Genomic DNA, 57671 nt, shown 5'->3' with positions numbered 1-57671 from the left:
GCTCGACAGCGGGCCGACGTCCGTCTCCTCCTGCATCGGATCGCCGACCACCAGCGCCTTCATGCCCTCGACGAACCGTTCGGCGAAGGCGTCGTAGACGTCCGTGTGCACGATGAACCGTTTGGCGGCGATGCAGGACTGCCCGGTGTTCTGCACCCGTGCGGTCACCGCGATCCGCGCGGCGCGGTCGAGGTCGGCCGACGGCATCACGACGTACGGGTCGCTGCCGCCCAGCTCCAGCACCGTCTTCTTGATCATCTCCCCGGCGGTGGAGGCGACCGCCCGTCCCGCCGGCTCGCTGCCGGTCAGCGTGGCCGCCCTGACCCGCTCGTCGCGCAGCACCTCGTCGACCTGGCCGGAGCCGATGAGCAGGGTCTGGAAGCAGCCCTCGGGGTAGCCCGCGCGATGGAACAGGTCCTCGATGTAGAGCGCGGTCTGGGGGACGTTCGAGGCGTGCTTGAGCAGGCCGACGTTGCCCGCCATCAGCGCCGGGGCCGCGAAGCGGACGACCTGCCACAGCGGGAAGTTCCACGGCATCACCGCGAGCACCGGCCCCAGCGGCCGGTAGCGCACCCGCACCCGCGAGGCGCCCGAGTCCTTCACGTCGGACTCGGCCGGCTCCTCGTCGGCGAGCAGCTCCTCGGCGTGGTCGGCGTACCAGCGCATCGCCTTGGCACACTTGGCGACCTCCGCGCGCGCCTGCTTGATGGGCTTGCCCATCTCGGTGGTCATCATCCGGGCGACGTCCTGCTGGTCCTCTTCCAGGAGATTCGCGGCCTGGAGCAGCAGGCGGCCGCGGTCGACGAAGCTGGTCGCCCGGTAGGTGCGGAACGTGGCCTCGGCGAGCTGGAGCCTGCGCTCGATCTCCTCCGTCCCCATGGCCTCGTACGTCTTCAGCGTCTCGCCGTTGGCCGGGTTCACCGTTGCGATGGGCATCCCTGAACCTCCTGGGAGCGAACTTATGCTTCGACCTTCCCGCGCGGCGCTGGGTACCGCAACGCGTGTACGGCCGCACAGGCTCTCAGGCCGAGTGCTCCGCCAGCCGGTCGAGAAACGCGGCCTGGGCCCTGACGACGACCTCCCGCGCCCGCTCGACGGTCAGCCACTCCACCCGGTCCAGCTCCGGGAACTCCTGGGTCCGGCCCGAGTGCGGCGGCCACTCCATCCGGAAGGTGCCCGGGACCACCGTCGCCGGATCGAGGTCGGCCTCGATCGCCCACGCCGTGACGATCTTGCCGCCCGTCTGCCGGACCTCGCCGAGCGCTACGGCCTCCCCGTCGGGCGGTGCCAGCCCCAGCTCCTCCTGGAACTCACGGCGGGCCGCGTCCCAGGCCGGCTCGTCGGGTTCGTACTCGCCCTTCGGGACCGTCCACGCTCCGGCCTCGCGCCGGGCGAAGAACGGGCCGCCCATATGGCCGAGCAGTACTTCCAGGCCGTCGTCGGTGCGCCGGAAGAGCAACAGGCCCGCGCTGCGCTTCTCACGAGGCGCGCTCACGGTGTCCTCCTGGCGGTCATGGCTTCACCTCCGGGTGGGCGGCCAGCAGTGTCTCGACCGTGTCGGCCTCCTCGGGCCGCTTGTCCTCGCGGTAGCGGACCACGCGGGCGAAGCGGAGGGTGACGCCGGCCGGGTAGCGGGTGGAGCGCTGGAGGCCGTCGTAGGCGATCTCCACGACGAGCTCGGGGCGTACGGTCACCACCCAGTCGCCGGTCTCGACGGCCAGCTGCTGGAGTCGCTCGGTCTGCCAGGTCAGCATCGCGTCGGTCATGCCCTTGAAGGTCTTGCCGAGCATGGCGAAGCCGCCGTCGGCCGTGCGCGCTCCCAGGTGGAGGTTGGACAGCTTGCCGGTTCTGCGGCCGTGACCCCATTCGGCGGCCAGCACCACCAGGTCGAGGGTGTGGACGGGTTTGACCTTGAGCCAGGAGGCGCCGCGCCGGCCCGCGCTGTAGGGGGCGTCGAGGGCCTTGACCACGACGCCCTCGTGGCCGCGCCCGAGGGTCTCGGCGAGGAAGTCCTCGGCCCGGGCGAGGTCGTCGGGACCGGCCACCAGCGTGCGGCGCACCCGCATCGGCTCGGGGACCAGCCGGGCCAGTTCCGCGTGCCGGTCGGCGAAGGGCAGGTCGAGCAGGTCGCGGTCGTCCACGGACAGGGCGTCGAAGAAGACGGGGGAGACGGGTACCTCCTCGGCCGCCGTCGCCACGTCCACGCGGGAGCCGACGCGGCCGGCGGTCTCCTGGAAGGAGCGGGGGCGGCCCGCCTCGTCGAAGGCGATGACCTCGCCGTCCAGGATGAAGCGCTCGCCCCTCAACTCCAATGCGGCCGAGGTCAGTTCGGGCAGCCGGTCGGTGATGTCGTCCAGGGTGCGGGTGTAGATCCGTACCGTGTCGCCCTCGCGGTGGACCTGGACCCGGATGCCGTCCAGCTTCTCCTCGACGGCGCAGCCGCCCAGCTTGTCGACCGCCTCGGACACCGAGGACGCGGTGTGCGCCAGCATGGGCAGGACCGGGCGGCCGACGGTGAGCCGGAAGCGGTCCAGCGACGCCGGGCCGTCCGCGAGCAGCGCCCGGGCGACGTCCTGGAGTGAACCGGCGAGCATCACCGCACGGCGTACGTCGGCGGGCGGCGCCCCGGTCGCCACCGCCAGGCCCTCCACCGCGACCGCGTCCAGCGCCCCCTGCCGGACCTCGCCGGTGATCAGCCCGAACAGGAAGCGCTGCTCGTCCTGCGTGGCCGCACCCATCAACTCGCCGACCAGCCGGGCCCGTTCGGCCTGCGACCCGGCCCCGGACACCTTGCCGAGCTCCGTCAGCCGGGCGTCCACCTCGCGGACGGTGAGGGTCGGCTCGGCGGCCGGTGGGACCGGGCGGCTCAGCACCTTCCAGCCGATGCCGAGCCGTCCCTGCGGGAGGCGTCCCGCCAGGTAGGGGATGACGATCGGCACGTCGTCCGCCTCGGCGTCCCGGAAGAGCTCCGCCAGCAGAGCGATCTTCCGGGAGCGCGCCGAGGTCGCGGCGACCTCCTGGGACACGCGGGCGAGCCGGGACAGCAGCATGCAGCCATCCTGCAACGGAGGGAGCGGCTCTACACCCCCGCAGTCGTGCCCTGCTCACCCACGGCCGCGTCCAGGTCGGACATCAGCAGCTCCCCGTTGATGAACGCCCCCGCCCGGTAACCGCCCGCCGCCGCGTTGACCACCTGCTCGGCGAAGCCCATCGCGTTGCCGACCGCCCAGACACCCGGCACGGAGGTGAGCCCGGTCGGATCGACCACCGGGTACGAGCCGAAGGGGGTTTCCGTGAGCTCGGCGCCCAGCTCCTCCAGCAGTCCGGTCTGCGGCACCGCGCGAGGCGCGACGAACAGCACCTCGCGCGTGTGCACCGCGCCGTCGGCGAGCCGCACGCCGGTGAGCCGGTCGTCCTCGATCACCAGCCCGGCCACCTCACCGGGCACCACCTTCACCCCGGCCGCCGCGAGCCTGCGCAGGTCGTCGTCCGAGAGGCCGGACTCGGCGACCTCGTGCAGGAAGAAGGTCACGTCCTTCGACCACTGCGACACCATGAGCGCCTGGTGCACGCTCAGCGGGGTGGTCGCCAGCACGCCGAAGGCCTGGTCGCGGACCTCCCAGCCGTGGCAGTACGGGCAGTGCAGCACATCCCTGCCGAAGCGCTCGGCGACGCCGGGGACCTCGGGCAGCTCGTCCTTGAGGCCGGTGGCGATGATGATCCTGCGGGCGTGTACATGGCGTCCGCTCGCCAGCGCGACCGCGAAGTCCGTGCCGTGCGTGACGTCCACCGCCCGGTCCCGGACCAGGTCGACGCCGTACCGTGCGATCTCCTCGCGCCCGACGGCCAGGAACTCTCCGGGCGGCATGCCGTCCCGGGACAGATAGCCCTGCATATGGGCGGCGGGCGCGTTGCGTGGCTCGCCCGCGTCGACGACCAGGGTCCGGCGCCGGGCTCGGCCCAGGACCAGGGCCGCGGACAGGCCCGCCGCGCCGCCTCCGACGACTACGACCTCGTACTTCTCGGTGTACTCGGTGTGCTTCTCGGTCATGGTGAACACCTCCACCACGACGGTCGTCCCCGCGGCACGGGATTGACAAATGAACTTGCCGATTCTGCAATACAGGCATGAGCACCGACGACGTTCTCGCCGAAGTGGGGCCACGGCTCAGAAGGCTGCGCAAGGACCGGGAGGTGACCCTCGCGGCTCTGTCCGAGACGACCGGCATCTCCGTCAGCACCCTGTCCCGGCTGGAGTCCGGCCTGCGCAAGCCCAGCCTGGAGCTGCTGCTGCCGATCGCCCAGGCGCACCAGGTGCCGCTGGACGAGCTGGTCGGGACCCCGCCGGTGGGGGACCCCCGGGTGCGGGCCAAGCCGATCGAGCGGCACGGGCGCACCTACTGGCCGCTCACCCGGCAGCCCGGTGGCCTCCAGGCCTTCAAGGTGCTGGTGCCGCAGCGCGGCGAGGAGCCCGAGCCGCGCACCCACGAGGGCTACGAGTGGCTGTACGTGCTGTCCGGCAGACTGCGGGTCGTGCTGGGCGGGCACGACGTGGTGCTCACGGCGGGAGAGGCGGCCGAGTTCGACACGCGGGTGCCGCACTGGTTCGGGTCGACGGGGGAGGGGCCGGCCGAGTTCCTGAGCCTGTTCGGGCCGCAGGGGGAGCGGATGCACGTGCGGGCGCGTCCCCGGAAAGCGTGACGGACGCGACTGTTGCCCGCGGACTGTTCCCTGATTGGCAAGCGACCGCTTAGTATGCGAACCGACCCCGGTCAGACGAAGCAGTCCCCCGTGGAGGCACCGCATGCAGGCATGGCAAGTGCACGAGAACGGCGAGCCGAGCGAGGTGATGCGCCTCGAAGACGTCGAGACGCCCACGCCCGGTGACGGCCAGGTCCTGCTGAAGGTGCGTGCCGCGAACATCAACTTCCCGGACGCGCTGATGTGCCGGGGGCACTACCAGGTCCGGCCGCCGCTGCCGTTCACACCGGGCGTGGAGATCTGCGGCGAGACCGAGGACGGACGCCGTGTCCTCGCCAACCCCGCCCTGCCGTACGGCGGTTTCGCCGAGTACGCCGTCGCGGACGCCGCCGCCGTCCTGCCCGCGCCCGAGGCGCTGGACGACGCCGAGGCCGCCGCCCTGCACATCGGCTACCAGACCGGCTGGTTCGGCCTGCACCGGCGGGCCGCGCTGGAGGCCGGGGAGACGCTGCTCGTCCACGCTGCCGCAGGAGGGGTCGGCAGCGCGGCCGTGCAGCTCGGCAAGGCGGCCGGCGCCCGGGTCATCGGTGTCGTGGGCGGCGCCGACAAGGTGGCCGTGGCCAGGGAACTGGGCTGTGACGTGGTCATCGACCGGCGCGCCGAGGACGTCATCGGCGCCGTGAAGGAGGCCACCGGCGGCCGGGGCGCCGACGTCATCTACGACCCGGTCGGCGGCGAGGCCTACACCCAGTCCGCCAAGGTCGTCGCCTTCGAGGGCCGGATCGTGGTCGTCGGCTTCGCGAGCGGCTCCATTCCCAGCCCGGCGCTCAACCACGCCCTGGTGAAGAACTACTCGATCCTCGGCCTGCACTGGGGCCTGTACAACACCAAGAACCCGAAGCTGATCCAGCACTGCCACGAGCAGCTCACCGAGCTGGCCGCCCGGGGCGCGATCAAGCCGCTGGTGAGCGAGCGCGTACCGCTGGACGGGGCCGCTGCCGCCGTACAGCGGGTCGCCGACGGCGTCACCACGGGGCGCGTCGCCGTGATCCCGGGACTCACCGAAGGAGGCGCGGCATGATCGACGCCGCTGAACTGCGCCGCCGTACGGCGGAGTTGCTGGCCGCGCACCCGCCGGCCGGCACCGAACGACTGGACTTCCTGCGCGCCCGCTTCGACGCCGGACTGGCGTGGGTGCACTACCCCGAGGGCCTCGGCGGCCTCGGTGCGGCGCGCTCCCTCCAGGCGGTCGTGGACGCCGAGCTGGAGGCCGCGGGCGCCCCCGACAACGACCCCCGGCGCAACGGCATCGGCCTGGGCATGGCGGCGCCGACGATCCTCAAGTACGGCACCGAGGAGCAGAAGCAGCGCTATCTGCGGCCCCTGTGGGTGGGGGAGGAGGTCTGGTGCCAGCTGTTCAGCGAGCCCGGCGCCGGATCCGACCTCGCCGCGCTCGGCACCCGGGCCGTCCGCGAGGGCGACGAGTGGGTGGTCAACGGGCAGAAGGTGTGGACGTCCGGCGCCCACAACTCCCGCTGGGCCATCCTCATCGCCCGCACCGACCCGAGCGTGCCCAAGCACGCGGGCATCACCTACTTCCTGTGCGACATGACCGACCCGGGTGTCGAGGTGCGGCCGCTGCGCCAGATCACCGGCGAGGCCGAGTTCAACGAGGTCTTCCTGACCGACGTCCGCATCCCGGACACGTGCCGCCTCGGCGAGATCGGCAACGGCTGGAAGGTCGCGCAGACCACGCTGAACAACGAGCGCGTCGCCATCGGCGGCATGCGGCTGCCCCGCGAGGGCGGCATGATCGGCCCGATCGCCAAAACCTGGCGCGAGCGCCCCGAGCTGCGCACCCATGACCTGCACCAGCGGCTGCTCACGCTGTGGGTCGACGCCGAGGTCGCCCGGCTCACCGGCGAACGCCTGCGCCAGCAGCTGGCCCTGGGCCAGCCCGGCCCCGAGGGCGCCGGTATGAAGCTGGCCTTCGCCCGCCTCAACCAGGAGATCAGCGGCCTGGAGGTGGAACTGCGCGGCGAGGAAGGGCTGTTGTACGACGACTGGACCATGCGGCGCCCGGAGCTCGTGGACTTCACCGGCCGCGACGCCGGCTACCGCTACCTGCGCTCCAAGGGCAACAGCATCGAGGGCGGGACCAGCGAGGTCCTGCTGAACATCGTCGCCGAGCGCGTCCTGGGCCTGCCGTCCGAGCCGCGCACCGACAAGGACGTCGCCTGGAAGGACCTGTCCCGATGACAGCACAGAGCACCCAGCCCGACCTGCTGTACTCGGAGGAGGAAGAGGCGCTGCGGGCCGCCGTGCGGGACCTGCTCGCCGACCACTGCGACGCCCCCGGCGTCATCGCCCGCACCGAGTCGGACACCCCGCACGACCTGGCGGCGTGGAAGGCGCTCGCCGACGGCATGGGCCTGGCCGGGCTGCTGGTCCCGGAGGACAGGGGCGGCCAGGGTGCCACGCACCGCGAAGTCGCCGTCGTACTGGAGGAGCTGGGGCGCGCGGTCGCTCCGGTGCCCTATCTGACGAGTGCTGTCGTGGCCACCGAGGCACTGCTCGCCTGCGACGCCGAGGGGGGCCTGCTGGCCGAGCTGGCGTCCGGGCGCAGGATCGGCGCCCTCGCCGTCGCCCTGAACGTCGCTCCGGGCGGCGCCTACAAGGTCGTACGCCATGAAGACGGTTCCCTGCACGGGGAGTTGACCGGCATCGCGGACGCCGGCGCCGCCGATGTGCTGCTCGTGCCCGCGGACGACGGCGGGCTCTACGCGGTGGACGCCGACGCGGTGACCGTCGCCCCGCAGGCCTCCCTGGACCTGACCCGGCCCGTCGCGACGGTCACCCTCGACGGTGCCCGCGGCCGGCTGCTGGGCGACGCCGAGCCCGCCGTACGACGCGCCCTGCGCGCCGGGGCCGGGCTGCTGGCCTCCGAGCAACTCGGGCTCGCCGACTGGACGCTGACCGAGACGGTCCGCTATCTGAAGGACCGCAAGCAGTTCAACCGGCCCGTCGGCGGCTTCCAGGCCCTCAAGCACCGGCTCGCGCAGCTGTGGCTGGAGGTCGTCAACCTGCGGGCCGCCGCCCGCAACGCGGCCGACGCGCTGGCGACCGGCGAGGACGTCGAGGTGGCGGTCGCCGTCGCCCAGGCGTACGCGGCGGGCGTCGCCGTGCACGCCGCCGAGGAGGCCCTCCAGCTGCACGCGGGAATCGGGATGACCTGGGAGCATCCGATCCATCTGTATCTGAAGCGGGCCAAGGCCGACTCCATCGCCTACGGCACCGCGGGCGCCCACCGCGCGGCACTGGCCGAATCCGTCGACCTGCAGGCTCCCTGACGTACACCTGCGCGAACCACGCGAAAAGCCCGTCCCACCTGGGGCGGGCCTTTTCGTGTGCCCTGCACGGAGGAAGTGAACGCAGGACGGCGGTCCAGCCAACTCCCTGCTCAGGCACTGCTGTTCGGACTCGTCGGAATCGCATACTCGCAGCGGTTCCCTCCGTCCGGATCGCCCCTGTCAGGGAGGCAAGCACATGGCCCTCACCACCCGTCGCAGAGCCCTCACCGCCTTCGGCGCCGCCCTCGCGGGCGCGGTCGCCCTGCCCGCCACCAGCGCGCTGGCGGGCGAACAGAAGCACCGCCCGCGTCCGTTGTGGCGCGCCCACGCCCACAACGACTACGAGCACCCGCGCCCCCTTTTCGACGCCCTCGACCACCGCTTCGGCAGCCTCGAAGCCGACATCTACCTGGTCGGCGACCAGCTCCTCGTCGCCCACGACCCCGAGGACCTCGACCCCCGCCGCACCCTGGAGTCCCTCTACCTCGACCCGCTGGCCGCGCGCGTACGGGCCAACCACGGTTCGGTCTACCGCGGTTACCGGAGGCCGGTCCAGCTGCTCATCGACATCAAGACCGAGGGCTCGTCCACGTACCTCGAACTCGACAAGCACCTCAGGCGCTACAAGCACCTGTTCACGACGTACGCCCACGGCCGTGTCCTGCCCGGCCCCGTCACCGCCGTGATCTCCGGCGACCGTGCCGCCCGGGTGCCGATGGAGGCCCAGAGCGTGCGCCGCGCCTTCTATGACGGCCGGCTCGCCGACCTGGGCAGCGCCGCGCCCGCCTCCTTCATCCCGCTGATCAGCGACAACTGGACGCTGAACTTCACCTGGCTCGGCGTGGGCGCCTTCCCGGACGCCGAGCGGCAGAAGCTGCGCGGCATCGTCCAGGCGGCGCACTCGCGCGGTCAGAAGGTGCGCTTCTGGGCCACCCCGGACGTGGCCGGCCCGGCCCGCGACGCCCTGTGGGGCGAACTGCTCGCCGCCGACGTCGACTTCCTCAACACCGACGACCTCGCCGGCCTGGAGGCGTTCCTGGACGCCCACAGCGCGGTTTAACCGCTTCTCGCGGAACACCACACGTTCGGCGGACAGGTCAGCCGCCCGGACGAACCCTCCGCTACGCCACACTTGCGGCCGAACGCCGTGAACCGGGCAAGTCGGCGTGGCGGAGGAGGTTGACGATGGCCATTTCCATCTCAGTGGTGTTGCTCTTGTTCGTGCTGGCGGTGATCTTCGTCCGCAACGGCGGACTGAAGATCACCCATGCGATCGTGTGCCTGCTGCTCGGCTTCTACCTGGCCAGCACCAGCATGGCGCCCACCATTCACAGCGGTCTGACGGCCACCGCGGACATCGTCAGCAGCCTCAGACCGTGACCGTCAGGGAGTCGAGAAGACTCCGATGCCGTTGGGGACGGGGCGTTCCCGTCCGTCGGACGGATGGTTCCGTACGGAGACCGCCGCGTCTCCGGGCGCGCGGGCGACCAGGGTCGACGAACCGCCGCCGTCCAGACTGAAGGCGTCCACCGAGCCCAGCTCCCGCATGACGGACGCCACCTCCGCGATGGTCAGTCCGGTGCGGTACGCGGCCGCACCGTCCAGCGCGAGCAGCACCACCCGCCGTCCACCGTCCGCGATGCCCACCGCGGTACGCACCGCCGAGGTCCTGTTGTCCAGGCCCGGCAGCGGCTGACCGTCGTCGAGCACCGGGTAGCCGCCGAGAGCGAAGCGGTACGGGATCCGTGCCCCCGACGCCACCAGCCGGTGCCGTACCCGCACCGGCTCGCCCGCGTAGAACTTCCGCAACTGCTGCGCGCCCGCCTCCCGGCCCACCAGGACGGTGGTGCCCGGCGCGATCGGCCCGCTCCCGGGGCGGTCGGCGGTCGACACGACCCGGCCGTGGCTGACCGTGACCTCGAAGGTGTCGGTGCTGCACGGGGCCGCCCGGTCCGTGTCCGTGCCGCAGGTCGCGCGCACCCGGGAGACACTGCCCCACTCGGGCGTGAACGCCCCGATCGAGTCCACCGGCAGCGCGTACTGGTTGAGCCCGCGCAGCGGCAGCCGCCCCTCGGGTGTACGGACCGAACCGGCCAGGCTCAGTCCGTCCAGCCGCGCCCGGCGGTCGAGGCCCACGCCGAACACGTCCTGGGTGCTCGTGCCGGGCGGCAGCGCCGGGCCGAAACGCTGGCCGTCCGGTACCGCCGCCTTCAGTGTCCGGCCGCGTGCGATCGCCGGTCCCACGCTCGCGCCGGTCGCCTCCACGCCCGGGTGCTGGGTCTCGGAGATGTTGAAGAAGTCGCCGTTCACCCCCGCCACGGCCCCCTGCGCGGTGGCCTGCTGCGAGATGGCCGCCCGCGCCGCCACCGCCCCCGGGTACAGCAGATCGAGGCGTACGCGCGGATCGCGCAGGTCGACGGTGAGGACATGGGCGTGTGCCGGGCCCCTCGCCGCCGCGATGTCGAACTCCTCGTACCGGACACCCGGCGCGATCGTGCCGGGCCCCGGCACGGCGCCGGCCGGTGCCGCCCCCACCAGGGCCGTACCGGCCAGCGCACTGAGTGCCGTGAGCAGCGTGAGTGCCGCTCTGCCCGCTCCGAACCGTTTCCGACGACGCGTCACAGTTCCCCCCTGAAGTCTCGTCAAATGTCCCAGGGCTCAGGGGGATTGCACCAGACGGCGATGACCCGCGGGGTTGCTAGGCGCCGACGACCCGCGAACGGGTGAGGAAACGCACCCCCTCGGGTGCCTCCAGCGAGAAGCCGCTGCCCCGGCCCTCGACCACGTCGACGATCAGCCGGGTGTGGCTCCACGCCTGGTACTGACTGCGCGACATCCAGAACGTCACCGGCTCCGCCACCCCCTCGACATCCAGTTCCGCGAGCAGCACGTCCGAGCCGCCCGTGCGGAACTCGCCCTCCGGGTAGCACATCGGCGCGCTGCCGTCGCAGCAGCCGCCGGACTGGTGGAACATCAACGGGCCGTGTGTCGCACGCAGACGGCGCAGCAGATCGGCGGCCGCGGGGGTGAGTTCGACGCGCGGTGTCTCCTCGTACGGCGAGATCTCCTCATCCATGGGGCAAGGGCAGCACAGGGAACGTTGCGAGAGGGTTGCACCCGTTCTGACTAACCTGCTCGGGTGACCATCGAGTTGACGCTGCTGACGTCCGTCGCCCACCGGGGCAAGGAGATCACCGCGCCCCGGCTGCGCGCCCTGCTGGCGCTGCTGGCCGGGGAGCCGCGGGCGGGATGCGGCACCGGGCGGCTGGTGGCCGGGCTGTGGCCGGACGAGCAGCCCGAGAACCCGACCAAGGCCCTGCAGATCCTGGTCTCGCGGGCCCGGTCGCTGCTGGGCGGCGAGACCATCGCGAGCACGCCCACCGGCTACCGGATCGCCCTGCGCGAGGACCAGGTCGACGCCTGGGCGCTCCAACTGCACGCCGCCGCGTGCGCGGAGAAGGCGCGGGCCGGGGACCATCACGGCGCGCTCGCCGAGGCCGACACCGGTCTCGCGCTGTGGGACGGCGGTCCGGTGGAAGGGGCACTCCTGGACGATCCCGTGGCTGGCCTGCGTCTCGAACTCGCCTCCGTACAGCGGGAGTTGATACGGCTGCGGGCGCTCTCGCTGGCCCGTTCGGGGCGCCGGGAGGAGGCGGTGGGGCCGCTCGGCGAGCTCGTGGCCGCCCATCCGCTGGACGAGGAACCGCTGCTGGAGCTGATGCGCTGTCAGGCGGCCACCGCCGGAGCGGCCGCCGCGCTGGCGGCGTACGACACCTACCGTCGTCGGCTGCGTGACGAGCTCGGCACCGACCCGGGGCCCGCCCTTCAGGAGCTGCACCAGGAGCTGCTGCGCGGACAGGCGCCCGTGGTGCGGCGCGGGGTGCCGCACGAGCCGAACCCGCTGCTCGGGCGGGAGGCCGACGTCGCCGCCGTGACCCGGCTGATCCACAGCTCCCGGGTCACCTCCATCGTCGGGCCGGGCGGCCTCGGCAAGACCCGCCTCGCCGGTGCCGTCGCGCGGGACGCCGAGCACCGGATCGTCCATCTGGTGCCGCTCGCCGGGGTCGGCCGGGACGCCGACGTCGCGGGCGAGGTCGCCTCCGCGCTCGGCGTCGGCGAGAGCCTGCGGTCCCCGGCCGGCGAGGCCGGGCCGCTCGCCGGCATCGTCGGCGCCCTCGGTCCCGGGCCCGCGCTGCTCGTCCTGGACAACTGCGAGCAGGTCGTCTCCGGCGTAGCCGACCTGGCGCGGGCCCTGGTGTCGATGACCCGCAACGTCAGCGTCCTCACCACCAGCCGCGCCCCGCTCGGCCTGACCTCCGAGGCCGTCCACCCGCTGCCCGAGCTGGACGCCGCGACCACCGTCGAGCTGTTCGTGCAGCGGGCCCGGGCCGCCCGCCCCGACGTCGAACTGCCCGCCGACGCGGTGGCGGACCTGTGCCGCCGTCTCGACGGGCTGCCGCTCGCCACCGAGCTCGCCGCCGCCCGGGTACGGGTGATGTCGGTCGCCGAGATGGCCCGCCGACTGGAGGACCGGTTCGCCCTGCTGCGCGGCGGGCCCCGGGACGCACCGCAGCGCCACCGCACCCTGCACGCCGTGGTCGACTGGAGCTGGAACCTCCTCGAACCGGAGGGGCAGGCCGCGCTGAGGGCCCTGTCGGTCCTCCCCGGCGGCTTCACCGCGGAGGCCGCCGAGCACCTCGTCGGCGGCCACGACGTACTGGACGTCCTGGCGGACCTCGTCGACCAGTCGCTGCTCAAGGTGACCGACACCCCGTACGGCACCCGCTTCCGGATGCTGGAGACGGTACGGGAGTTCGCCGCCGCCCACCGGGAGCGGGCCGGTGAGGACGCGGCGGTCACCGAGCGGTTCCTGCGCTGGGCGGCGGTCTTCGGCGTCGCCCACCACGACGCGGTCTTCGGCACCGAGCCCTTCCGGTCCTGGCAGCTCATCCGCGCCGAGCAGGACAACCTCGTCCAGGCGCTGCGGCTCGCGCTGGCCCGGGCCGACGCCGACACCGTCGCCCCGGTCACCGCCGTCCTCGCCGGTCTGTGGATCACCGAGGCCAACCACACCCGCCTGCTGGCCCTCACCGAGGACACCGCCGCCCTGCTCTCCCACTACCGGCCCGGGCCCGCCCACGTCGAACCGGCCCGCAGCGCGGCCGCCCTGACGACCGCCTGCATCATCTTCGGCGTGGGCTCCGGCGCCGTCCGCACCCTCGTCACCCTGCGACGGCTGCCGCCCGCGGAGCCGGACACCCTGGTCCGCGCGATGGCGACGGTGCTGTGCGCCTTGCCCGACGTACTCGGTGACCACGAGGCCCTCGACGCCCTGTGCGACAGCGACGCACCCCTGCTGGCCGGCGTCGCCAACTGGGTGGCCGGCTACGTCTGGGAGGGCGAGCGCGACACGGAGCGGGCGCTGGACGCCGCCCGCCGGACCGTGGCCGCGCTCGGCGACCGGGACATCCCGCTGCTCAGGATCTGGCCCGCCTCCCGCCTGGCCGAACTGTGCCTGGAGACGGAACGCGGCGCCGAGGCCCTCGTCCACGCGCGGGCCGCGCTCGACGCACTGGAGGGCTACGGCGAGTGGAGCGACATGGTCGGGCTGCGCTGGGGCATGATGCTCGCCAACCTCCAGACGGGCGACGTCGACGCCGCCGAGCACTGGCTGGAGCAGGCGCTGCGGCACGCCCCGGAGGGCGCCGGCCAGGACCCCTTCGCACCCGACCTGGGCGCCCGCGCCGAGATCGCCCTCGCGCGCGGCGACATCGACACGGGGCTCGGCCTGTGGCGCCGGGCCGTCCAGCGGCTCGACCACACCGCGGCCCCCGTCCACGGTGACCGACTCCTCATGGAGGGCTGGGTGCTGGAACTCCAGTCGGTCGCCCTGACCGCACACGCCCGGCACGGCCGCACCCACCTCGTCGCCCCCCTCGCCGCGGCGCTGCCCGACCGGCTCACCACCCTGCTGACCGGCACCCGGGCGCCCCACCACATGAGCGTCGACTTCCCGGTGTGCGGCGCGCTGCTGCTCGCCCTCGGAGCGGTCGCCCTGGCGGACGGCGAGGGCGAGCGAGGGGCCCGGCTGACCGCCCTCGCCGAACGGTTCCGCGCCCTGCGCAACTTCCAGCCGACGATGTCCTCGGCCCGGACCCGCGAGGACGCCGAGAAGGCCGACAGGGCGGCGTACGAGGACGCGGTGTCCATGTACGCCGCCCTGGACGGGGACGGACTGCGCGAGGCCGCCCTCGGCCTGGTGCGCGGCGCCATCACGGCCTGACGGGCGGCATCGGCAGGTTCACAGCCTGACGGGCAGGCTTAGCAGGTGGAAGCCGTCGCCGGGCCAGTGCCCGAACCGCACCTCGGCGCGGTCCACCGCCAGTTCCGGCGCCGTGGTCCGCCGCACCAGCAGCTCGTCGAAGACGACGCCCGTGACGAGTCGGCCGAGGGCCGCGCCGATGCAGTAGTGCGGGCCGTGCCCGAAGGCGAGATGACCGTCGCCGCGGCCGAACTCCCTTGTCACATCGAGGCGTTCGGGGGCGTCGTAGGCGGCCGGGTCGTGGTCGGCGCCGAACAGGGCGATCGTCACCGCCTCGCCCCTCCGCAGCGGGGTGCCGGCGAACACGAAGTCCTCGGCGGCGTACAGCGTGGCGCCCATGCGCACCAGCGTGACGTACCGCAGGAGTTCGGGCACCGCCCGGCCGAGCAGCTCCGGTTCGGCGCGCAGCCGCGCCAGCTGGCCGGGGTGGTCGAGGAGGGCGAGCACGGCGTGCGCCAGGAACAGGGCGGGCGGGGTGATGCCGGTGTTGATCAGCAGGAAGAACATGGTGACGATCTCGTCGTCGGTCATGCCGCCGTCCGCCAGCAGCGCCGACACCAGATCGTCCGCGGGCTCGGCGCGACGCCGTGCCACCAGCTCCTTCGTGTACCGCACGACACCGCCGAGCCCTTCCACGACCCGGCTGCCGTCGCCGTACGCGAAGTCCCGGATCCATCCGCACACCCGGTCCTGGTCGGCGGCGTCGACGCCGACCAGCTCGCAGATCACCGCCGTGCTCAGCGGATAGGCGAACTCGCCCAGCAGGTCCGCCTCTTCACGCTCGGCCAGCGCGCTGATCAGCTCCCGTGCGGTCGCCGCCACGAAGGGCCGCAGCGCGGACACCCGACGGGCGGTGAAGGCGCGGGTCAGAGGGGAGCGGCGCCGGGTGTGCTCGTCGCCGTCGAACAGCGCCAGGTGCCCCGACAGATACGGGACGTACTCCTCGGGGAGCCCCTCGAAGCCCTGCGCCAGCAGCTCGGCCTGCGGGTCCGGCAGGTCGGAGTCGGCGATCGCCGAACGGTCCCGGACCAGACGCGGTTCGCTCAGCGCGGCCTTCACCTCCTCGTGCCGGGTGACGAGCCGCACGGGCGTGTCCAGGCCGGGCAGGACCACATGGCCGAGCCCCGGACGGGCACGCAGCTCGGCATAGGCGCCGACGGGGTTCTCGACGAGTTCGGGGGTGAGGTGGAGGGCGTCGGGGGCGGTGGTCGTGACGGGGCACTGCCGTGGTGTGTTCATGCCCCGGAGCCTGCGGGAGCCCGGCATCGGCGCGGCTTCAGAGCGGTTTCAGGGGTGGCGGACATGCGCGTGCCCTGGACCGGTCCGCGGGCGGGCGGGGCCGGTCCAGGGCACGTGGGTGTCAGCGCCGGTCGTTGCCGATCTCGATCACGCCCGTCGTCCGTGCGCCGCCGGTGTTGTCGTAGACGACGTCACCGGTGGACTTCTTCCAGATGCGGATACGGAAGGTGTCCGGTCCGTCGGTCGCGGTGATCCGGAAGCCGTAGCCGCCGCTGCCGTTCACCGTGCCGGAGCCCTGGTGGACGGCCTGGGTGCCGGTGACCACGAGCCAGTCGGAGCCGGTCGAGCGGAACTTCAGTCTGGCCGGCCCGAAGTCGAGGGTGGCCTTCCCGGTGGGGACGGTGGCCCCCTTGGCGTACGCGGCGGCGAAGGCGAAGACCGCCTTGCCGGTCAGGGCCGGCTTCGCCGGGTAGGCGCCGGGCGGGGAGGCGAACACGCCGGTGCCGAGCGCGGGTCCGGCGGCACGGTCGAAGACGATCAGCTCGGGGAGGGTGGTGCGGTCCGAGGCGTCGTCGTTGTCGGTGACGGTGACGACCGGGCGGTGGATGCCTGCCTCGGCGTAGGTGTGCTCGGCCCGGCAGATGCCGTCCTCGACCGTGCCCGCGGCCGGCTCGGTGCCGTCCTTCCAGTCGACCCGGCAGGTGTGGGTGTCACCGACGTCGGCGTCCCGGAACTCGGCCGTGACGGTGGCGCGGTGGCCGGCCGCCAAGGGTGCCGTCGGGCCCGTGGCCGAGGCGATCGCCGGGCTCCGGTTGACGATCGGGTCGATGCCCGTCAAGGTCGGGACGACCTTCTTGAGCAGGCCGTCGGCGTCGAACTCCAGCTTGTCGACGGTCGTTTCACGATGGGTGCCGTCACCGCCGGGGATGGCGAACCGGTGGTAGGCGACGTACCACTCGTCCGTCTTCGGGACGTACACCACCGAGTGGTGGCCCGGCCCCTTGATGCCGAGGGAGAGGTCCTTCTCCAGGATCACGCCGTGCTTGGTCCACGGGCCGGTCGGGGAGGGGCCGGTGGCGTAGGCGACGCGGTAGTTCTCGTCGCGGGTGTCGTTCTCCGACCACATGAAGTAGTAGGTGCCCTTGCGCTTGATGACGAAGGAGCCCTCGTTGTAGCCGCTCGGGGTGATGTCCTTGACCTTCGAGGTGTCGATGGACGTCATGTCGGCGTTCAGGGGCGCCACGTACGCGTGCCCGTTGCCCCAGTACAGATACGACTGACCGTCGTCGTCGGTGAAGACCGCCGGGTCGATCATCTGGCCGCTGAACTGGCCCGCCTTGAGCAGCGGTTCGCCCAGCGCGTCCTTGAACGGGCCGGTCGGCGAGTCGGACACCGCGACCCCGATGTTGGCGTCGGCGCAGAAGTAGAAGTAGTACTTCCCGTCCTTCTCGGCGATCGTCGGCGCCCAGGCCCTGCTGTCCGCCCAGGAGACGTCCGGACCGAGGTCCAGGATGACGCCGTGGTCCTTCCAGTGGACCAGGTCGGTGGAGGAGTACGCCTTGAACTGCGTGCCACTCCAGCCCTCGAAGCCGTCGGTGGTCGGGTACAGGTAGTAGGTGTCGCCGAAGCGGACGATGTTCGGGTCGGCGTTGAGACCCGGCAGGACGGGGCTGCGCATGATGAGCGCCGAGACGGTCCAGGTGCGCTTCTTGCCGTCGGAGCCGGTCACCTCGTACGTCACCGGCTTGCTGAAGTCCCGCGCACTGCCGGAGGCGGGGCTGATCGCCGCGCCGTGGGCGAGGGTGAATTCCGGGGCGAGGGCGGTGAGATCGGTGCCCTCCTTCATCGGCAGGGTGATCCGGCTGTTCGCGTTGTCGATGAGGGCGTCGACCTTCAGCGCCGGGTGCGTCGCCTTCGCGATGCCCGCCGTGTTGCCGCTGAGCTCCATGATCTCGGCGGTCGTGAGGGCCCGGTCGTAGACGCGGAAGTCGTCGACCTCGCCGCCGAAGTACGGGTCGGCCGAGTAAAGGGACCGGCCGATGTAGCCGGAGTAGTCCTTGTTGGCGTCGTACAGCTCGGACGGCTTGATGGTGGTCGTCGTGCGGGCCGCCTCGATGCCGTCGACGTAGAGGACCATCGCACCGGTGGAGCCGTCGAGGGTGACGGTGACGTGCCGCCACTCGCCCGGCGTGAGCCGTGAGCCCGCCGTCAGCTTCGACTCCGCCGACCAACTGGCCTTCGTGATGGCCGAGTAGAGGCTGGAGCCGCCGTTGGAGGGCGTGGCGAAGAGGTACTTGTCGCTGTCGGGCCCGAGCCCGAACAGCCACTGGAAGTTGTCGCCGCCCTTCCACTTGGCGTACGTCGAGACGGTCACGCTGTCGGCGTTCTTCAGCACGCCGTTCGGGATCTTCACATACGGCGAGGTCGAGTCGCCGGACATCTTGAACGAGCCGCCCTCGACGCCGGTGCCGAAGTCCGGCGTACGGGCGTAGGTGCCGTGGTAGCCGTGGCCACTGGAGTCACGGGCGATGTTGCCGCCCGTCTCGTCGAAGTCGTACCGCAGGAGCAGGTCGGCCGGGACGTCGGCGCCCGCCTCCGACACGGTGACCTCGGCGCGGACCGGTAGCGCGGTGCCGTCGGGCAGGCTGCCGGTCACGGTGAAGGTGCCGGCCTGGGCGTACTTCGACGCGGGGACGTCCTCCCAGCTGACGGAGACGGGACGCTTGACGCCGTCCGCGTACGTGGCGATCACGGTGGCGGGCAGGACGGGGGCCTGACCGATGCCGGTCTTCACCTCGGTGTCCTCGACGCTCTGCACCAGCTGGTCCGGCTGGTAGGCGCGCAGCAGGCGGTCGTACTCGGCCTGGGTGACCGGGAGCACGGTGCCGTGGCGGGGCTTGGCCGGGAGGTCGTAGCCGGTGGACGGGGTCCAGGTGCCGGAGGCCAGGTCGGTCGTCTCGAAGGGGAGGTAGCCGCGCCCGCCGAACTCGTCCAGGAACGCGTACCACTTGTCCTCGGTGTTCGACTTGAACACCAGCGGTCCCTCGGCGGCGCTCATCGCGCCCTTGCCGATGCCCTCCGCGACCGCCGTCCAGGACGGGGCGAGGATCGAGTCGCTCTTCTCCTCGAAGATGAACTTGCTGTTGGGGGTGGAGGAGGAGTTGTTCCGCTCGTCCTTGGAGAGGCGGAAGTACGTCCCGTCGTGCTGGATCATCGTGGAGTCGATGACGGAGTAGCCGCGGTCGATCCAGACCTTGGGCTCGCTGAAGGTGTAGAAGTCGCGGGTCGTCGCGTACATCATGCGGTTGTACGTGTCGCCGGAGTGCGCCTCGTTGTCGTACAGCTTCGACGCCCAGAAGACGACGTACTCACCGCGCTGCGCGTCGTAGAACGCCTCCGGCGCCCAGGTGTTGCCCGCGCTGTCGGGGGAGACCTTCACCAGCCGCTGGTTCGTCCAGTGGACGAGGTCGGTGGACTCCCACACCATGATGGACTTGCTGCCGGTGCGCTGCGAGCGGTCCCAGTCGCCGTTGCCGTAGATCCTGAGGTCGGTGGCGATCTGGTAGAACTTGTCGCCCTCCGGGGAGCGGATGATGAACGGGTCGCGCAGGCCCTTCTCGCCGAGCGTGGAGGTCAGGACGGGCTTGCCGTCGTTCAACTCCCGCCACTTCAAAGGGTCGTTGCCCTTGCTGAGCGCGGCGTAGAGCTGCTCGCCGTCGGCCGTGCCCTCGCCGGTGAAGTAGCTGAACATATAGCCCTTGAGGGCTTCCTGCTTCGGTAGTTCGGGCACCTTGGCGGTGAAGACGCGGGTCGTCCTCGCCTCGCCCTTGGTGACGGTGGCGGTCAGCTCGGCCGTGGTGTCACCGGCGCCGTGCGCGGGGCGGTGGACCACGCCGCCGGCGGTGATGACGTCCGGGTCCGCGGAGGACCAGGTGACGTCCGTGCCGTAGGAGCCGGTCGCCGGGAGGGTGAGGTTGCCGCGGGCGTCGTCGAGGTTGTGGACGGTGAGGGCCTGGGCGGCCTGTTCGGTGGCGGTGCGGTCGTCGAAGGCGGGGAGCACCGTGACGTCGAACGTCCTGGTGTCGGTCACGGTGCCCTTCTTCAGGGTCGCCGTGAGTCTGGCGTGCGCGTCGGGCTGACCGGCGGCGGGGCGGGTCACCTTGCCGGTGTCGGACACGGCGCCGGGGTTGTCGCTGGCCCAGCCGATGGCGGAGCCGCCGGCCGTGCCGGTCTTCGGCAGGTCGAGGTCGGCCGTGACCGCGGTCGTGTCACCGAGGCTCAGCGCGGCCTTGTCGTCGGCGACGCCCTGCGTGGCGACGGGGAGGGCGAGTTGCTCGACCTCGGAGCCGGTGAGGGCTCGGTCGTATACCCGGAAGTCGCGGATCCGGCCCTTGAAGAGCTTGTCGCCGGAGTAGACCGACTTGCCGATGTAGTTGGCGGTGGTGGCGCCGGAGCCGATGGCGCCGGGCGTGATGGAGACGGACGTGTTGCGGCCGGCCTCGACGCCGTCCTCGTACAGCACGCCCGTGGTGCCGGTCTGGGTGTAGGTGAGGTGCTTCCAGACCGAGCGGGTGAGGTTGTGGGAGTCGGCGGGCCTGGTGGTCTGCTCGGTCGACCAGTTTCCGGTCGCGATGGAGGTGCGCAGGGAGTTGCCGGTCGTGAACAGATAGCCGTTGCCGTTGCCGCCGCTGGAGTTGCCGAAGCCGTAGATGAAGTACGGCGTGGACTGGGCGGAGTCGACCAGCACGTCCAGCGAGACGGAGATCGAGTTCATACCCTTCATGACGTCGTCCGGCACCTTGAGGTAGGTGTCGGAGCCGTTGAAGGCGAGCCCCTGACCGGTGCCCGACCAGTCGGCGGTGCCGTTCACGGTCGCGTCCCGGCCGTTGCCCGAGGCGTCGGTGACGGTGCTGCCGGAGGCGGCGTCGAGCTTGTACCAGAGGGCGAGACCGTCGGTGACCTCCGCCGCGGTGGCCGTGTCGGCCGAGTCGGCGGCTTGTGCGGGAAGGGCCGGGGCGGCGAGCCCCAGCAGCAGCGACGCGACGGTCAGCCCGGCGAGGCGGCCCGCCAGGCGTCTCGCGCGAACACGGACGCGTGCGATGTACGGCATGTGGAGTTCCCTGCTGAGGCATGGCGGGGCCTCGGCCGTGGGCACCCTGCCGTTTCGGCTGTGTGACGTCGTGTTGCGAGAGTGTCAGCCGGGCTGTGGGGCAGCGTCAAGGGTTTTCGAACGATGTCCGACAGGTCGAACATGAACGTCCCGGTCCTTCAACTTCCTTCTGTTCCAGGGACGGATGAGTGCGGGCGAGCCGGTCAGCGATCGCGTCGCGCGCGGCGGGACTCGGTCAGTACGGGCAGCAGGGGCAGCAGCGAGACCACGACGACGAGGGCGATCATCGGCAGCAGATAGTCGTTGATGTCGGGGACGGACGCCCCGAGGGTGTACCCGGCCAGGACGAGGCTCTGCGACCAGAGCAGGCCGCCGACGATCTGCCAGACCGTGAAGCTCCGGGTCGGAACACCGAGCGCACCGGCGGCCGGATGCAGAACCGTCCGCACCATCGGGATGAACCGGCCGATCACCAGGGCCTTGCCGTAGCCGTAGCGGGCCAGGAGCCGCTCCGCCCGTACCGCGGTCTCCCGTACGCGGGGTCTCTCGGTGCGGGCCAGCAGCGTCCGCCCGCCGTGCCGCCCGATCAGGAACCCGACCTGGGCGCCCGCCACCGCGCCGACGGCCGCGCACAGCAGCACCTGCCACAGCACCAGCCGGGGCGCCTGCTCGGCGGTCCCCGCGCACAGCACACCGGCCGGGAGGAGCAGGGTGTCGCCGGGCAGGAAGAAGCCGACGACGAGCAGACCCGACTCCGCGAAGATCACCACGAGGACGCCGAGGGCACCGAAGGCCGCCAGCACCGAGGCGCCGTCCATCGGGTTGACGGCGATCATCGCCATCACCTCCCGACCGTCCTCGCCGGTGGCCCCCATCCGTGGCCCACCATCAAGCATCGCGTGGACGGGACGTGCGCGCCTGTCCCGGCGGTGTCCCACGGCACTGCTGAGGGCGCTTTCGTGCGGATCGCCTACGGTGCCGCCTGATCGGCGTTCCAAGAGCACGTCACTCCGGTTCCGGAGGTGAAGGCGACACGGGTGACGGCCCCGTCGTACCAGCGCAGACGGAGCGCCGAGTCCGCGACGGTCGCTTCGGTGACGGCCTCGGACGCGGGAACGGCGGGCGGCTCGGTGGTGAGCGTGGCGACGGCCGCGAAGATGTGTGTGCCGGTGGCGTCCGCGGTCAGGCGTGGCATCGACGCCCAGGGGGTGAACGCCGTGCCCTGGGGTGCGCGGACCGTGTCCCGGTCGGTCCAGCCCAGCAGTGGGTGGAGCTGGGAGTCGGGGCACCGGTCCGGGCCCGTCGCCCATCCGGTCTGTTCGGCCCGCGCGCCGTGCGGGCCTCCGCACACCCGGTGGACGCGCACTTCGTACGGGCCGCGTACGACCGTCACGCTCACCACCCGCAGCCCCGGGACCAGCGGCGGACCGGCGCGGAAGACCGGCTGGTGCCAGGACGCGGCCCAGCCCCACACCGTGTCGCCGCCGGCCCCCACCGGATGGATGCGGCGCCGCACGCTGCGCACGGAACCCAGGGTGATCGCGAGATGGTTGTCGGCCGGATTGCCACGGCCCGTCGGACCGGTGTGGGTGGAGTAGGCGTGGCGGGCGTAGAGCGGGTCCTCGGCGGCGGCCGACTCGCCCTCCTCGGGGCGGACGTGGTCGCTGCCGTGGTTGTGCAGGCGTACGACACCGTCGGCCGCCGTGCTGTGGATCAGCAGGCCGGTGGCGGGCAGGGCCAGGATCCGGTCGCGGTCCTCGCTTGGTGCCGGGGTCTCGGTCGCCGTCCACAGCGGGTGCTCGGCGTCGGCGAGCAGCGCCACGAACGCCTTGGAGGCCCAGTAGGGGGAGGCGGGGCCCGAGTACGGCTGCACGGTGGGCCGGTGCGGGCCGTGCCAGCCGAGGCTCAGCAGGCCGTACGAGTCGAGCGCGCCGCGGTCGAGGAAGTACCGGAGGCAGCCGCTGGCCAGGCGGCGTGACGTCCCCGGCGGCAGGGGAGTGTGGCCCGTCACGGCACCCAGGGCTATCGCGGAGGAGGCTGCGAAGCGGTAGGTCAGGGAGCGGCCGAAGTGGACCGGGGCGCCGTCGGCGGCGAAGAGCAGGGCGAGGCTCTCCAGGTGGGCGCGCAGCCGGGGGCCGTACACCGTGGTCAGCTCGGTGTCCTGGGTGAGGTGGGCCTGGAGCATCGGGTACAGGTGCAGGGCCCAGCCGTTGTAGTGGTCGAAGGCCAGGCCGTCGCCGTCCGTGTACCAGCCCCGGCCGCGGTACCAGCCCTCCAGCAGCTCCAGCGCCTGGTGGCGGGCGCGACGCGTCTCCTCGTCCCCGCGGCCGACCGCTTCCAGGAAGGAGGCGACCGTGAAGGGGAACAGGTACCAGTTGTTGGGCGAGGGCGTGTGGCGCAGCGCGTCGCGGAGCCAGTGCTCGGTGCGCTCCCGTACCGCCGGCTCCAGCCGGTCCCACAGCCAGGGCCGGGTCAGCTGCAGTCCGAGCGCCACGGAGGCGGACTCCACCATCGGCTGTCCCTGGATGTGGATGTCCCGGATGAGCGGCCAGGACTCGGCGTCGTCGCGGCCGGGGGTGCGGGTGCCCGCGGCCAGGCCGTCCGCGTACCGTCCCAGCCAGCCGTGCGGGTCCGCTCCGGCGGCTCCGGCGACCCGGAAGGCGGCGGCCAGGAAGGTCCGGGCGTATCCCTCCAGCCCGTCGGAGCGGACCCCGGACGACGAGGGGCGGCCGGGCAGGTCGAGCAGTGCGCCGTTCGGGGTGGCCCAGCGCCACGCGGCCGCCAGCAGACCGTCGGCCGCCGCCTCCCAGTGGGCTCGGGTGTAGCCGGTGCGCGGGCTGGTGGTGTGGTCGTCGGGCGGGAGATCCAGATCGGTCGTCATGCCGGAAAGGCCGCTCTCTCGGGACTACGGGGTCGGTTTCCTTCGGGCGGTGCGGGTGGGATTCCTTGAGCCTGAGTCCTTCGGTCGGAGTCTCTCAGCCGGCGTCCGTCAGTTGGCGTCCGTCAGGTGGAGTCCTTGAGGCGGAGTCCCTGATCACCAGCTCCGTCGGCAGGACCCGCAGCGCGGCGGTCGCCATGGCGTCCGAGGCCACGAACACCGCGTCCAGATCGGGGTGTTCGTCGAGGAGCCGCTCCATGGCACCGGCATCCCACAGCACACGGCCGAGCAATCCCTCCGACAGGCCCAGAAGACGCTCCGCGGGCCTGTCGAAGAACGTGACAATTCTCCTGCGCGGTCTCACCAGCCGAGAGCCGCAACGACGTAGGCGGGGAAGACGGAGATGGCCAGGCCGAGGGGGAGCAGTGGTGCCAGCGCCAGGAGCAGGGGCGTGCGGGCCGTGATCATGGCGGAGCGCAGGCGGGTTCCCGCCGCCTTGGCGGCCTCCATGACATGCAGGACGGATACGGCGATGCCGACCACCGCGTAGGCGCAGGCGCCCATGATGCAGAGGAAGACGTAGCCGACCGCCGGGCCGGTCATCTCGCCGACGAGGGCTGCTCCCGAAAGGATCGCCACGATCACTCCGTACGGCAGGACCAGCCGCTTCGGCAGCACCTCCGAACCGCTGCGGTCCTTGGGGGTCACCTTGAAGTAGATCGGCCGGCGGAACGTCTCCTGCACGATGGCTCCCAGCACGCCCCACGCCACCCACGGCCACCGGGCCAGCGTGAAGAGCCACAGCTCCCAGCTGACGACCGGTGCCGTATGCGGACGCAACAGACCTCGGCGTCGCAGCAACAGCAGCAGCAGAACCATGCAGGCGCCCATGGCGAAGAAATTGGCAAGGAAGGCAAGGTAGTTGACGCTGACCCATACACTGCCGGTCACGGCCGCCACCGCGGGCAGTACCAACCCGACGATCGCGGCGAGCGCCAGGAGCGGGTAGTAGATCAGCACGATCGCGAATCGGATACGCAGCCGCATGGGCAGCCGGTGCATGTGGCGCGGGATCATTCCGAACATCATCGCCACGAGACTGCGCGACCACTGGTATTCCTGCGTCACCATGTCCGCGAACGTCATGGGGCCGAGCCCGTGCGCCTCCGCGTCGATGGCGAACGCGCCCTGCCAGCCCGCGGAGTTGAAGAGGAAGGACGTGGTGAAGTCCTCGGCCAGATCGGGCCCCAGGCCGCCGATGTCGCGCAGGGCCCGGGTGCGCACTCCGTAGTGCGACCCGATGCAGACGGGGGCGAGGCGATTGGCGTGCCCGAGCTGGAAAGGCCCGTGGAAGGGGGCTTCCCGGTACAGGCGGCCGCGTGCAGCCCATGATGTGCGGGCGTTGGCGTCACAGATGCTCGGTGCCGCGACATAGCCGATGGCCTCGTCCGAGAAGGGTCGCACCACTTCCGTCAGATAGTTCGGGGACGGCTCGTGGTCGCAGTCGAGTTGGACGACGACGTCGTACAGCCAGTAGCCCCAGTGATCGTAGAAATAGGCGAGGTTGCCCTCTTTGCATTTGGTGCGGCGCGGCCAACTGCTCCGGTTGTACTCCGGCACCCCTTTCCGCGTCGAGATCCGGACTCCGTGGCTCGCGCACCACTCCTGGATCTCCGGGTACGGATCCTCGTCGCACAGCCATACGTCGTACGCGTAGGGGAATTCCTGTGCCTTCATCGCCTCCAGCGTGCGCCGTGCCATGGTCCAGGGCTCGGAAGGCGCGCGTGTCACCGCGATGGCCAGCCGCACTCTCGGAATCCGCAGTGACGGTCGCACACGGGGCAGCCGGGCCACGGCGAGGAGGAAATAGCACGCCTGGGTGGACAGGTAGAAGAGCAGCACACTCGTGATGATCATCCCCGCCCAGGACACCAGATGTGCCGGCTCCAGCCACCACTGCCAGAACCAGGCGAAGGCTCCCGCCCACAGGGCGGCGATGCCGGCCATGGTCGCTCGGTCGCGGCGGGAGAGGGTGGCCACGAAGGTGCTCCGGGCGGCCCGCAGGGATCGCGGCGGCCGGGCGAAGAGCGGTCCGTGCGGCGTGATCCGGCCGACGTTGCCGTCCGAGAGATCCCTGAGCTGGAGTTCGAGGTTCCGCCGTTCCTGCTCGTCGATCTTTAGGTTCTTCATCAGGTCCGTCCCAGCTTGTGCGCGGGAATACCGGCATTGCGATCGGTGAATTCCGGGGAATTCCACCGGCCGGTGGTGAACGCGCATTTGCGTCGTATGTTTACACCGTACACGCCTTTTGTCCGGGTGCAAGCCCTCCCCGCTTGACGTCGCGAAACGACAGGTGCAGAGTGGCTGTATACGACGTAAACATACACATAAGGATCTATGGATTCCGGCCGAGTACGAAGGAGCCACGCCATGCGACTGACCGTCATCGGAACCGGATATGTGGGCACGGTGCATGCCGCCTGTATGGCGGACATCGGCCACGAGGTGCTCGGCATCGACATCGACGCAGAGCGGATCGCTTCCCTGTCCGCGGGCCGTGCTCCCGTTCACGAACCCGGTCTGAGCGAACTGCTCACGCGGACCGTCCGCTCGGGGCGCCTGCGCTTCACCACCTCGCTGGCGCAGGGCGCCCGGTTCGCCAGGACCCACTTCGTCTGCGTGGGTACTCCGCAGCGTCCCGACGGCAAGGCGGCCGACCTGCGCCATGTCGACGCCGTCGTGGACGGTCTCGTACCGCATCTGCGTCCGGGGAGCCTGATCGTCGGCAAGTCGACGGTCCCCGTCGGCACCGCCGCCCGGCTCGGCCGGCGCGTCGCCGCGGCGGCGAGCGACTGCCAGGTCGCCTGGAACCCGGAGTTCCTGCGCGAGGGTTCGGCCGTCCACGACACCATGCACCCGGAGCGGATCGTCGTCGGCGTCACCTCCGAGCGCGCCGACGCGGTGCTGCGCCGGGTGTACGGGCCCATGCTGCGTGCCGGGGCGCCCTACTTCCGCACCGACCCGGCCACCGCGGAATTGGTGAAGGTCGCGTCGAACTCCTTCCTCGCCGCCAAGATCTCGTTCATCAATGCGATGTCCGAGGTCTGCGAGGCCGCCGGGGCGGACGTCACGCTGCTGGCCCGCGCCATCGGCGCCGACTCCCGCATCGGTCCGCGCTTCCTGGCACCGGGGCTCGGCTTCGGCGGCAGCTGCCTGCCGAAGGACATCCGCGCCTTCACGGCCCGCGCCGAGGAACTGGGCGCGAACGAGATCGCAGCCCTGCTGAACGAGGTCGACCGGATCAACACCCGCCAGCGGGTCCGCACCGTGGAGCTGGCACGCAAGCTGGTCGACGGAGACTTCAGCGGCCGTCGGATCGGTGTACTCGGCGCCTCCTTCAAGCCCGGCAGCGACGACGTACGCGACTCACCGGCGCTCGCCGTCGCGGAGGCGATGCAGGACGAGGGCGCCCAGGTCCGGGTCCACGACCCCGAGGCGCTGGACTCGGCACGCGCCGCCCGACCCGGCCTCGGCTATGCGCTCGATGTGCACAAGGCGTGCGAGGAAGCCGACCTCGTGCTGCATCTGACGGCCTGGCCCGACTACGGGCGCCTCGACCCCGCCGCCCTCGCCGCCGTGGTACGCCGCCCACTGCTGCTGGACGCGCGCAACGCCCTGGACGAGGAGTCCTGGCGAGCGGCGGGCTGGGACCTGCACGCACTGGGCCGTCCGCAGCGGGACGAGGCGGACCTCGCCATGGACGGTGTGTCATGAGGGTCGTGGTGACCGGCGGCAGCGGCTTCCTCGGATCCCATCTGTGCGAGGTGTTGCTGCGCCGCGGCGACACGGTCTGGTGCCTGGACAACCACTGCACCGGCGAACCCGTCAACGTGATCCACCTGCTCGGCCACGCCCGGTTCAACCTCGTGCGCGCCGACGTCACCCACGCCTTCACCGTGCCGGGCCGCGTGGACGCGGTCGCCCACCTCGCGAGCCCGGCCTCACCGCCCGACTACGACCGACTGCCGCTGGAAACCCTGACCGCGGGCAGCCACGGCACCAAGAACGCGCTGCTGCTGGCCCGCCGGCAGGGTGCCCGCTTCCTGCTGACCTCCACCAGTGAGGTCTACGGCGACCCACAGGTGCATCCGCAGCCCGAAGGCTACTGGGGCAACGTCAATCCGGTGGGGCCGCGCAGCGTCTACGACGAAGCCAAGCGCTATGCCGAGGCCCTCACCGTCGCGCACCGCCGCACACTCGGCGTCGACACGGGCATCGTACGGATCTTCAACACCTACGGTCCCCGGATGCGCCCGCACGACGGACGTGTCGTCTCCACCTTCGTCCGCCAGGCGCTGGCCGGCTCCCCGCTCACCATCTACGGCGACGGCAGCCAGACCCGCAGCTTCTGCTACGTGGACGACCTGGTCCGCGGCCTGATCGCCATGCTCGACAGCCATCACGCCGGGCCGGTCAACCTGGGCAACCCCACCGAGTTCACCGTCCGCGAACTGGCCGCGCTGGTGCTGGCGGTCACCGGCTCCGCCTCCCGTCTCGACCACCGACGACTGCCCGTCGACGACCCCGCACGCCGCTGCCCGGACATCTCCCGTGCCCATGAACTCCTCCGGTGGGCGCCCGAGATCGAACTGGAGGAAGGGCTGCGCCGTACCGTCGACTGGTTCCTCAAGGTCCTCGGCGGGGGACGGCTCAGGCAGCCGTTGGCGAGCTGATCCCCATGTGGCGCGCCCGCACCCTCACGTCCGCGACCGCGGTCGCCCTGGTCCTGGTCGCCGGCTGCACCGCGGTACCCCACTACGGGTCCCCGTCGGCCAGGACGTACTACGTCAGTGCCCAGGGCGACGACTCCGCACAGGGGACCTCGAAGGACGATGCCTGGCGGTCCCTGGCCCGCGCCGAACGGGCGCAACTGCGTCCGGGTGACCGGCTCCTGCTCGCGGGCGGGGACCGCTTCACCGGCACGATCACGGTCAGCGGCGATGAGGCCGGGAGCGCCGAACAGCCGGTGGTCCTCGGCTCCTACGGCAGCGGCCGTGCGACGATCGTCGCCACCGACTCCGCAGGCATCTCCGTGCACAACACGGCAGGCGTCGAGATCAGCGACCTCGTCCTGCGCGGCCGCGGCACGGCGCGCTCCGACCAGGCGGGCGTCAACCTCTACCACGACAGCTCCGGCGACGGGCGGCTGCGCCACGTGACCGTCTCCGACATCGACGCCTCCGGCTTCCAGGTCGGCATCGGGGTCGGCTCCACCCACGCGGGCACCGGCTTCGCCGACGTGACGGTCCGCCGTGCGGAACTGCACGGAAACCAGGACGCGGGACTGCTCACCTACGGGCCGGACTTCGTCCCCGCCCGCCCCGCCTACGCGCACGAGAACATCGACATCCAGGACGTCCAGGCGTACGACAACGCCGGCGACCCCGACGCCGTCTACCGCCCCACCGGCAGCGGCATCGTCCTCGGCGGCGTGCGCGACGCCACCGTGCGCGACTCCAGCGCGCACGACAACGGCAGCCGCGCCCCGGCCAACGCCTACTACGGGCCCGCGGGCATCTGGGCGTGGGACTCCAGAGGCGTGCTGATCGAGCACAGCCTCGCCTACCGCAACCACACCGGCACGAGAACGGACGGCGCCGGATTCGGCCTCGACACGAGCGTGTTCGACTCGACCGTCCAGTACAACCTGTCGTTCGAGAACGACGGCGGCGGCTACTACGTCTTCTCCCGCTGGCAGCACCCGCACCGCGACAACGTGATCCGCTACAACATCAGCAGCGACGACGGCCGCAAACTGCCGCACAACGGCGCCCTGACGGTGAACGGATCGCATATCGGGAATCTGCAGATCTACCAGAACACCGTGGTGATGGGGCGCTCGTCCGCGGGCGACGGCACCGTCGTACGACTGCGCCCGTACAACAGCGGCGTGACGATCCGCAACAACCTCTTCGTCTCCGACGGGTACCCGTTCGTCGTGGCGGACGAGGACCTCTCCACGAGCCAGGTCCTCTTCCAGGGCAACCAGTTCCACGCCGCGACGGGCCAATGGACGGCACGTTGGGGCGACCGCCTGTACTACGACCTCACGACCTGGCGCAACGCCACCGGCCAGGAACGCCTGGACAACCGCCCCACGGGCACGACCGCCTCCCCCTGCTTCGACGCAGGCCGCCTCCCCGCCGTCGCCTCCCCCTCCGACGCCCGCCGCCTGATCCCCGACTGCCCCCACGCCGGCCTCGACCTGCAGACCCACTTCGGCACCCCCAAGACCACCGACGACTACTTCGGGCGCCCGGTCACCACACCGCCGAACACGGGGGCGGCACAGCCGTGACGACCGCCTACCCGGCGCCGTCGCACGCGCTCTTCCGCTGACTTGTCATGCGCACGTACCGTGTCCCCCGTCCGCATCCAGGATGCCAACGGACGGGGGAGAGGGAATGCCGGCCACACGCTTATCCAGGCGCGCAAGATCCCTGCTGATAGGGGCGGTTCTGCTCGCACTGCCGGCGGTCACGGTCACACCGTCGGCCGCGACCGGCACCGCCGGCGAGCAATCCGGGGCCCGGAAGAGGCCGTCGCAGGAACAGCGGGACATGCCGTACCCGAACATCGACGTACGCGGCGACAAGCGCGTCGCGCCCACGGCCGGGCAGTTACGGGCCGCGCAGGAGCTCGACGGGACGGCGGTCCGCTGGAGTCGGTTCGGTACGCCGAAGCGGCTCACCCCGCAGGGGCGCAACGCCCTCACCGGCAGCAGCAACGCCGACCCACGCACTCTCGCGCTGGATCACATACGCGACAACGCCGCCCTCTACGGCCTCTCCGCCGCGGAGCTGGACGCCCTCACCGTCGTCAAGTCGTACCGCACCGAACACAACGGCGTACGGCATGTCTTCATCGGTCAGAGCGACCGGGGCGTTCCCGTCCACGGCTCACGTCTCTCGATCGCCGTCGACAAGGCCGGCCGTATCCTCACCGTCGCCGGCACCCTCGTCCCGGACGCCAGGGCCACCGGCACGGTCGCCCTCGACAAGGGCGACGCGCTGGACCGGGCCGCGGCATCCGTCGGCACCGACACCCCGCCCGGCACCGCCACGGCCACGAGGGTCACCTTCCCGCTCGCCGACGGCACCGCCCGCCCGGCCTGGCGGACCACGCTCACCGCCGACAACAACCATCTGTACGACACCGTCGTCGACGCCGGGAACGGCACGGTCCTGCTGCGCACCGACCGCACCAGCAACGAGGGCCCCGAGGGCCGGGTCTTCACCGCCCAGAATCCCACCCTCGGCAGCGCGACGACCGTCCCCTTCACCGGCCTCGGCCGGTCCTGGGTCGGCGGCCGGGTCACCACCGGCAACAACGCCGAGGTCTCCCAGGACCCCGACGGCAACGAGACGCTCGGGTACCAGCCGCAGACCCCGGCCGCCGGAGATCCGGCGTACCAGCATTTCAACTACACGTTCACGGACGCCTTCCGCACCAGCGGCGGCACCGACCTCACCACGGACCGGGACGCGGTCGTCACCCAGGCCTTCTACTACACCAACCGTATGCACGACCACCTCTACGGACTCGGCTTCGACGAGGCGTCGGGCAACTTCCAGGAGGACAACCTCGGCAACGGGGGCGCAGGCGGCGACCGTGTCGACGTCTACGTCGACTTCGACGCCAGTGGGGACTCGGCCTGCAACGCCAACTTCAGCACCCCCGACGACGGCCAGAACGGCACCATGCGCCTCTTCGTCGGCCGCACCTCCTGCAACAACCACAACACCCACCGGGCCATGAACGGCGACACCATCGCCCACGAGTACAGCCACGGCCTGTCCAACCGCCTCGTCGGCGGCGGCGACATGGGCGACGGCGAGCAGACCGGCGCGCTCGGCGAGGGCTGGAGCGACGCGGTGGCCACCTCGCTGTGGAACGACCCGGTGTACGGCGAGTACAACAACGGCTCGGCCACCGGCGTACGCCGTGTCGCCTACAACGACAGCGACCTCACCTACGGCGACCTCTGCGACGGCGGCACCTGCGAGGTGCACGACGACGGCGAGATCTGGGCCACCGTCATGTGGGACATGCGCACCGCGCTGGTCGGCGCCTACGGCGCTGCCACCGGAAAGCAGCGGCACGAGCAGCTGATGGTCGACGGCATGAAGCTGACGCCGTCCTCGCCCGACTTCCTTGACGCCCGCGACGGCATCCTCGCCGCCGACCGAGCCGACCACGCCGGCGCCAACCAGTGCCTGCTGTGGGGCGTGTTCGCCCGCCGCGGCATGGGCGCCAGCGCCACCTCACCGAGCCAGAACCAGGCCAACCCGGCGACCGACTACCCGGCGAGCTGCCGGCCCACCGCCGACGCGGGCGGCCCGTACTCCACCAAGGAGGGCACCGACGTACGGCTCGACGCGAGCGGCTCCACCGTCCCCGGTGGCGGCGGCAGCTACAGCTGGGACTTCGACGGCGACGGCGCCTACGACGACGCGACCGGCGTCAGCCCGCTCTTCGACCGGGTCGGCCAGGACGGCACGTACACCGTCGGCCTGCGCGTCGGCAACGCCGCCGGCGCCGACACCGACACGGCGACCGTGACCGTCGCCAACGTGGCGCCCGCGGTGACCTTCACCGTCCAGGGCCCGCGTGAGGAGGGCGGCAAGCTCACCGTCTCCGGCACGGTCACCGACCCGGGCTGGCTCGACCCGCTCACCGCCACCATCGACCCCGGCGACGGCAAGCCCGTCCCCCTGCCCGGACAACTGGAGAACAACCGTCCCGACGCCACCCTCACCTTCAGCCGCGAGCTCGTCTTCGGCGACAACGGCACCTTCACCGTGAAGGTATGCGGCAGCGACGACGACACCACCACCTGCCGCGACGCCGAGATCACGGTCGCCAACGTCGACCCGACCGCCGCCCTCGACAAGAGCGGCGCCGTGCAGCTCGCGGGCGGGCGGACACTCGTCGTCCACGCGGGCGAGGAGAAGCGGTACACCGCCCGGGTCACCGACCCCGGCAGCGACGACGAGACCATGAGCTGGGCGTGGGGCGACGGAACACCCGCCACCACGACCACCTCGCTCGTCAACCCGCCCGACCCCGACCCCGCCCGCAGCCCCAGCGTCCAGCCGCGCGACCTGACGGACGCCCAGGCCCACACGTACGCCAAGCCGTGCCTGTACGACCTGTCCTTCACGGCACGCGACGACGACGGCGGTACGGGGACCGACGGGGTACCCGTCATCGTCCAGGGCAACGCGCCGCTGTCGCTGCTCGCCGACGTCTGGTACGTCAAATACCTGACCGGAGACCTCACCGGGCTCGGCAAGAAGACGCTGGACTGCTATCTGAAGATCGTCCAGCACGCGAGCGCGGTGTTCTCCGAGAAGGTCGACGTGTCCACCCAGGGCAAGGCCGCGGACGTCCTCTTCCTCAACCTGCTCCTGGATCCGAAGCGTTCCCTGGACCGCCAACTGCTCGCCGCCTGGCTCAACTTCGCAGGCGGAGCCTTCGAGCCGAACGAGCTCGTCGACACCGACAGCGACCTGAAGCCGGACACCCCGTTCCTGGAGGCCGTCCAGAACGCCGAGAAGGTACGCCTCGACCCCAACGCCACCACTGATCAGCTCAAGGCCCAGGCGGCCATCCTCACCTGCATCAACATTCCACTCGTATGACACGGATGACGCTTCTGCCGCGCGCCGCCGTCGCCCTGCTCCTCGGGGTGGCGGCGGCCGCGTGCACCGACGACCCGCAACCGCGGAGCCCGGCTCCGCCCACGCGTTCCGTCACCCCCACCGTCACATCCCCGGCGAAAACTCCCACCCCCACCCCGACTTCCACTCCCGCGACCCCGACCGCCACCCCCGTGCCGCCCGCCCCGGACGTCCTCACCCAGGACGACACGGGCCGCACTGTCACCCTCTCCGTCGGCGAGACCACCCAGCTGCGGTTCTCCGGCCGTTGGCGGGAGGTCACCCCCACGGTCGACGGCACGGCGATCGTCCTAGTGCCGGTCGACTACGAGACCGATCCGGGTTTCAGGGCCTGGGACGTCCGTGCCGCTGAGCCGGGCAAGGCGGTGCTGCACACGGCCGGGCCGCCGGGTCCGCGGCCCGTGCGGATCACGTTCCGGGTTCGGTGAGACACAGAACGGCGCCCAGCACCTCATTGCCCTGGGTTCCCCGCCCTGGGAAGGTGATCCGGGTGCCGCGAGCCGCCGTCCGGCAGGGGACCTCGGTTCCGTCCAGGTAGACGACCGTCAGGGTGTAGTCGCTGGAGCAGTCGTTGCTGACGTAGGTGTAACGCCAGTCCACGGCCAGATGCACACAGTCGGGAGCCTGGGGTGGTGCGGCATACGCCGCCGTGCCGGTCGTCGCTGCGAACAGAACCACCGCAAGAGCGGTGAGAGTTGAACGCAATAACCGCGCCATCGCACTGCTTCCCTTCACTTCATGAACACGTGGCCTCCACTCTAGGAGGCGCCGAGGGGAGCATGAAAGTCGTTGCGGAAAATTTCGCAAGATCTTTCATGGGTGACTGCTCGATACTAGGACGTCCTACTAATTGTGGTTCTCCTCACATGACCCTCTCCGAAATTACTAGGACGTCCTACTATTTTCTCATCAGCGTTCCCCGCCGCACCCTCGGGAAGGCCCCCGCCATGAGCGACCTGCACCGCCCCGCGCACCCCGTCTGCCTGGTCACCGCCTCGGCCCTGTTCGACGGGCATGACGCGTCGATCAACATCATGCGGCGGATCTTCCAGTCCCAGGGCGCCGAGGTGATCCATCTCGGGCACAACCGTTCCGTGCGCGAGGTCGTGGACGCGGCGCTGGAGGAGGACGCACACGGCGTGGCGGTCTCGTCGTACCAGGGCGGGCATGTCGAGTACTTCGAGTACCTGGTGGAGTCGCTGCGCGCGCAGGGCGCGGAGCATGTGCGCGTGGTGGGCGGCGGGGGCGGTGTCATCGTGCCGGAGGAGATCGCCCGGCTGCGCGCGAGCGGGGTGACCATCTTCTCGCCCGAGGACGGGCAGCGGATGGGCCTGGCCGGGATGGTCAACTCGGTCGTCAAGGACTGCGACTTCGACCTGTGGGACGGCAAACCGTCCGACGTCGACGCGGTGCTCGCCGGTGACCGGTTCGCGATCGCCCGGGCCGTCACCGGCGCCGAACTGGGCAAGCTGCCCCTGGAGTTCCTGGCGCGGCTGCGGGAGTCCACGCGGGTGGTGCCCGTGCTCGGCATCACCGGCACCGGCGGTTCCGGGAAGTCGTCCCTCACGGACGAGCTGGTGCGCCGATTCCGTGTCGACCAGCAGGACAAGCTGCGAATCGCGGTCATCGCCGTCGACCCGACCCGGCGCCGCGGCGGTGGCGCGCTGCTCGGCGACCGGATCCGGATGAACTCCCTGGACGGCAACCGGGTGTTCTTCCGGAGCCTGGCCACCCGCGGCAGCCGTGAGCTGCCCGAGCACCTGTCCGACGTGATCGATGTCGTCAAGGCCGCCGGGTTCGACCTGGTGATCGTGGAGACGCCGGGTATCGGCCAGGGCGACGCGGCGATCGTGCCGTTCGTCGACACCTCGCTGTATGTGATGACGCCGGAGTTCGGCGCCGCCTCGCAGCTGGAGAAGATCGACATGCTCGACTTCGCCGACGTGGTGGCGATCAACAAGTTCGAGCGGCGGGGCGCCAAGGACGCGCTGCGTGATGTGGGCCGCCAACTGGTGCGCAACCGCGAGGCGTTCGGTCAGCGGCCGGAGGACATGCCGGTGTACGGCACCTCGGCGGCCACCTTCAACGACGACGGCGTCACCGCACTCCACCAGCACCTCAAGCCCCTCCTGGCGGAGAAGGGCCTGCCGCTCGTCGAGGGCGCGCTCGCCCCGGTCGGCGTACGGCACTCCTCAGGCATCCGGCAGGTGGTCCCCGCCGACCGGGTCCGCTACCTCGCCGAGATCAGCGACACGGTCCGCGCCTATCACGCCGGAACCGTGCGACTGGCCGAGGCGGCACGGCGCGTGCAGCGCCTCGCGGCCGTCGAGGGGGAGCTCCTCGACGCCGGATCCGACGCCGGCAACGTACGGTCGCTGCTGACGGAGGCGCGGCGGCAGCTGCCGTACGAGATCACGGAGCAGATCGAGAAGTGGCCCGCGATCGTCGCGTCCTATTCCGGTGACGAGCAGGTCGTGAAGGTGCGGGACAAGGAGATCCGCACCAAGCTCACCCGGGAATCCCTGTCCGGGAACAAGATCCCGCGGGTCGCCCTGCCGCGTTTCGCCGACCACGGTGAGCTGGTGCGGTTCTGGCGCGCGGAGAACCTGCCCGGCCACTTCCCCTTCACGGCCGGGGTGTTCCCGTTCAAGCGCGACGGGGAGGACCCGGCCCGGATGTTCGCGGGCGAAGGGGACCCGTTCCGCACCAACCGGCGCTTCAAGCTGCTCTCCGAGGGCCAGCCCGCCACCCGCCTGTCCACCGCCTTCGACTCCGTCACCCTCTACGGCCGTGACCCGGACGAACGCCCCGACATCTACGGCAAGGTCGGCACCTCCGGCGTCTCGGTGGCCACCCTTGAGGACATGAAGGCGCTCTACGACGGCTTCGACCTCGTCGCGCCCACCACCTCGGTCTCCATGACGATCAACGGGCCCGCGCCGACCATCCTGGCCTTCTTCCTCAACACCGCGATGGACCAGCAGATCGACCGCTTCCGGGCCACCGAGGGCCGCGACCCGTCACCCGAGGAGGCGGCCGACCTGCGCGCCCACGCGCTGGCGACCGTACGCGGCACGGTGCAGGCCGACATCCTCAAGGAGGACCAGGGGCAGAACACCTGCCTGTTCTCCACCGAGTTCTCGCTGCGGATGATGGCCGACATCCAGGAGTGGTTCATCGCGCACAAGGTCCGCAACTTCTACTCGGTGTCCATCTCCGGCTACCACATCGCCGAAGCCGGCGCGAACCCCATCAGCCAGCTCGCCTTCACCCTGGCCAACGGCTTCACCTACGTCGAGGCCTACCTGGCCCGCGGCATGCACATCGACGACTTCGCACCCAACCTGTCGTTCTTCTTCTCCAACGGCATGGACCCCGAGTACTCGGTCCTCGGCCGGGTCGCCCGCCGTATCTGGGCGGTCGCGATGAAGGAGAAGTACGGCGCGGGCGAGCGCAGCCAGAAGCTGAAGTACCACGTCCAGACCTCCGGACGCTCCCTGCACGCCCAGGAGATGGACTTCAACGACATCCGCACCACCCTGCAGGCGCTCATCGCGATCTACGACAACTGCAACAGCCTGCACACCAACGCCTACGACGAGGCGGTGACCACCCCCACCGAGGAGTCCGTGCGCCGGGCCCTGGCCATCCAGCTGATCATCAACCGGGAGTGGGGCCTGGCGATGAACGAGAACCCCCTCCAGGGCTCGTTCATCATCGACGAACTCACCGACCTGGTGGAGGAGGCCGTCCTTCAGGAGTTCGAGCGGATCAGCGAGCGCGGCGGGGTCCTCGGCGCCATGGAGACCGGCTACCAGCGCGGCCGTATCCAGGACGAGTCGATGCTCTACGAGCAGCGCAAGCACGACGGCACCCTGCCCCTCATCGGCGTCAACACCTTCCGCAACCCGCACGCCGACACCGCCGAACCCGGCGCGATCGAACTGGCCCGCGCCACCGAGCAGGAGAAGCGCTCCCAACTGGACCGCGTCCAGGACTTCCAGGCCCGCCACCAGGAACTGGCGCACGCCGCCCTGGCCGCCCTCAAGGACGCGGCGGTGGGCGGCGACAACGTCTTCGCCGTACTCGTGGACGCCGCCCGCGTCTGCTCACTGCAGCAGATCACCGACGCGTTCTTCGAGGTCGGGGGTCAGTACCGCCGCAACGTCTGAGTCCGGCCGGCGTCGACGGAGGCGAGGTACCCAGGCGAACACCGGGGCACGGTCGCGCCACAAGGTGGACTCGGTCCAGTCTGCCGCCGGCCTGAGGAACGAGTGGTTGGCAGGCGCGTCGAGGCAATCCGCACAGGCAGGTCCGGCTGTCGTTCCTCGGCAGAGCGGCGCGACCACGGCAGAACCGGGCGGCGGCGTGCACCGTGCTAATGTTGCGCGTTTGCAGCGTCGCTGTGTCGGTGTTCCGTTCGGTGTCTCCGGCTGGTGGCCGCGTCCCTGCCGCGCCTTCCCCCGGTACGGTCCCTTCGGAGGAAGGCTCTCTGTGAGCGAATCAGCACGTGCCGATGCCCGGCAGCAGGACGATGTGCCCGAGGCGTCGGGCGCCACGTCGCCAGTGCCCACGGCGGCGTCCTTCGCGCGGCTGGGGCTGCCGGCCGAGGTTCTGCGGGCGCTCGATGAGCACGGTGTGACCGTGCCCTTCCCCATCCAGGCGGCGGCACTGCCGAACGCGCTCGCGGGACGGGACGTCCTGGGCCGGGGCCGCACAGGATCCGGCAAGACGCTCGCCTTCGGCCTGGGGATGCTCGCCCGGACGGCCGGGCGGCGCGCGCAGCCGAAAGAGCCGCTGGCGCTCGTTCTCGTGCCCACCAGGGAGCTGGCGCAGCAGGTCGGTGAGGCGCTCACCCCGTACGCCGAGGCGCTGCGGCTGCGGCTCGCGACCGTGGTGGGCGGAGTGTCCATCGGACGGCAGGCCGCAGTGCTGCGGGACGGCGCCGAGATCGTCGTCGCCACGCCCGGTCGGCTGCACGACCTCATCGAGCGCAACGGCTGCCGACTGGGACGGGTGCGCATCACGGTCCTGGACGAGGCCGACCAGATGTGTGACATGGGGTTCCTGCCGCAGGTCACCGAGATCCTGGACCAGGTGCGCCCCGACGGGCAGCGGATGCTGTTCTCCGCCACCCTCGACCGCGATGTCGACCAGCTGGTGCAGCGCTACCTGCGAGACCCCGCCGTCCACTCCGTGGACCCCTCGTCCAGCGCGGTCTCCGCGATCGAGCACCATGTCTTCGTCGTGCACGGCCCGGACCGGTACGCCGTGACCACGGAGATCGCCGCTCGGGACGGCCGCGTCCTGCTGTTCCTGGACACCAAGCACGGCGTCGACCAGCTCACACGGCACCTGCGGGCCAGCGGCGTGGCCGCCGCCGCCCTGCACAGCGGGAAGTCCCAGCCGCAGCGCACCCGGACCCTGGCCCAGTTCAAGAACGGGCAGGTCACGGCTCTGGTAGCGACGAACGTCGCCGCACGCGGCCTGCACATCGACGACCTCGACCTCGTGGTCAACGTCGACCCGGCCACCGACCCCAAGGACTATCTGCACCGCGCGGGCCGCACGGCCCGGGCCGGCCGCTCGGGCACCGTCGTGACACTCGTCCTGTCCGGACAGCGCCACGACACGAGCCAGGTCATGGCGGACGCCGACGTCGCCCCCAAGGTCATCAAGGTGCGGTCCGGAGAGGCGGACCTAAGTCGGATCACCGGCGCCAAGGCCCCCTCCGGAAAGCCTCTCGACGGCGGGCCGGCCGTACCGCGCCCCAAGAACCACAACGCCCCGTTCCGCGGCCTGGGCAGCACCAAGGACGCCACGGGTGGCTCCGGCGGCAGGCCGTCCCGCAAGAGCAGCGAGGCCCGCAAGCTCGCGGAGGCCCGCAAGGCGGCCCGGGTGCGGCGCGGCGGCTGAGACCGGCTTCCCGCACTGGCGGTCGGTGCCTTCGTCCACGCACCGTTCGACGGTGTTGCGCTGTTTGACCGTGAGCGCACCACCGCTCCCTGATGCTTGGGCAGGGTGCTACTCCTGTTCCGGGACCGCCATCTCCCCGAGGAGCGACCAGTCCTCCTGCGGAATCGTCGCGTTCACAATGCGCGGCGTCTCGACCAGATGGGGCGGCAGCGTCTGCTGCGCAGCCTTGAAGTGCGCGGACTGTACATGCGCGACCCCGGCCTCGTCGTCGCGGAAGGCCTCGACCAGGACGTACTCCGTCGGCTCGTCCACGCTGCGCGACCAGTCGAACCACAGGCAGCCGGGCTCGGCGCGCGTCGCCCCGGTGAAGTCAGCGGTGATCTCGGGCCAGCGGTCGGCGTGCTCGGGTCGGACTCGGAACTTGGCGGTAATGAAGATCACGGGATTCCTTCGCTGATGAATGTGCACCCTGCCTCACAACAGGCGTGGTGTACGGCTCGACGGCGTCGTCCCGCACCGGCAGGACGACGAACCGATCCAAGGGCAGGCGGGCCTTGCTCGCGTTCCGGTCGCGCCATCGTGACTCATGGCGAACGGATCGTACGAACTGCCCTGCCGGTGCCGGCTTGCGGACTTCACGACACCCGGCGTGTCGCGGTGATGGCGGACGGATCGTTACGAACGGAGTACCAACTTACCGTCCGCGTACGGAAGGACCTTGGCGCGCGGCAGGTGCACGAGGACCTCCTCGCCGACCGGAACTCCTTCTTCCCGCGGCGTTTTGACCCTGACGGGTTGCCCCGCGACCTCGACGTCGAGCACGCGCTGCGCGCCGTGGTCACTGACGCCCCGCAGCCGGCCGGGGAAGGTGTTGGGGCCGGGGTCCGTGACGATCTTGACGTACTCGGGCCGGACGCCGACTCGGACCTCGGTTGTGCGGCGGGGGATGTCCCAGGCGACGGACAGCGGCCGGCCGCCCAGCGTGAAGGGCCCGTCATTGCGGTCCACGGTCAGGAAGTTCATCGCCGGCGAGCCGATGAAGTAGCCGACGTAGGTGGAGGAGGGCGCCTCGAACAGCTGCTCAGGGGTGCCCTGCTGCACGGCGCGGCCGTCCTTCATGACGAGCAGTTCCTGCGCGAAGCTCATCGCCTCGTACTGGTCGTGCGTCACATAGATCACCGTGGGCCGGAACTGCTCCGTGATCTCTCGGATCTTGCGCCGCAGCGAGTGCTTCAGCTGCGGGTCGATCACGGTGAGCGGCTCGTCCATCAGGACGGCCGCCACGTCGTCACGGACGAGGCCGCGGCCGAGTGAGATCAGCTGCTTGTCGTCGGCGGTGAGCCCGCGAGCGGGCTGCCCCAGCCGGTCGTGCAGGTCCAGGGCCTCGGCGACCTGCCGGACCTTGGCGTCGATCCTCGCCTCGTCCTGGCGTCGGCACTGCAGTGGGAAGGCGAGGTTGTCGTAGACCGTCATCGACTTGTAGATGACGGGGAACTGGAAGACCTGGGCGATGTTGCGCGCCTTGGTGGGCAGGGCGGTGACGTCGACACCGTCGAACAGCACCCGCCCCCGGGATGGTCTGACGAGGCCGGACAGAATGTTCAGCAGCGTCGTCTTGCCGCAGCCCGAGGGGCCGACCAGCGCATACGTCCTGCCGGACTCGAAGGTCAGCTTCAGCGGCTTGAGAGCCCACCGCTCCTCCTCGGCACCCGGCGCGTATGCGTGTCCGACGTCGACGATGTCCAACTGCGCCATATCAACGGCCTTCCACTGAAGCGAGATCGTATGACGGTGTCCGCATGAGCGCCCCCTGCTCGTCGAAGGCGAACAGACGGTCGGGACGGAGCCGGAGTCTGACCACGTCGCCGAGGGCGAAGTCGTGGATGCCCTCGATCTGTACGACGAAGGGGGTCTCGCCGACGACCACATGGACGAAGGTCTCGGAGCCGGAGATCTCGACGAAGGTGACCTGGCCCTCGACACCGCTGGAAGCCAGGCTGACGTCGGTGGCGCGCAGGCCGAACCGGTAGGAACCGTCGGGCAGGTCGGCCAGGTGGGCGGAGGCGTGCGTGGCCTGGAAGCCGGCCACCGTGACCTGGCCGCCCGCCAGCCGGCCCGCGAAGATGTTCATGGGCGGGTCGTTGATGATGGACGCCACCGTGGTGGTCGCCGGGCGTTCGAAGACCTCCTGCGGGGTGCCGCTCTGGAGGATGCGCCCCTCGTGCATGACCAGGACCACGTCCCCGAGCATCATCGCCTCGGCGGGTTCGGTCGTCGTGTAGACGACTATCGTGTCGCCCTGCTCCGAGAAGAGGGTCTTGAACTCGTCGCGCAACTGTTCGCGCAACTTGTAGTCCAGGTTCGCCAGTGGCTCGTCGAGCAGGAGGATGCCGGTACCGCGGGCCAGGGCGCGGGCCATCGCGACGCGCTGCTGCTGGCCGCCGGAGAGCTGGGAGGGCTTGCGCTTCTCGAAGTCCGCGAGCCCCACGCTCGCCAGGCTCTGGCGGACCCGTCGTCGGATCTCGTCCCGTGGCAGTCCGGCTCTCTTCAGCGGGAAAGCCACGTTGTCGAACACATTGAGATGCGGGTAGTTGATGAACTGCTGGTAGACCATGGCGGTGTCGCGCCGCCACACCGGTGTCTTCAGGAAGTCGGCTCCTGCCCGGGTCAGCGCGCCGGAGTCCACTTTCTGCAGGCCGGCCAGGGCCCGCAGCAGCGTCGTCTTCCCTGCCATCGTCCTGCCGATGACGGTGTGCAGCCGTCCCGGCCGGAAGGTGGCGGTCAGGTTCTTGAGGTGGTCGACGCCGTCGACGGTCAGGCACAGATCAGTGGCGCTGAGGTTCATCGGACAGCTCCCGAGAGGTTCCCCTTGGACAGAAGGCGCTCCACCCACAGGGCGAGCAGGATCAGCGGTGCCACGCCGAAGAGCGCGGCGGCGGAAAGCGTCCACCACGGTGGGATGGAGGAGTTGAGGGCGACGACCGCCTGAGGCAGGGTCTGGACCTCGGTGAAAGTGAGCCGGAAGGCGAAGAAGAAGTCGTTCCAGCCGAACACGGCGCAGAACATCGCCGCCACGGTCAGCCCGGGCAGGGAGTTCGGCAGGATCGCCCGTACGAAGGTCTGGAACGGGGGGCAGCCGTCCAGCATCGCCATCTCGTCGATCTCCCGGGGGATGCCGTTGAAGAAGTCCACCATCACCCAGACCGCGATCGGCAGCAGCAGCGCGACCGTCACGATGACCAGGCCGGGGATGGTGTCCAGGAGGCCACCCCATTGCAGGAGGTAGAAGAAGGGGATCACCAGGACGACGGGCGGCATGATCCGTTGGGAGACGAAGAAGAAGACGATGTCGCTGTTCTTGATGAAGCCCAGCCTGAACCGGTACCGGGACAGCGCATAGGCGGCCAGCGACCCCAGCGCCAGGCTGATCGCGGACGCGGCGATGGTGACGATGGCACTGTTGATGAAGGGGTCGATCACATCGATGCCGCCGGCTCCACCGAAGATGTTGCGCCAGCCGGTGAGGGTGGGCTCGTACTGCGCCCAGGGGAGGTAAGTGGGGCCGCCCTGGACGGCGTTGGCGTTCTTGAAGCTGGTCGTCATCGCCCAGAAGAACGGTCCCGCGACGAAGCAGGCCCACAGGGCGATCACGGTGTATTTGAATACGGGATAAAGGCGCGACCTCATGAGTCCCCCTTCAATTTGAGTGCCCTGGTGAGCAGGGCGGCGACGACCGTGAGCGTGACGATCATCAGGACGAGGTAGGTCAGGGACATCGCCCCGCTGTAGCCGGTCTGCTGATCGCGCAGTCCCTGGATGTAGAGGTAGTAGCCCGGCGTCTCCGTGGAGGACCCCGGCCCGCCGGATGTCAGGACGTAGACGCTGTCGGAGAGCTTGGACGCCTCGATCAGCCGGATGATGACCGCCGCGACCGAGACCGGTGCCATCAGCGGGAAGGTCACCTTCCGGAAGGTGCGCCAGGTGCCGGCGCCGTCGATCGCGGCGGCCATGAACGGTTCCTTGGGAAGGCTGAGCAGGCCGGCCAGCAGCAACAGGAACATGAAGGGGGTCCACTGCCAGACCTCGACGGTCATCAGCGCGAACAGGGCCGGTCCGGACTCGGTGAGCCAGGGAATTTCCGACAGGCCCAGCATCCCCAGCACATCGTTCACCGGTCCCAGCGACTCATGGAAGATCGTCTGCCAGATGGCGGCCATCACCACGGGCGTGGTCATCATGGGGACGAGAAAGAGCACCCGCCAGAATCTGCGGCCGCGTACCTCGCGCCAGACCAGCAAAGCCATGCCGAACCCGATGAGGTACTGGATCAGGACCGTGCCGCCCGCCAGCAGGATCAGCCGGGTGATGGAGGCCCAGAAGCGGCTGTCGCCCAGCATCGCGGTGTAGTTGGCCCCTCCGATGAAGTCCATCTGAGGGTTGCTCACGTTCCAGCCGGAGAAGCTGACGCGGATGGTGAACAGCAGCGGGAAAATGATGATCAGAAAGAGCGTGAGCAGTCCCGGCAGCAGGAACATGCTCTTGTGCCGGCGCAGGCCGTCCATGGTTCTCCTTGCGGAAGGGGGCGGGAATCCCCGGGTGGCCGACCGGTGCGGTCCGGCCACCCGGGGCGCCCTGCGTTCGGATCAGGACTTGTCCTCAAGCGCGACCACGTTGCGATAGGCGCTTCGGACCTTCTCCTCGCCGATCTGGTCGGTGATCTTGGTCCATTCCCCGGCCACGCCGTCCAGTGCCCGCTGCGGGGACTCCTGGCCCGCCAGCGCCGCGGCGACGCCGTTGGCCAGCGCGGACATGTACTGGTTGACGCCGGGGACCCGCAGGTCGAAGACGCGGTTGGGGTTCTCTTCCATGCCGGAGAGCGTGTTCACGTACGCCTCGGCGACGTCCTTGTCCCAGCCCTGCTTCTCCCAGAACGCAGGGTCGAAGTGGGAGATGCGGTAGGGGTTGACGCCGAAGCGTCCGATGGTCAGGTCGAGCGCGGTGTTGGCCTCGTTGCTGAAGAAGCACAGGTAGTCGAAGGCCATCTCCTGGTGGCTGGAGGCCTCGGCCACGGCGGAAGTCCATCCCCAGGTGAAGTAGGCCGCCTGGTTCGCCTTCTTGTCCCACGACTTCGTGGTGCGGTTGTAGACCTCCGCGGAGCCCGGCAGCGGCGCCGCCTCGACCGTGTTGCGGATCCTGCTGTCCGGCTGCTGGGCCTGGATGAAGGCGTCGTCCCAGGAGTAGGACATCAACGTCTGGCCGCCTCCGAAGGAGAAGATCTCGTCTCCCAGGCCGAAGTTGGCGCCGCCGGGTGCCCAGGTGGACTTGGCCTTGACCATGTCCTTGAGGGCACGGACGAAGCCGGGCGTGTTGATCAGCGGCTTCATGGTCTCGATGTCGAAGAAGACACCACCCTCGACGTCCGGATTCTTCACGTACGGCGCCGCTCGGCTGATGAACGCGGAGAACGTCAGGTCATCGCGCTTGGTCACCTCGGCGCTGCCGTAGTTCTTCTTGCCGTCGCCGTCGAAGTCCTTGCCGTTGAAGACCTCGGCTATTTCCTGGTATTCGGCCCATGTCGTGGGGACCTTCAGGTCCTTGCCCGTGGCCTTTCTGTACTCCGCCTGCCACTTGGGGTTCTTCAGCACGTCGCTGCGGACCTTGAGGTAGTGCCGGTCACCGTCCACCGGGTACTGCACGACCTTCCCGTCCCAGGTCGCCACGTCCATGTAGGCCGCGGTGACGTCCTGCATGCCGGTGGTGTTGAGGTACTTCTCCGGCACCGGTGCCAGGTAGGGGGCCATGTCGCCGATCCACAGGGACGGGTAGAACATGACGTCGTACGCCGGCTGGCCCGCCTGGAGGGGCGTGAGGATCTTCTGGTGCAGCTCGCCGAAGGGGACGTTGACCACCTCGACCTTCCCGCCGGTGATCTCCTCGAACTGCTTGGCGTGCAGCTGCGTCGGCTCACCGATGACCGGGACGGCATGGCTGATGATCTTCAGCGTCTGCCCGGAGTAGTCCTTACGGCTGATCGACTCGTAGCTGCAGGCGCCGGGGACGTCCTTCACCTTCGTCGCCGGGTAGTTCTTGCCGTACTTCTGGTAGCTGATCTCCGAGCCGGGCTTGAAGAGCGCCGTCTTTTCCTTGGGCTTCTGCTGTGCCTCGTTCTGGGCGGTGCACGCGGTGGCGGTCAGGGCCGCTACGGCCGCGACGGCGACCAGGCCCGGGTACGGTCTGCTGCGCATGGGGCTTCTCCTGCGGTGTCAGGGGATCAAGATCGCTCGGCCGCGTACGGCGCCGGCGTGCAGGTCGTCGAGGGCCTGCCGGAAGGAGGCGAGGGGGTAGCGCTGGGTGTGCAGGGCGACCTTGCCGCCGGCCGCCAGGACCATCAGCTCGGAGAGGTCGTTGTAGGACCCCACGAGGTTGCCGATGAAGTTGATCTCCGTGGAGATGACGTCGATCGTCGGCACGTGGAGGTGGCCGCCGTAGCCGATGACGTAGTAGTTGCCGTTGCGGCGCAGGCAGGCCACGCCCGTCTCGACGGCGCCACCCTCACCGACGAAGTCCAGGACGGCCTCCGCCCCGTGTCCCGCCGTGAGGTCCCGTACGCGGTCGGCTTCGCTGCCGTCCGCGACGAGCGTGTGGTCGGCGCCGAGTTCCTTGGCCAGCGCGAGGGCCTCGGGGCTCCGGTCGATGACGATCATCTCGACCGGCGACAGGGCCCGCAGCACCTGGATGCCGATGTGTCCGAGTCCGCCGGCGCCGATGACCACGGCCTTGTCACCGGGCCACAGTGCCCGGGCCGCCTTCGCGGCGGCGTGGTACGCCGTGAGCCCGGCGTCGGCCAAGGCCGCCACCGAGGCCGGCTCCAGGGACGGGGCGAGCGGCACGACCGAGCGGGCGCTGGTCTTCAGGTACTCGGCGTAGCCCCCGTCGGCGTCGATACCGGGAAAGGCCGAGTTCATGCAGTGCACGTCGTCGCCGGCCCGGCAGGCGCGGCACAGACCGCAGGTCACCAGCGGGTGCAGGATGACCGGGTCACCCACCTCGACGTTGGTGACGGCCTCCCCGACCTCCGCGACCCAGCCGGCGTTCTCGTGACCGATCGTGTACGGAAGGGCGACCCCGCTCTTCTCCTTCCACTGTCCTTCGAGGATGTGCAGATCGGTCCGGCAGACTCCGGCGCCCCCGATCTTCACGATCACATCCAGCGGGCCGGTGACCTGCGGGTCCGGCACGTCCACGAGCACGGGCGGCTCGTCGTACTCGATGACCTGCACGGCTTTCATGGCGGCTCCCTGCGATTCGGCGGGTGGGGGGTGCGCCGATTACACAGGCCGCCGTTCGCAGGTCGATGTCTCAGAATCCGTCCGCGGATGTCTCAATGTGATACACGCCGTAGGCGCGACGCCGCCGAGCTGTTCCAATCACTGCACCGAGGAATGTGACGCGCGCCGCACGGGAGTGTTAAATGCCCCGACACCAACCCGGGAACTCACTGAGAGCAGCCAGAGAGCTCTATCTGGAGGCCACCAACGATCCGAGCGCCCGGCCGATGGTGGTCGCCTCATGGCAACGCTCCATCGAGTACAACGTGAAGTCCGGCAGCCTCGACGCTCCCTACCTGGACAACCCCAATCTGGACAGCCCCCTCGCCAGGGCGGCGCTGCCCATCCTGGACACGCTGCACGAACAGCTCGCCGACGACCCGGTATCCACGATGATCACAGACCGGAACGGCGTCGTGCTGTCCCGGAAGGTGTCCCACGACGGCCTGACGACGCACCTCAACCGCGTGCGTCTGGCCCCGGGGCATGTGTTCGCCGAGCGCTACGTGGGCACCAACGGCATCGGCACCGCGCTGGCCAGCGGCCGCCCGGTCGTGATCGCCGGAAGGCAGCACTACGTCGAAGAGCTGCGGGAGTTCCACTGCGCGGCCGTGCCGATCCTGCATCCCACCCGGAGCACGCTGCTGGGAGCGTTCAACCTCACCACCATCCGTCAGGGCTCCGACGGCATGCTGATGGCCTTCGCCCGCTCGGTCGCGGCCCAGATCGAGGCCGAGATCGCGGCGATCACCTCGCGGCGCGAGCGGGCTCTCTTCCAGGACTACATGGAGGCGTGCTCCTCGGCGCGCCCAGGACCCGTGCTGGCACTCAACCGTGATCTCGTCATGATGAACGAGCAGCTCAGCGCCGCCGTTACCGGGCCCGATCACTATGCACTGCTCGACCACGCCCGTGAGATCGCAGACCATCCCCGGCTGGAGGGGACCCGTAGCATCGCCCTGCCCTCGGGGCGGGTCGCCGAACTCAGGGTCAGTCGCTGCCGGCGCGAGGACAGCGACGCCGGCGCCGTCTTCCGAGTCCGGCTGATCGGACGGGCCCAGCCCAGCTCTGCGGTGTCCGCCCCGCCCGCCCGCTCCAACCTGGGACTGGTGGGCTCGTCCCCGCACTGGCTGCGCGCCGTCGCCGACAGTGAAACAGCGTTCGTCGCCGGGACATGGCTCCATCTCCTGGGCGAAGCCGGCGTCGGCAAGAGGACACTGGTCGAGGCCATGCACCGGGCCCATGGCGCCGGACGTCGGCTGGAGATACGGGAAGCGCCGCTGTCGGATTCACCTGCCGTCACCGAGCGCTGGCTGCACGATGTCGAAGAGCTGCTCGTCGTGCCGTCCAACGTGCTCCTCCTGCGCGACGTGCACCTGCTGGGCGACCACCTGCGGCACCGGCTCACGAACCTGCTGGTGCGGCGGGACAGCGGCGTGACCGGGCAACTGGTCATGACCAGCCAGCCGTCGATGGTCAGTGCCGACGACGAGCTAGACCAGCTCTGCGGCGCCTTGGTGGAGGTGCCTGCCCTGCGCCATCGCTTCGGGGACGCCGAGCACCTGGCGCGGTTCTTCCTGCGCAAGTACCGGCCGAGCGGTGAGAGCGGGTTCTCCCCGGATGCGCTGACCATGCTGCAGCGATGCCCCTGGCCGGAAAACGTCCGGCAGCTGGAGTCGGTGATCCGGGGCCTGGCGCGGCGTCCGTCGGGCCGGATGATCCACGCGGAGGAGCTGCCGCCTGAATGCCGGGCGTCCTCGAACAAGGTGCTCACCACCATCGAGGCGCTGGAACGCGACGCCATCCTGCGTGGACTGATGGACCGCAACTCCAACGTCCAGCGGACCGCGCAGGACCTCGGGATCTCCCGCGCCACGATGTACCGCAAGATGCGCCGCTACGGCATCATCCCGTCGAGCCTGACATGACGGGCTGTGCCGGCGGGGAGGCCGCCGCACCTGTGGCGTGGCGGGCAGGGCGGATCCATCGTGGAGCAGGGAGCGACCCACTCGGGTCCGCGTCACGCCGGTTGCCGGCCGCCTGCGCGGAACCGGGGCGGTGGTTATCGGCATCCGATACGAGGTGGTGTCCGGGGTGGAGAAGCGGATGACAGTGCTCAGCGAGAGCCCGGACGATCCGTTCGCACTGCACAACGCGGCCTCGGCGGTGCTCGACGACCGGGGAACCGTGGTCGCCTGGAGCAGGCGGGCCGAAGAGCTGCTCGGCTACCCGGAGTCCGCGGTGATCGGCCGTCCGGCCTTCGATGTCCTGATCGACCCCGGCGACCTGCCGGCCGCCAAGGACGCCGCGGCGACGTGCAGGAGAGACGGAGGCTGGTTCGGCGTACTGGCGGTGCGGCATGGCAGCGGGCAGCTCGTGGAGATCGGTTTCCGGGCAGGTGAACTACTGCGCGGTGACCATGACCGCGACTGGTTCCTCGTCGGGGCACCCGCGGCGGAGGTCCTCGGGTGGCAGCGGGACCGCGCGGTCCTCGACGGGTTGTTCCGCCGATGCCCGATCGGTCTGGTCGTTCACAGCCCCGAGATGGCGATACTGCGGGTCAACAGGGCGATCGAGCGGTTCACGGGAATCCCGGCCGCCTCCTTCCCGGGAATGCCCACGGGCGCCCTCTTGGTCGCCGAGGACGCGCGGAGGTCTGTGGAGCGGGTGCGCCAGGTGATGGAGAGCGGAGAATCACTGGTCTCCAGCGAGCAGTACGCCCGTCTGGAGCGGGATCCGGCACGCGTGCGGGCCGCGTCCGTCTCGGCTTTCCGACTGCAAGATCCCGCCGGCCGGGTCCTGGGGGTGGCCGAGACGGTGGAGGACGTCACCGAGCGCCATCGGGCCCGACTGCGCCTGGCGCTCCTCGACCAGGCCGGCGCCCGCATCGGATCGACGCTCGACGTGCGGCAGACGGCCTGCGAACTCGCGGATGTCATGGTCCCCCACCTGGCCGACCACGTAACGGTGGACCTCTTGCAACCGGTGATGCGCGGCGAGGAGCCGACGCGGGTACCGGCGGGACCCGTCGCACGGGTCGCGGTCCGCGGCGTCGGCGCCCAGCAGCCCGACCTGCCGCAACCGGAAGGCGAGCCGGTGCAGCTCGCACCCGGCACTCCCCAGGCCGGCTGCCTGGCCGACGGGCGGCCCCTCCTCGAACCGATCCTTTCGCCCGACCGGTTCCCGACAGAGCCGCGCCGGGGCGAGCATGAACCGGACCTCTCGGCTCATTCGCTGATCGTGGTGCCACTGGCCGCGCGTGGCCTGGTGCTGGGCGTGATGAGTCTGTGGCGATCGCGGCACCCCGAGCCGTTCGAGGCCGACGATCTCACTCTGGCCCTGGAACTCGCCTCGCGTGCCGCCGTCGGCATCGACAACGCTCGACGCTTCACCCAACAGCAGCAGACCGCGTCCACCCTGCAACGCACCCTTCTGCCGAGGAGCGTTCCGCACCAGCCGGCCCTCGAAGTGGCCCCACGCTATCTCCCGGCCCGTACGGCCACCGGTCCCGGCGGTGACTGGTTCGACGTCATCCCGTTGTCCGGGGCCAGGGTCGCGCTCGTGGTCGGTGACGCGGTCGGTCACGGACTGCACGCCGCCGCCACGATGGGCCGACTGCGTACCGCCGTGCACACCCTCGCCACCCTCGACCTCGAACCGGACGAGGTCCTTTCCCGGCTGGACGACCTGGTCGATCTCCTTGCCGCCGAACAAGAGACAGCCGGCGAACGACCCCCGGGCGAGCAGATTGTCGGCGCCACCTGCCTGTACGCCGTCTACGACCCCGTCTCCCGGCAATGCGCCGCGGCGCGGGCCGGTCACCCGCTACCGGTCGTGACCACCCCGGACGGACAGGCAGCCCTGCTCGACCTGCCTCCCGGTCCGCCGCTCGGCCTGGGCGGTCTGCCGTTCGAAACCCGGGAGATCGAACTGGCCGAGGGCAGCTTGCTCACGCTCTACACCAACGGACTCATCGGCGAACGCCACCTGGACGTCGACACGAGCCTGCAACGGCTGCGCACAGCGCTCACCCACCCGGCGGACCCCTTGGAGAAGACATGCCAGGCGGTTGTCGACTCCCTCGTGCCCGGAGAGCCCGCTGACGACATAGCCCTGCTCATCGCACGCACCCGCGTACTGCCACCGGAGAACGTCGTCTCCTGGCAACTGCCGCTGGATCCGACCGCCGCCGCCCAGGCCAGAAAGCTCGCCACGGACCAACTCACTCAATGGGGACTGGAACACCTGGCGTTCGCCACCGAATTGATCGTCAGTGAACTGGTCACCAACGCCTACCGCTACGCCGACGGCCCCGTGACCCTGCGACTCATCCGTGAACGATGTCTCGTGTGCGAGGTCGCCGACGCCAGCCACACCTCACCACACCTGCGTCGCGCCCGCACCACCGATGAGGGCGGCCGCGGCCTGTTCCTGGTGGCCCAGCTGACCGAGCGCTGGGGCACCCGATACACCCGTGAGGGCAAGACCGTGTGGACCGAACAGTCGCTGCTCGGGCCGTGAATCCGCCCCGGGGCGGTCACCAAGCTGTCGACCTGACGAACGCGAGAAGGGCGCCTGGCGGGCATTCGCCCAGGTCAGGCGCCCTTTTCTGGGCCTAGAAGAAGTCCGGCCTCTTCGGCGAACGTAAAACGTGGCCAGGTATGGCTCGTTGGAACCGTCGGCCCGGGAATGGTCCGAGCGGATGTGTTGGCCCCGGGTGCTATGGCGAGGTGGGCAGGTGCGGGGAGCGGAGCACGAGCAGGGTGATCTCGCTGGGGGCGAAGACGCGGAACGGCGGGCCCCAGAAGCCGGTGCCGCGGCTGGTGTAGAGGAGGGTGCGGGTGCCGTGGTGGCTGAGGCCCGCGAGGGCGGGCTGGTCGATGTGGACCAAGTGGTGGAAGGGCCAGATCTGGCCGCCGTGGGTGTGGCCGGAGAGTTGGAGATCTATGCCGGCGGCTGCCGCCCGGTCGATGAACTTGGGCTGGTGTGCCAGGAGCAGGACGGGTAGGTCGGGGTCGGCGCCGTTCAAGGCTCCGGCGAGGTGGGCGCGGTGGCCGGCCAGGCCGGAGGACTCGGCGGTGACGTCGTCCACGCCGGCGACCACGAGGGCGTCGCCTCCGCGTTCGAGCAGCAGATGGCGGTTGCGTAGCGGCTCCCAGCCCAGCTCGTCCATCAGGTCGACCCAGCCCTGGGCCTCGCTGTAGTACTCGTGGTTGCCGGTGACATAGACCCGGGCCCGGGTGGCCTGCACGGTACCGAGTGGGACGGCCTGGGCACGGCGGCGTTCGGCCGTGCCGTCCGCGATGTCGCCGGTGTGGCAGACCAGGTCGGCTTCCAGAGTGTTCACCGTCTCGCATACCCGCGCCGACCAGCGAGTGCGATCGAGCGGGCCATAGTGGGTGTCGGTGATGAGGACGACGCGGATGCCGTCCAATCCGGCACCCAGCCGTGGGAGTCGCACGTCGAGTCGGCGCACGCGCGGCACGCGGCGGGCTTCGGCGTACCCCCAGGCGAGCAGTACGGCGGTTGCGCCGAGGACGGCCCAAGTGACGATTCGAGCCCGGTCCTGACTCTCGTCGACGCCGGCCACGGTCAGGGCGAGCCGCAAGGGGACGCCGAGCAGAAGGGACCAGGTGAACAGAACCCAGCTGGTGCCCAGCAGGGTGTCACCGACGATCGCCGCCCGATCCTGCTGGCGCCGGCCGTGGCCGCGCACCATCGCGAGCGGCATACCGACGAGGCCCAGGGCGAACAGGGCGGTGCCGACCAGCGTGACGGGCAGCGGCCAGTACTGGCCGGTGTGCAGGAGCACCCAGCAGGGCACGGCCCACAGCAGGACGGGGGCGATCAGGGGAAGGTAGCGCATCAGGCGGTGCAGTCGGCTCTGTCGCGGAGCTTGCGCTTCGCTGTCGGCGGGTCGGGTGTTGCTGGTGTCGGTCACGCTTCCCCCTGACCAGGCTGCCGTCTTGCGCACTGTATCCGGTCGCCCTTGTATCCGGTCGCCCTCGGGCCGGCTGGACCGGCGTTCATGGGCGCGGCCCCGTGGGGTGAAACCGCAATGCCGGCCTGGCTCGTCCGCCGCGGCGCACCAGGCCACCCGGTGCGCCTGGACCGTTGGCAGGCGCCACCGGCGGCGGCACCGCGTTACGGGATGGCCCTTGGGCTGATGAGCGTTGCCCGACCCGCGCTCCGTCGCCGGATCAGCGCTGACGTGGTCGCGTGACCCGGGCGGGCTCGGCCTTCCGCCGGGCCCGCCACGTCGGCTCCGTACCGGAGCCGGACTCGTGCCACGCCGTCAGCGCTGCAGTGTCAGCAGACCCGGACGGTAGGGCAGGAGGCCGTAGTCGCCGCCGGAGTTGGGGCTGCGCCCCTGGTAGAGCAACCGCAGATTGCAGGGATCGACGGTCATGGTCTGATCGGCGCTGGTGCGGATCAGTTCGCCATGGCTGATGTCGTTGGTCCAGGTGGCGCCACTGTTGGCCTTTCCGGCGAAGGGATTGCTCTCGGTCGCGGCCTGGGGTGTCCATGAGCCGTTCAGACTGGTGGCCGTGAACGAGCGGAAGTAGCGGCCCTGCGAGCCGATCGCCTCGACGATCATGAGGTAGCGGTTCTGACCCTGCAGCTTGTAGACCTGCGGGGCCTCGAACAAGTTGTTCTGGGTGTCGCTCATGATCGTCGTGTACGACGAGCCGAAGCTGCCCGGGAAGTTCCCGATCGGCATGCTCGCCCGGTAGATCTTGCCGTTGTCACCGGCGAAGAACAGGTACATGTTCGTCCCGTCGGCGATCAGCGTCTGGTCGATGGGTCCGGTGCCGGAGCCGGAGATGCTTCCGGTGAAGAGCGTCTGCTGGGACGACCAGCCATTGGGGTTGGTGGGATCGCTCGACGTCCGGTAGGAGAAGGCGGTCCCGCCCCACTGGTAGGCGAGTACCCAGATGTTCTTCGGCGCGAAGTAGAAGAGCGTGGGCGCAACGGTGGAGGACGACATGGTGTTCTGGCTGGCCGAGCCCATGTCCGACCAGTTGGTGAACAGGCCGAAGTTCATCGAGCCCCAATTCGTCCCCGTGTCGTGCGTCGTCGCGTAGACGAGTTGCCTGCCGTTGTAGGGGACGACGGTGAAGTCCTTGAGCGACACCCACCCCGGCTTGGGCTGCGCCAGCGCGCCCGTTGAGGTCCAGCGGTATGTCGACGGAAGATCGCACGGGCCGGTGGTGTCGCCGCCGACCTTGACGAGCTGCCACTGCTGGTTGGCGCCGCCCCAGTCGTCGTACTGGACGACGTTCGCGTTGTCGGCGGTGGCACCGCCCTGCACTTCGAGCGCCTTGCCGCTGTGGCGCGAGATGAGCCTCACGTAGCCGTCCGAGCTGTCGGCCAGCCGCCACTGCTGGTTGGCGCCGTTCAGGTCGGCCCACTGGACGATCGAGCCGCCGTTCGCGGTGGACAGGTTGTAGACGTCCAGCACCTTGCCCGAGTGGCGGGACTTGATGCGGTAGTAGCCGCCCCCGGAATCGACGAACTGCCACTGCTGCTGGGTCTGATCGTTCCTGGTCCACTGGGTGATGCGGGCGCCGTCGTCAGTCGCCCTGTTGTAGACATCCAGGGCCTTGCCGCTGTTGCGGTTGACCAGCACATACGAGGCGTTGGTGTCGATGGTCGCCGCGGCGGCGGGCTGGGCGCCGAGGAAGGCGGCCAGGAGCAGCAAGGGCGCGAGGACGGCGAGCAGGCGTCTAGGACGGGGCGAAGACGGGGGGCGAGACCACATCGGAGGCCTTCCTCTCGAAACATTCGAAGAATTCCCGGATACTTCGACGCCACAAGCTAGAAATATGGAGCCCTCTGGTCAAGGCCTGTCGCCGATCTGTCCACAAACAGCGCCTCCTCTCCCGGCATTGGCCTCGTTCCTGGCTCGGAGGACTCCCGAATGTTTCGATCGATGGACCGAAATTTCTTTGGTAAGGAGTATTGACGAGTCATCGTCAACGCCTCAATCATCCGTGTCTGAGAACCCGGCGGTAGTTCGAGATGTCGAACTTATGACGCCGCGTGGCGGTCCCCCCACTGAGCCGCGTTGGAGTGCCCCCATGCCTGTGTCGCAACACGCCGCCGCCCCCGTGATCTCTAGCTTGGAGGCACAGCCATGGGCTCGTATGCCCTTCCCAGACCCCCTGTCCGCCGGAAGATCCGCGGCCTGCTGCTGGCGCTGGTCGTCGGCGCGCTCGGTACGTCCGCCGCACTGGTCGCGCCGCCGCCCGTACACGCGGCCGAGAACACACTCGGCGCCGCGGCGGCGCAGAGCGGCCGCTACTTCGGCACCGCCATCGCCTCGGGCAGGCTCGGTGACTCGGCGTACACGACCATCGCGGGCCGTGAGTTCAACGCGGTGACGGCCGAGAACGAGATGAAGATCGATGCCACCGAACCGCAGCGGGGCCAGTTCAACTTCACCGCCGGTGACCGCGTCTACAACTGGGCGGTGCAGAACGGCAAGAAGGTGCGCGGCCACACCCTGGCCTGGCACTCCCAGCAGCCCGGCTGGATGCAGAGCCTCAGCGGCGGCTCGCTGCGCCAGGCGATGATCGACCACATCAACGGCGTGATGGCCCACTACAAGGGCAAGATCGTCCAGTGGGACGTCGTGAACGAGGCCTTCGCGGACGGCAGTTCGGGAGCCCGGCGCGACTCCAACCTGCAACGCACCGGCAACGACTGGATCGAGGTCGCCTTCCGCACCGCGCGTGCGGCCGACCCGGCCGCCAAGCTCTGCTACAACGACTACAACGTCGAGGACTGGACCTGGGCCAAGACCCAGGCCATGTACGCCATGGTCCGAGACTTCAAGCAGCGCGGCGTGCCGATCGACTGCGTCGGCTTCCAGTCGCACTTCAACAGCGGCAGCCCCTACAACAGCAACTTCCGCACCACTCTGCAGAGCTTCGCCGCCCTCGGCGTCGACGTGGCCATCACCGAACTCGACATCCAGAGTGCCCCGGCCACGACCTACGCCAACGTGACCAACGACTGCCTGGCCGTCCCTCGCTGCCTGGGCATCACCGTCTGGGGTGTGCGCGACAGCGACTCCTGGCGACCGGAGCACACGCCGCTGCTGTTCAACGGCGACGGCAGCAAGAAGCCCGCCTACACCGCGGTCCTCAACGCACTCAACGGCGGCTCCACCAACCCGCCTTCGGACTCCGGACCGATCAAGGGCGTCGGTTCGGGCCGCTGCCTGGACGTGCCCGGCAGCAGCACCACCGACGGCACCCAACTCCAGCTGTGGGACTGCCACAACGGCACCAACCAGCAGTGGACGTACACCGCCGCCGGCGAGCTCAGGGTCTACGGCAACAAGTGCCTGGACGCCGCCGGCACCGGCAGCGGCGCCAAAGTCCAGATCTACAGCTGCTGGGGCGGCGACAACCAGAAGTGGCGCCTCAACTCCGACGGATCCATCGTCGGCGCCCAGTCCGGCCTCTGCCTGGACGCCGTCTCGGGCGGCACCGCCAATGGCACCCTGATCCAGCTCTTCTCCTGCTCGAACGGCGGCAACCAGCGCTGGACCCGCTCCTGATGGGGCCTGCCGCAAACGAAAGGGTGAATCGATGAAGACCTACGGCGCGGCTTCCCCCGCCCCTCCGCGACGAGATCGCTGGTGGGCCCGGGGCGCCGCCGTGGTGGCGGCGACCCTCGCGATCGGCATGCTCGCCGCGGTGAATCCGGCGCCCGCCGAGGCGGCGACGGTGGACACCCAAGCCTGGTACGTCCTGGTCAATCGCAACAGCGGCAAGGCGCTGGACGTATCCGGCGCATCCACCGCCGACGGCGCGCGGGTCAACCAGTGGACGCGCACCGACGGAGCCAACCAGCGCTGGCAGTTCGTGGACTCCGGCGACGGCTTCTACCGCCTCAAGGCCCAGCACTCGGGCAAGGTTCTCGACGTGGCCGGCGCCTCGACCGCGGACGGTGCCGGGATCCAGCAGTGGGCCGACCACAACGGGGCCAACCAGCAGTTCCGCCTGGCCGACTCCGACGCGGGCCACGTCCGGCTGATCAACCGCACCAGCGGCAAGGCGGTGGAGGTGCAGGGCGCCTCGACCGCCGACGGCGGCAACGTCGTCCAGTACGCCGACTGGGGCGGCGCCAACCAGCAGTGGCAGATGGTCAAGGTGTCGTCCGGTGGCGGCGGCGCATGCGGCAGCGCCCCGACTCTGGCGAGCGGTACGCACACGATCCAGAGCGGCGGCAAGAGCCGCAGCTTCATCCTCAGGGTTCCCGCCAACTACGACAACAGCCACCCCTACCGGCTGATCTTCGCGTTCCACTGGCGGGGCGGAACCGCCGGCGAAGTCGCCTCGGGCGGCACGAGCGGGAACGCCTGGTCCTACTACGGCCAACAGGAGCAGTCGAACAACAGCGCGATCCTTGTCGCCCCCCAGGGGCTGGGCAACGGCTGGGCCAATTCGGGTGGTGAGGACGTCACCTTCGTCGACGACATGATCCGGCGCATCGAGGGCGGCCTCTGTGTCAACCCGGCACAGCGCTTCGCCACGGGATTCAGCTGGGGCGGCGGTATGAGCTACGCACTCGCGTGCAGCCGGGCGAACGTCTTCAGGGCCGTCGCGGTCATGTCCGGTGCTGAGATCAGCGGGTGCAGCGGCGGTACCCAGCCCATCGCCTACTTCGGAATCCACGGCATCGGCGACTCCGTCCTCAACATCGCACAAGGACGGTCCCTGCGCGACAAATTCGTCAGCAACAACGGCTGCACCCCCCAGAGCCCGCGCGAGCCCGCGCCGGGCAGCCGAACGCACATCACCACCACCTACTCGGGCTGCCGTGCCGGATACCCGGTCCAATGGGCCGCGTTCGACGGAGGCCACATTCCCGGTCCGGTCGACGGCTCCTCCGGCGAAAGCGGTGTCACCACCTGGACCAAAGCAGAGATCTGGAGGTTCTTCGCACAGTTCCAGTGACACGCCCGCACTACGGAGTGGGGGGGGGGGGGGTGTGGGGGCCCCCCCCCGGGGTGGGGCGGTGGGGGGGGTATGTAACCCCCCCGGCCAGGGGCGGTGTGGTTTTAACAAAGA

The 57671-nt window shown here is 70.3% G+C and carries 40 protein-coding genes (1 of these 40 running past the window's edge); 18 read left to right on the top strand and 22 right to left on the bottom strand.

Features of this window, described 5'->3' with window-relative positions; translation table 11 throughout:
• From ACFWYS_RS12105 to ACFWYS_RS12090, 4 genes are all read right to left on the bottom strand, one after another.
• Positions 1–936: the 5' portion of an NADP-dependent succinic semialdehyde dehydrogenase gene (locus ACFWYS_RS12105; RefSeq protein ID WP_384766194.1), read on the bottom strand. Its footprint begins 459 nt before the window's first position; 936 of the gene's 1395 nt are visible here — the first part of the coding sequence; its start codon is at positions 934–936; the stop codon falls past the left edge of the window.
• Positions 937–1021: 85 nt separating this feature from the next.
• Entirely contained in the window at positions 1022–1495 is a 474-nt protein-coding gene (locus ACFWYS_RS12100; RefSeq protein ID WP_384766191.1) for an NUDIX domain-containing protein, read from the bottom strand.
• A 16-nt stretch (positions 1496–1511) separates the two neighbouring features.
• Positions 1512–3050, bottom strand: a complete 1539-nt coding sequence (locus ACFWYS_RS12095) for an ATP-dependent DNA ligase (RefSeq protein ID WP_384766189.1) — start codon at positions 3048–3050, stop codon at positions 1512–1514.
• A gap of 29 nt (positions 3051–3079) precedes the next feature.
• Complete coding sequence (locus tag ACFWYS_RS12090) at positions 3080–4051, bottom strand: NAD(P)/FAD-dependent oxidoreductase (RefSeq protein ID WP_384766186.1); 972 nt, start codon at positions 4049–4051, stop codon at positions 3080–3082.
• A 77-nt stretch (positions 4052–4128) separates the two neighbouring features.
• Here ACFWYS_RS12090 and ACFWYS_RS12085 point away from each other — a divergent pair, with 77 nt between their 5' ends.
• The 6 genes from ACFWYS_RS12085 (at position 4129) to ACFWYS_RS12060 (ending at position 9431) form a co-directional block, all read left to right on the top strand.
• Positions 4129–4701: a helix-turn-helix domain-containing protein gene (locus ACFWYS_RS12085; RefSeq protein WP_384766183.1), complete on the top strand. Its 573-nt coding sequence runs from the start codon at positions 4129–4131 to the stop codon at positions 4699–4701.
• 103 nt (positions 4702–4804) lie between these two features.
• The gene (locus tag ACFWYS_RS12080; RefSeq protein ID WP_384766180.1) at positions 4805–5782 is read left to right on the top strand and encodes an NADPH:quinone oxidoreductase family protein; all 978 of its coding nucleotides are present in this window, start codon (positions 4805–4807) and stop codon (positions 5780–5782) included.
• Positions 5779–6960 carry an acyl-CoA dehydrogenase family protein gene (locus ACFWYS_RS12075; RefSeq protein WP_384766177.1) on the top strand — a complete coding sequence of 394 codons (1182 nt, stop codon included), beginning with the start codon at positions 5779–5781 and terminating at the stop codon, positions 6958–6960. Before ACFWYS_RS12080 ends, ACFWYS_RS12075 begins: the two co-directional genes overlap by 4 nt.
• Complete coding sequence (locus ACFWYS_RS12070) at positions 6957–8051, top strand: acyl-CoA dehydrogenase family protein (protein ID WP_384766175.1); 1095 nt, start codon at positions 6957–6959, stop codon at positions 8049–8051. The genes ACFWYS_RS12075 and ACFWYS_RS12070 overlap by 4 nt, the downstream gene beginning before the upstream one ends.
• Before the next feature lie 196 nt (positions 8052–8247).
• Positions 8248–9111, top strand: a complete 864-nt coding sequence (locus ACFWYS_RS12065) for a phosphatidylinositol-specific phospholipase C/glycerophosphodiester phosphodiesterase family protein (protein WP_384766173.1) — start codon at positions 8248–8250, stop codon at positions 9109–9111.
• A gap of 125 nt (positions 9112–9236) precedes the next feature.
• Positions 9237–9431 carry a hypothetical protein gene (locus tag ACFWYS_RS12060; RefSeq protein ID WP_031485866.1) on the top strand — a complete coding sequence of 65 codons (195 nt, stop codon included), beginning with the start codon at positions 9237–9239 and terminating at the stop codon, positions 9429–9431.
• A gap of 3 nt (positions 9432–9434) precedes the next feature.
• Here ACFWYS_RS12060 and ACFWYS_RS12055 read toward each other — a convergent pair whose 3' ends face one another.
• Entirely contained in the window at positions 9435–10673 is a 1239-nt protein-coding gene (locus tag ACFWYS_RS12055; protein ID WP_384766169.1) for a phosphodiester glycosidase family protein, read from the bottom strand.
• A 76-nt stretch (positions 10674–10749) separates the two neighbouring features.
• On the bottom strand, positions 10750–11127 hold the full coding sequence (locus ACFWYS_RS12050) for a DUF779 domain-containing protein (RefSeq protein ID WP_384766166.1): 378 nt from the start codon (positions 11125–11127) through the stop codon (positions 10750–10752).
• 63 nt (positions 11128–11190) lie between these two features.
• Between ACFWYS_RS12050 and ACFWYS_RS12045 the strand changes: the two genes are divergently transcribed.
• The gene (locus tag ACFWYS_RS12045; protein ID WP_384766164.1) at positions 11191–14334 is read left to right on the top strand and encodes an ATP-binding protein; all 3144 of its coding nucleotides are present in this window, start codon (positions 11191–11193) and stop codon (positions 14332–14334) included.
• A gap of 18 nt (positions 14335–14352) precedes the next feature.
• Here ACFWYS_RS12045 and ACFWYS_RS12040 read toward each other — a convergent pair whose 3' ends face one another.
• The 6 genes from ACFWYS_RS12040 to ACFWYS_RS12015 all read right to left on the bottom strand — a co-directional run bounded on the left by ACFWYS_RS12040 (position 14353) and on the right by ACFWYS_RS12015 (position 25790).
• Positions 14353–15612, bottom strand: a complete 1260-nt coding sequence (locus ACFWYS_RS12040; RefSeq protein ID WP_384766161.1) for a cytochrome P450 — start codon at positions 15610–15612, stop codon at positions 14353–14355.
• A 121-nt stretch (positions 15613–15733) separates the two neighbouring features.
• Positions 15734–20722, bottom strand: coding sequence for a family 43 glycosylhydrolase (locus tag ACFWYS_RS12035; RefSeq protein WP_384766158.1), 4989 nt, complete (start codon positions 20720–20722; stop codon positions 15734–15736).
• A gap of 203 nt (positions 20723–20925) precedes the next feature.
• Complete coding sequence (locus ACFWYS_RS12030) at positions 20926–21558, bottom strand: DedA family protein (RefSeq protein ID WP_384766269.1); 633 nt, start codon at positions 21556–21558, stop codon at positions 20926–20928.
• A 134-nt stretch (positions 21559–21692) separates the two neighbouring features.
• A complete protein-coding gene (locus tag ACFWYS_RS12025) occupies positions 21693–23603 on the bottom strand; it encodes a DUF2264 domain-containing protein (RefSeq protein WP_384766156.1) in 1911 nt (636 codons plus the stop codon).
• A 94-nt stretch (positions 23604–23697) separates the two neighbouring features.
• Entirely contained in the window at positions 23698–23880 is a 183-nt protein-coding gene (locus tag ACFWYS_RS12020) for a hypothetical protein (protein ID WP_384766154.1), read from the bottom strand.
• An 80-nt stretch (positions 23881–23960) separates the two neighbouring features.
• A complete protein-coding gene (locus tag ACFWYS_RS12015; protein WP_384766153.1) occupies positions 23961–25790 on the bottom strand; it encodes a glycosyltransferase family 2 protein in 1830 nt (609 codons plus the stop codon).
• Between the two features lie 240 nt (positions 25791–26030).
• Between ACFWYS_RS12015 and ACFWYS_RS12010 the strand changes: the two genes are divergently transcribed.
• The 5 genes from ACFWYS_RS12010 (at position 26031) to ACFWYS_RS11990 (ending at position 33771) form a co-directional block, all read left to right on the top strand.
• Positions 26031–27374, top strand: coding sequence for a UDP-glucose dehydrogenase family protein (locus ACFWYS_RS12010; protein ID WP_384766152.1), 1344 nt, complete (start codon positions 26031–26033; stop codon positions 27372–27374).
• The gene (locus ACFWYS_RS12005; protein WP_384766150.1) at positions 27371–28333 is read left to right on the top strand and encodes a UDP-glucuronic acid decarboxylase family protein; all 963 of its coding nucleotides are present in this window, start codon (positions 27371–27373) and stop codon (positions 28331–28333) included. The genes ACFWYS_RS12010 and ACFWYS_RS12005 overlap by 4 nt, the downstream gene beginning before the upstream one ends.
• 5 nt (positions 28334–28338) lie before the next feature.
• Entirely contained in the window at positions 28339–29958 is a 1620-nt protein-coding gene (locus ACFWYS_RS12000; protein ID WP_384766149.1) for a right-handed parallel beta-helix repeat-containing protein, read from the top strand.
• Positions 29959–30220: 262 nt separating this feature from the next.
• On the top strand, positions 30221–33304 hold the full coding sequence (locus ACFWYS_RS11995) for a M36 family metallopeptidase (protein ID WP_384766147.1): 3084 nt from the start codon (positions 30221–30223) through the stop codon (positions 33302–33304).
• A gap of 5 nt (positions 33305–33309) precedes the next feature.
• On the top strand, positions 33310–33771 hold the full coding sequence (locus ACFWYS_RS11990) for a hypothetical protein (protein ID WP_384766145.1): 462 nt from the start codon (positions 33310–33312) through the stop codon (positions 33769–33771).
• Here ACFWYS_RS11990 and ACFWYS_RS11985 read toward each other — a convergent pair.
• The gene (locus ACFWYS_RS11985; RefSeq protein WP_384766143.1) at positions 33752–34021 is read right to left on the bottom strand and encodes an alpha-amylase; all 270 of its coding nucleotides are present in this window, start codon (positions 34019–34021) and stop codon (positions 33752–33754) included. The genes ACFWYS_RS11990 and ACFWYS_RS11985 overlap by 20 nt on opposite strands.
• Before the next feature lie 269 nt (positions 34022–34290).
• Here ACFWYS_RS11985 and icmF point away from each other — a divergent pair, with 269 nt between their 5' ends.
• A complete protein-coding gene (gene icmF / locus ACFWYS_RS11980; protein ID WP_384766141.1) occupies positions 34291–37515 on the top strand; it encodes a fused isobutyryl-CoA mutase/GTPase IcmF in 3225 nt (1074 codons plus the stop codon).
• A 322-nt stretch (positions 37516–37837) separates the two neighbouring features.
• On the top strand, positions 37838–39259 hold the full coding sequence (locus ACFWYS_RS11975; RefSeq protein WP_384766139.1) for a DEAD/DEAH box helicase: 1422 nt from the start codon (positions 37838–37840) through the stop codon (positions 39257–39259).
• A 108-nt stretch (positions 39260–39367) separates the two neighbouring features.
• On the opposite strand, the gene ACFWYS_RS11970 is transcribed toward ACFWYS_RS11975, so the two are convergent.
• The 7 genes from ACFWYS_RS11970 to ACFWYS_RS11940 form a co-directional block, all read right to left on the bottom strand.
• Positions 39368–39700 (bottom strand): putative quinol monooxygenase, encoded by a 333-nt coding sequence (locus tag ACFWYS_RS11970; protein ID WP_384766137.1) that lies wholly within the window; start codon positions 39698–39700, stop codon positions 39368–39370.
• 234 nt (positions 39701–39934) lie between these two features.
• Positions 39935–41014, bottom strand: a complete 1080-nt coding sequence (locus ACFWYS_RS11965) for an ABC transporter ATP-binding protein (RefSeq protein ID WP_384766136.1) — start codon at positions 41012–41014, stop codon at positions 39935–39937.
• Between the two features lies 1 nt (position 41015).
• Entirely contained in the window at positions 41016–42104 is a 1089-nt protein-coding gene (locus ACFWYS_RS11960; RefSeq protein WP_384766134.1) for an ABC transporter ATP-binding protein, read from the bottom strand.
• Positions 42101–42946: a carbohydrate ABC transporter permease gene (locus tag ACFWYS_RS11955; protein ID WP_126387649.1), complete on the bottom strand. Its 846-nt coding sequence runs from the start codon at positions 42944–42946 to the stop codon at positions 42101–42103. Before ACFWYS_RS11955 ends, ACFWYS_RS11960 begins: the two co-directional genes overlap by 4 nt.
• On the bottom strand, positions 42943–43821 hold the full coding sequence (locus ACFWYS_RS11950; protein WP_384766133.1) for a carbohydrate ABC transporter permease: 879 nt from the start codon (positions 43819–43821) through the stop codon (positions 42943–42945). The genes ACFWYS_RS11955 and ACFWYS_RS11950 overlap by 4 nt, the downstream gene beginning before the upstream one ends.
• Before the next feature lie 81 nt (positions 43822–43902).
• Positions 43903–45504 (bottom strand): extracellular solute-binding protein, encoded by a 1602-nt coding sequence (locus ACFWYS_RS11945; protein ID WP_384766131.1) that lies wholly within the window; start codon positions 45502–45504, stop codon positions 43903–43905.
• 18 nt (positions 45505–45522) lie between these two features.
• The gene (locus ACFWYS_RS11940; RefSeq protein ID WP_384766129.1) at positions 45523–46548 is read right to left on the bottom strand and encodes an NAD(P)-dependent alcohol dehydrogenase; all 1026 of its coding nucleotides are present in this window, start codon (positions 46546–46548) and stop codon (positions 45523–45525) included.
• Between the two features lie 182 nt (positions 46549–46730).
• On the opposite strand from ACFWYS_RS11940, the gene ACFWYS_RS11935 reads away from it, so the two are divergent.
• Both ACFWYS_RS11935 and ACFWYS_RS11930 read left to right on the top strand, forming a co-directional pair.
• Positions 46731–48515 carry a sigma-54-dependent Fis family transcriptional regulator gene (locus ACFWYS_RS11935; protein ID WP_384766127.1) on the top strand — a complete coding sequence of 595 codons (1785 nt, stop codon included), beginning with the start codon at positions 46731–46733 and terminating at the stop codon, positions 48513–48515.
• A gap of 178 nt (positions 48516–48693) precedes the next feature.
• Positions 48694–51108, top strand: a complete 2415-nt coding sequence (locus ACFWYS_RS11930; protein WP_384766125.1) for a SpoIIE family protein phosphatase — start codon at positions 48694–48696, stop codon at positions 51106–51108.
• 199 nt (positions 51109–51307) lie between these two features.
• On the opposite strand, the gene ACFWYS_RS11925 is transcribed toward ACFWYS_RS11930, so the two are convergent.
• Positions 51308–52528, bottom strand: coding sequence for a metallophosphoesterase (locus tag ACFWYS_RS11925; RefSeq protein ID WP_384766123.1), 1221 nt, complete (start codon positions 52526–52528; stop codon positions 51308–51310).
• Positions 52529–52882: 354 nt separating this feature from the next.
• A complete protein-coding gene (locus ACFWYS_RS11920) occupies positions 52883–54349 on the bottom strand; it encodes a non-reducing end alpha-L-arabinofuranosidase family hydrolase (protein ID WP_384766121.1) in 1467 nt (488 codons plus the stop codon).
• 375 nt (positions 54350–54724) lie between these two features.
• On the opposite strand from ACFWYS_RS11920, the gene ACFWYS_RS11915 reads away from it, so the two are divergent.
• Entirely contained in the window at positions 54725–56155 is a 1431-nt protein-coding gene (locus ACFWYS_RS11915; protein ID WP_384766120.1) for an endo-1,4-beta-xylanase, read from the top strand.
• Positions 56156–56255: 100 nt separating this feature from the next.
• The gene (locus ACFWYS_RS11910; protein ID WP_384766266.1) at positions 56256–57557 is read left to right on the top strand and encodes an RICIN domain-containing protein; all 1302 of its coding nucleotides are present in this window, start codon (positions 56256–56258) and stop codon (positions 57555–57557) included.
• Positions 57558–57671 lie beyond the last annotated feature (114 nt).

Source organism: Streptomyces sp. NPDC059010, assembly GCF_042740355.1.
Lineage (GTDB): Bacteria > Actinomycetota > Actinomycetes > Streptomycetales > Streptomycetaceae > Streptomyces.
The sequence above is the reverse complement of the archived record's forward strand: the minus strand, read 5'-3'. Positions and strand labels throughout refer to the sequence as shown.

Bases quoted from the DNA above. Each gene is read 5' to 3' on its own strand.
- ACFWYS_RS12095 (WP_384766189.1), bottom strand. From the start codon at position 3,050: ATGCTGCTGTCCCGGCTCGCCCGCGTGTCCCAGGAGGTCGCCGCGACC.
- ACFWYS_RS12090 (WP_384766186.1), bottom strand. From the start codon at position 4,051: ATGACCGAGAAGCACACCGAGTACACCGAGAAGTACGAGGTCGTAGTC.
- ACFWYS_RS12085 (WP_384766183.1), top strand. From the start codon at position 4,129: ATGAGCACCGACGACGTTCTCGCCGAAGTGGGGCCACGGCTCAGAAGG.
- ACFWYS_RS12080 (WP_384766180.1), top strand. From the start codon at position 4,805: ATGCAGGCATGGCAAGTGCACGAGAACGGCGAGCCGAGCGAGGTGATG.
- ACFWYS_RS12075 (WP_384766177.1), top strand. From the start codon at position 5,779: ATGATCGACGCCGCTGAACTGCGCCGCCGTACGGCGGAGTTGCTGGCC.
- ACFWYS_RS12070 (WP_384766175.1), top strand. From the start codon at position 6,957: ATGACAGCACAGAGCACCCAGCCCGACCTGCTGTACTCGGAGGAGGAA.
- ACFWYS_RS12065 (WP_384766173.1), top strand. From the start codon at position 8,248: ATGGCCCTCACCACCCGTCGCAGAGCCCTCACCGCCTTCGGCGCCGCC.
- ACFWYS_RS12060 (WP_031485866.1), top strand. From the start codon at position 9,237: ATGGCCATTTCCATCTCAGTGGTGTTGCTCTTGTTCGTGCTGGCGGTG.
- ACFWYS_RS12050 (WP_384766166.1), bottom strand. From the start codon at position 11,127: ATGGATGAGGAGATCTCGCCGTACGAGGAGACACCGCGCGTCGAACTC.
- ACFWYS_RS12040 (WP_384766161.1), bottom strand. From the start codon at position 15,612: ATGAACACACCACGGCAGTGCCCCGTCACGACCACCGCCCCCGACGCC.
- ACFWYS_RS12035 (WP_384766158.1), bottom strand. From the start codon at position 20,722: ATGCCGTACATCGCACGCGTCCGTGTTCGCGCGAGACGCCTGGCGGGC.
- ACFWYS_RS12030 (WP_384766269.1), bottom strand. From the start codon at position 21,558: ATGATCGCCGTCAACCCGATGGACGGCGCCTCGGTGCTGGCGGCCTTC.
- ACFWYS_RS12025 (WP_384766156.1), bottom strand. From the start codon at position 23,603: ATGACGACCGATCTGGATCTCCCGCCCGACGACCACACCACCAGCCCG.
- ACFWYS_RS12015 (WP_384766153.1), bottom strand. From the start codon at position 25,790: ATGAAGAACCTAAAGATCGACGAGCAGGAACGGCGGAACCTCGAACTC.
- ACFWYS_RS12010 (WP_384766152.1), top strand. From the start codon at position 26,031: ATGCGACTGACCGTCATCGGAACCGGATATGTGGGCACGGTGCATGCC.
- ACFWYS_RS12005 (WP_384766150.1), top strand. From the start codon at position 27,371: ATGAGGGTCGTGGTGACCGGCGGCAGCGGCTTCCTCGGATCCCATCTG.
- ACFWYS_RS12000 (WP_384766149.1), top strand. From the start codon at position 28,339: ATGTGGCGCGCCCGCACCCTCACGTCCGCGACCGCGGTCGCCCTGGTC.
- ACFWYS_RS11995 (WP_384766147.1), top strand. From the start codon at position 30,221: ATGCCGTACCCGAACATCGACGTACGCGGCGACAAGCGCGTCGCGCCC.
- ACFWYS_RS11990 (WP_384766145.1), top strand. From the start codon at position 33,310: ATGACGCTTCTGCCGCGCGCCGCCGTCGCCCTGCTCCTCGGGGTGGCG.
- icmF (WP_384766141.1), top strand. From the start codon at position 34,291: ATGAGCGACCTGCACCGCCCCGCGCACCCCGTCTGCCTGGTCACCGCC.
- ACFWYS_RS11965 (WP_384766136.1), bottom strand. From the start codon at position 41,014: ATGGCGCAGTTGGACATCGTCGACGTCGGACACGCATACGCGCCGGGT.
- ACFWYS_RS11960 (WP_384766134.1), bottom strand. From the start codon at position 42,104: ATGAACCTCAGCGCCACTGATCTGTGCCTGACCGTCGACGGCGTCGAC.
- ACFWYS_RS11955 (WP_126387649.1), bottom strand. From the start codon at position 42,946: ATGAGGTCGCGCCTTTATCCCGTATTCAAATACACCGTGATCGCCCTG.
- ACFWYS_RS11950 (WP_384766133.1), bottom strand. From the start codon at position 43,821: ATGGACGGCCTGCGCCGGCACAAGAGCATGTTCCTGCTGCCGGGACTG.
- ACFWYS_RS11945 (WP_384766131.1), bottom strand. From the start codon at position 45,504: ATGCGCAGCAGACCGTACCCGGGCCTGGTCGCCGTCGCGGCCGTAGCG.
- ACFWYS_RS11940 (WP_384766129.1), bottom strand. From the start codon at position 46,548: ATGAAAGCCGTGCAGGTCATCGAGTACGACGAGCCGCCCGTGCTCGTG.
- ACFWYS_RS11935 (WP_384766127.1), top strand. From the start codon at position 46,731: ATGCCCCGACACCAACCCGGGAACTCACTGAGAGCAGCCAGAGAGCTC.
- ACFWYS_RS11930 (WP_384766125.1), top strand. From the start codon at position 48,694: ATGACAGTGCTCAGCGAGAGCCCGGACGATCCGTTCGCACTGCACAAC.
- ACFWYS_RS11920 (WP_384766121.1), bottom strand. From the start codon at position 54,349: ATGTGGTCTCGCCCCCCGTCTTCGCCCCGTCCTAGACGCCTGCTCGCC.
- ACFWYS_RS11915 (WP_384766120.1), top strand. From the start codon at position 54,725: ATGGGCTCGTATGCCCTTCCCAGACCCCCTGTCCGCCGGAAGATCCGC.